Below are 52,494 nucleotides of genomic sequence, written 5' to 3'. Positions count from 1 at the left end.
GGCAAGTCCTCCGGAGGACCCCCCGGATCCGTCACCATCAGCCGCGGGCTCGAACGACTGGCACCCGCAGCAGAGATGCTACGGGTGCTCAGGGAGAATGGGCTCGCGAGATGAGACCAATGCTCAGCCCCTGGTCGGGTCCGGGGTGAAACCCCGGCGCGGCGCGGCGATTCAGGACAGCCCGCGCAGCATCAGATTCCAGTACATCCAGGGCAGCCCGTACCGCTTGAGCAGGTACATGTCGTGCCGCTCCTTCATCGTGTCGATGATCGGGATCGACGGCGTGGGTTTGCCGCTGTAATCGAATTCGGCGAGGAGCATCGTATCGTACGAGGTCACGAGCGGGCATGAGGCGTAACCGTCGTATTTTGCCACGGGCTCCTTGCCATTCATCACGGCGATCAGGTTTTCCACGAGGACTGGCGCCTCCTTGCGGATGGCTGCGCCTGTGCGCGAGGTCGGCAGCTCTGATGCGTCGCCGAGTGCGAACACGTTCGGGTAATCGGGGTTCTGCATCGTGTGCTTGTCGGCCTTGGCCCAGCCCTTGTTCGGGCCCTCTTTGTGCGCGATTGGGCTCCGCTTGATGAAATCGGGCGCGCTCTGCGGCGGCACCACGTGCATCATGTCGTAACGAATCGTCTCCCGCGTGCCCGCCGGATCCCCCATGACGGCGAAGATTGCCTCCTTCCGGTCCGGATGCACCTCCACCAGGTTGCGCTCGAATTTGGTCTGGATGCCGTAGCGCTCGACGACCTTCTCGAGCAGCGCGCGGTATTCCGCGACCCCGAAGATCGCCTTCTGCCCCGAGCCGAGGATCACGCTCGACCGATCGAGCACGCCCGTCTTGCGCCAGTGATCACAGGCGAGATACGTGATCTTCTGCGGCGCGCCTGCGCATTTGATCGGCCCTGCGGGGTGCGTGAACAGCGCCGTACCGCCGTGGAAGGCCTCGATGAGACGCCAGGTCTTCGGCGCGAGGCGGAAATCGTAATTGCTCGATACGCTGTCGGTCTTCAGCGCTTCCCGCAGACCGGGGACGGCGTCCCAATCGAGCTGGATGCCGGGGGCGACGACCAGGAAATCGTAGCCGATTCGCCCGCCGCCGCGGACGCGTACGGTTTGTGCGACCGGATCGATCTCCTCGGCGAAGTCCTTGATCCAGCGCGCGCGCTCGGGGATGTAGGCGGCCTCGTCGCGCTCTGTTTGCTCTGCGCTCACGATGCCCGCGCCGACCAGCGTCCAGAGCGGCTGGTAGTAGTGTTTTTCGGAGGGCTCGACGATCGCGATGTCTTCCACGCCGGCGCGTGAGAGCCGTGCGGCCACGGAGATGCCGGCGGTGCCGCCGCCGATGATGACGACGCGCGCGCGCCCGAGCTCCGGGATCGCCGCGGCTTCGGATCGCGGGTGGCTTGCTTTCGGGGAGGTCGGTGCGGGCGTGGTCGTGGCCATCTCGTTTTCTCTTCCAGGGGGTTCGGTTCGTCGCGGCGCGAAGCAAGCAAGATGCCACCACGTGCTCCACGCGCCAGCGCCTTGGAACATGCGGCCCGCGCGAACACGAGGCCCGGCACGTTCCAGACCCGTTTCACGGGTGTTTCACGGTGTTTCACCGGAAGCGCCCTCAGCGGACGCGCAAAACCCGGGAGAACACGCGGAGCGCGGCGGCTTGGGGGGTTACCTTGCGGCGGGACGACCGGGCAATGCCCCGGCAAACGGGCGCGTGATCATGCCGAGGGCGAGCGCGGCCACGAGGAGCAGCAGCGGCAGCGGGAGCTGCTTGCCGAGCATGAAGAGGCCCATCGCCACGACGAGCCACGCGAACACGCGGCGCAGGACGTCCGGGGATACGCGCTTGCAAAGGAGCGCACCTGTCACGCTGCCAAAGGCGGCGAACGAGGTGACGGTCGCGACGAGGACCGGATCGAGGTGGGCGTGCGCCACGTGCCCCGCGAATCCAGCGAACGACTGGAGCGTGATGACGAACAGCGAGGTCGCGACGGCCTCGCGCATGGCGAGCCCGCCGAACAGCACGAGCGCGGGCACGATGAGAAAGCCGCCGCCCGCGCCGACGAGGCCCGAAAAACACCCCACGGCGCCGCCCAGCAAGAGCGCGCGCTCGACGCGGAGCTCGCGCCGCTCCGCCGAGCCTTCGCCGCGCCCGCGCAGCATGACGACGGCCGATCCCACCATCGTCGCGCCGAATGCGACGAGGAGGATCGATTCGGGGACGAAATGCGCGAGCCGCCCGCCCACGAAAGCGCCGGCCATCGCCGCGGCGCCGAACAGCGCGCCGACCCGATAACGAACGTGGCCGCGCCGCGCGTGGAAGAAGAGACTCACGAGCGCGGTCACGCCCACCACGAAGAGCGACGTGGCAATGGCGGCCCGCGGCTCGACGTGGAGCAAATACACGAGCATGGGCAGCGTGAGAATGGCGCCGCCGCCGCCGAGCATGCCGAGGACGACACCAATTACGAGCGCGAGCGCAGCGCCGAGGGCGAGCATGGCTTTTCCCTCAGCGCTGGACCGGCAGGCCCGCCTCGTTCCAGGCGATCATGCCTCCGGTCATGTTCATGATACAGCGGAAGCCCGCCGCCGAGAGGGCCGCCGCGGCCTGCGCCGAGCGGCGGCCGGATCGACATACGAGCACGAGCGGTTCGTCTTTGGAGAACGCGGCATCGTCCAATCGAGCGAGCGGGACGTTTTCGATACCGGCCACGTGACCGAGCTCGCCGCGAAGCTCGGCCGGGTCGCGGACGTCGACGAGCCGCGCGCCGGAGATCGCCGCGGCGACATCCTTCGGCGCGACGTCACGATAACCAGCAGGGTTCGGGGTGGACCTCTCGAACAGCGTGGGCATGGGCTCTCTCCTCACGCGCCGCGCTGCAAGGCGGATGCCACCCACCGTTTCAGGCGGGCACCACGCAAGAGCCTCGATTCATCAGGGAACGAGCCTGCTTCCTGAAACGTCGTGAAACACGCTGTGACGCATGTTGCAACGTCGTTCAGGTCGGTCCGGCGATGCCGAGCTCGCGCATCCTTCGCCACAAGGTCACGCGGCTCATGCCGAGAATCTGCGCGGCGCGCTGGCGATTGCCTCCGGTGCGGCCGAGCACCTCCAGGATCCTTCGCGCCTCGGGGTTCGGGTGCTCGGCGCCCGCCGCGGGCGCCTCGGACGGCGCGACCTGCTCGGCGCCGAAGATGTTCGGGTCGACAAGCTCGGGCGGCAAATCCGCGGGCACGAGCGTCGAGCCGTCGCCCATCGCATAGGCATACGCGAGCACGTTTTTCAGCTCGCGCACGTTTCCGGGCCACGCGTACCGCCGGAGAATGGTCATGGCCGCGGGGGCGACCCGATCGATCCGCCGCCGGCAGGTCTCATTGCGGAGCGCCATGAATTTCTCGACGAGGAGCGGGATGTCGTCGGGCCTCTCGCGGAGCGACGGAATGAACACCGGAATGACCCGCAACCGGTACATGAGATCGGCGCGGAAACGGCCCGCCTCGACCTCTTTGCGCAACGCGCGGTGCGTGGCCGAGACGAAGCGCACGTCGACGGGGATCGGCTCGCGCGCGCCCACGGGAATGACCGTGCGCGTCTCGACCACGCGGAGGAGCTTCGCCTGGAGCTCGAGCGGCATCTCCGCGATCTCGTCGAGGAACAACGTGCCGCCATGCGCGAGCTGCACGTGCCCGGGCGTCTCGCGGACCGCGCCGGTGAACGCGCCGCGCGCGTGCCCGAAGAGCTCGCTCTCGAGCAAATGGGAAGGCAATGCCGCGCAATTGATGGCCCGGAACGGACCCTTGCGCCGCCCCGAGAGCTGGTGAATGGCGCTCGCCACGAGCTCCTTGCCCGCGCCCGTCTCGCCGCGCACGAGCACCGTCACGTCGTCGCCCGCGACGCGCTCGATCACGCGAAACATCGCCTTCATGGCCGGATCCTGCGTCCACATGCCGTGAAACAGGACCTCGCCCTCGTCGAAGGACTCACCGGCGTCTTCGAGCAAAAGCAGCGTGCCCACCCGCGCGCGCCCCTGCGTCACGGGGAGCGAGCGCAAGCGCACGAGGCGCTTGCCTGGCCCGCGCGGCGGGAGAATGGCCTGCACGGGCCGCCCCTCCGCGAGCGCCTCGGCCACGGGGCGTTTCTCGCACTCGCCGCACAGGAGCTTGGGCGCCGAGACGAAGGGCGGGATGTCGACCCCGAGCAGCTCCGAGGCCGCGGGCGTGGCAAGGACGATCCGAAGCTCCTCGTCGAGCACGAGGGCCGCGCCCGAGGCAGCCTCGAGGGCGCGGGCGATCACGTCCTCGGTCGATGTGGCGGGAGGTTTGCGGGGCACGCCCGCAACGTAACATGTTGCAACGCGTGTTTCAGCTTGCTCGCGCGTCCCTCCGCGTGCCGTCGTCGTCCACGGGTTTGCGCAGGTTCACAGGGATGCGGAGGTACCGGACGCCGTTCTCGTGCTCGGCGGGCAGGCGCCCGGCGTCGATGTTCACCTGCACGCTCTGCCAGAGCAAACGCGGCGCCGTGAGCGTCGCGTCCCGCGCATTGCGGAGCTCCACGAAATCGTGACGCGTGGTCTCGGCGCGCAGGTGCACGTTTTCCCGCTTGGACTTCCCGATCGTGGTCTCGGCACGCATCGGGCGGCCGCCGGGCTGGTAATCGTGGCCCACGAAGACACGCGTCTCGTCGGGCAGGGCGTAGAGTTTGTCGTGAATCGACGTATACAACACGTCGGCCGATCCCTTCGGGAAATCGCAGCGTCCCGTGCCGTAATCCTCGATGAACAGAGCATCCCCGGTGAAGACCGCGTCGCCGATGCGATACGACACGCAGCCGGGCGTGTGTCCGGGCGTCGAGATCGTCTCGATGCGCAGGGTGCCGGCTTCGAGGATCTGGCCGTCTTCGAGGAGCAGGTCGAACTGGCTGCCGTCGGTGCGGAACGTCGGGGGCATGTCGAATACGGCCTTGAAGACCTTCTGCACCTCGCGAATCCCCACGCCGGTGGCGCTGCGGCCGCCGAAGCGCTTCTTGAGCCACGGCATGGCCGTCAGGTGATCGGCGTGGGCGTGCGTCTCGAGCGTCCAGTGCAGCGTCAAGCCTGCCTTTTCGAGGAACGCCGCGATCGTTTCGACCGAGGCCGTGCTCACCGTGGAGGACATGGGCTCGTAATCGAGCACCGAGTCGATGACCACCGCGTCCTTCGAGTTCGGATCGTACACCACGTAGGTCAACGTGAAGGTGGCAGGATCGAAGAAGGACTCGACGTGAAACATGACCCCACGCTGCAAAGCAAAGAGCGGGCCAACACATGCAGCGCGGGAGTCCGGCCTGGAAGCCGCGGGCCACCGGGGCATGTTTCACGCCGTGAAACACGCCCCCCACGGCTGCGCGCGCGGAGCGCAAAAATCATGTTTTCCGCGTGACTCGCAAGTATCATCCGGCGCTTCGACCGGGACACCTTGGCGCCCGGACGAGCCCCTGGAGGAATGTTTGATGGCCCCCACTCGACCCGTCCCTCTCGAAGAGGTCCCCATCACGAACGAATCCGACCTGCAAAAGCTGGCCATGGACGTGTCCATGGAGGGGCTGTCCATCCTCGCAGGCGACACCTATTGGTACATGAACCGCGCCCACGGCATGGTGCTCGGCTACGAGCCCGAGGAGCTGATCGGCAAAACATGGCGTTTGCTCTACGACGACGCCGAAAGGACACGTATCGAACGAGATCTCTTCCCCATCCTGGGAGAACACGGCAAATGGTCGGGCGAGGTCCGGGGGCGACATCGCGACGGCCATGCCGTGGACCTGGAGATCTCGCTCACGAGATTGCCTGCGAACCCGCTCATGCCGAGCGGGGGCCTGATTTGCACATGCCGTGACATCGTCGCGCGCAAGCAGGCCGAGCAGGTCCTTCGCCGCACCCTGGAAGATCAGATACGCACGAACGAGGAGCGCGAAGGCGCCATTCGAGCGCTGGAGGCCACGCAACGCGAGCTCATGGAGAAGATCGCGACCATCGAGCGGCAGCGCAGCGCCCTGCGCGAGATGAGCGTGCCCATCCTCGAGTTGTGGAACGACGTCCTCACGCTGCCCGTCGTGGGGATCATCGACAGCCAGCGGGCGGCGGACATGACGGAGCGGCTGCTCGATCGTATCGGTGAGCGCCGCACGCGCGGGGTCATCCTCGATTTGACGGGCGTCGACGTCGTCGACACGATGACCGCCGCGCACCTCGTCAAGCTCAGCCAGGCGGCCTCGCTCCTCGGCTCGTTTTGCGTGCTCACGGGCATCGGGCCCCAGGTCGCGCAGACGCTGACGCTCATGGGGGTCGATCTGGGCGGCTTGACCACCGCGCGGAGCCTGCGGGACGGCCTGCGCATCTGCCTCACGCGGCTCGGACGCGCCTGATCACGCTCCCGCCGCGACGCGACACCGATAATAAAACTGCCGCTCGACGTGGTCCCCCACCGGGAAGGTCACCACCTCCGATCCGAGGATCTCGAGCCCCGCGTCGCGGAGGACGACCTCGAGCTCCGCCTGCGGATACGCGCTCACGCGGATGGGGTGTCCGAGGAAAGGCAGCTCCAAATAATCGTAATCCCCCTCCACCATCGCGAGCGCAAGATACCCGCCCGGCCGCAGGGCATGCACGATCTTCCGGAGCGCGGCGGGGATCTCCGATTTCCGGAGCATCAGGAGCGAAAAAAAGGCCGTGGCCCCGCCGAACGAGCCGGGCTCGGGCGAGAAGCTCATCACGTCCACCTGCTCGAAGTGCGCGCCGGGGGCATTACGTTGCGCGAGCCTGAGCATCTCCGTCGAGATGTCGATGCCGTGCACCGAGAAGCCCGCCTCCGTGAGCAGCTTCGCCGTGGGGACGCCGCTGCCGCAGCCCACGTCGAGCACCCGATCGCCCGCCGTGAGGCGCTCGGCCAGCCACCGCGTCGCCTCCACCTGCGCGCGCTTGTCCGCGAAAACCTCGTCGTATTTCTCGCCGATGGCATCAAAGGCCGCGGCCTGCTCGCTCATTTCGTCGTTGCTCATGGTCTCCTCGGGAGGGTCGCTACCACGAAGGCGCGCGCGTCGGAAGCGTGATGCCCCGCCGGACGTCATGAAACACGATTTCGACGCGATCCCGCGCATCTAGCGCGTTTACGTGGGCCCTGCCGGCTGTTATGTTCGATTGTTGGCGGAGGTGGGGATCATGGCGACAGAGCAGGCGGAGCATGTCTTCGAAGCATTCTTTCGTACATACCCAGGCGCATTCGTCATCCTGAGCCCGGGAGGCCAGGTGATGGCGACGAACGCAGCCGCCCGCGCCCTCGCCGGCGCAGAGCTCGCGCCGGGGACACGCGTCGAGGAGCACGCGCACCCGGACGACGCGTTCGCCCTCACGCAGGCCCTCGGCCGTGTCACGGACGACGGCGCGCCATCACGCTTCACGTGCCGCGCGCGTCAACCGAACGGAGGCATGTTGACGCTCACGTGGCAGGCCTGGCGCGCGCCTGGGCGATCGGAGATCTTCGCCATGTTGTCGCTCGCCGAGGCCCCGCCCGCGCACACGCGCGAGCCGGAGAAGGCCACGGAAAACCCCGTCTCCGAGCTCGTGCTGCGCGCGATCCTCGACCACCTCGACATCATCGCGTGGGCCACGGACGCGCAAGGCATTTACACGTTCTACGACGGCAAGGCGCTCGCGGCGTTCGGGGCCTCGCCGGGGCAGCTCCTCGGGAAAAGCGTGTTCGACGTATTCGGCGACCACATCAGCCCGGCCATGAAGGCGGCGCTCGGCGGCACGCCGGGGCGCGAATCCATCCACATCGTCGGCTCCCACTGGGACAATGTCTACTTGCCCATCCCCGACGCCGCTCATGGACACGCGGGGGTGATCGGCATCTCGCAGAACACGAACGAGGGCCAGCGCATCCGGGAGGAACTCGAAGCGCGGCTCGCCCTCATCGAGCGGCAGCAGGCGGTGATTCGCGACCTGGAGACGCCGATCATCCAGGTCTGGGAGCACGTGCTCACGTTGCCCATGATCGGCGTCGTCGACAGCCGGCGCGCGGCGCGGGTCATGGACGACCTCCTCGGCGCGGTCACCCGCACCTCCGCCCGCTTCGCCATTCTCGATTTGACCGGCGTGGAGGTCGTGGACACGGCCACGGCGTCCCACCTCGTGCAGATGATCCGCGCCATTCGGCTGCTCGGCGCCGAGGGCATTCTGACGGGCATCCGGCCGACCGTGGCCCAGACCCTCGTCTCGCTCGGCGTCGACCTCTCCGGCATCCCCACGCACGGGACCTTGCGGCACGGCCTCGCATTCTGCATGCGGCGCCTGGAGAGGAAGACACGAAGCGCCACGATTTGAAGCTCCCCCGGCTGGCGAGATCGTGGTAGGGTCGCCGCATGGTCGTGGGGGTGCGGCGAACGAGGGCGCGGTGGCGAATCGCTGGAGCCCTCGTTTGCCTCCTCGGTTTCCCTTCCCTCGCGCGCGCCGCCGACGAGCCCCCGCCCGCGCCCACACAGGAGGCAGCCCCGCGTGGAGAACTCTTCGTCGCGGTCTCCTCGGCCCTCGGCACGACCGACTGGCGCACCGACGTCACGGGGTATGGCGGCTTCGCGGTCGGCCTGCGGCTCTTCGGCATCGTGACCCCGTTCGCCGAGGGTCGCCTCGGGTATGGCACGGTCGATCAGCGCCTGCTCACGTTTTTATCGCTGGGCGTCCGGGCGGGGTGGCAAGCGACGCCGCGCGTGTATCCGCGGGCCCACGTGGGGTTCGTCCACCAGCACGAGGAGTCGATGGCCTCGGTCGCCGAGGAGCCGTTCGGCGCGGTGCTCGGCATCGGCCCCGGCATTCGCCACCGGGCCGGCGTGCAATTCGGCCTCGGCTGTGATTTCACCTTGCTCCGCCGATCGAAATTCACGCTGGCCCTCGGCCCCGAGCTCGTGGGCGCTTATCTCGGGTATTCGAGCGGCCCGAACTTGTATGGGTTCGTCGGAGCGAACCTCGGCGCCCATTTCGCCTTGTTCTGAGGATTCGATGCGCCCCCTGCCCCGCCTCGCGCTCGCCACGGCTCCCCTCCTCGTCGCCGCGTGTGGCCTCTTCTACACGGACATGGAGGACTGGGCTTGCCCTTCCGAGGGGACACAGCTCACCTACGAGAACTTCGGCGCCGCATTCATGAATGCGCATTGCCAGAGCTGCCACGGCTCCAATGCGACGGACCGCGCGGGCGCGCCGGGGGAGTTCATCTTCGACACGAAATCGCAAGTTCAAAGGCACAGGGCGCGCATCTTCGCGCGGAGCGCCGCGGAGAACGACTCGATGCCGCCCGGCCCCGACGATCCATCACTCGACGACCGCATGAAGCTCGCCGACTGGCTCGCCTGCGGCGCGCCCTGATCCGCTTCACCGCGCCGGCTTGGCAGGCTCGCCGCTCTCGAGCTCGTGCAATCGCTCCTCGAGGGACTTCTTCAGCTCGGGCTCGGTGGCGGCCGCGATTCGCTTCTGCAATGCGCGCACCTGCGCCACCCGCAGCGCGTCTTCCGGGGGCACGGCGATATCGGGCAGAACACCGACCCCTTCCCAGTTCGTCTTCGTGATCGGATTGATGGCGCGGCCCGAGGGGACGAACGCGGCGAGGTGGTCCCCGAGGCGCAACACCTCCCCGGGGTTTGCCCCACCCCACGTCTTTTCGCCGATGATGACGGCGCGCTTCTGGGTCTGGAGGTCGTAGGCGAACTCCTCGGCGCCGGACCCGGTCCGTTTGCTCGTGAGCACGTAGACGTCCTTGCCCAGATAACGCTTGCCCGGCACGGTCGGGCTCGTCCAGAACTGCCGCGTCTCGTTTTTCGGGCGGTCGTAGATGTCGTTGAGGTGCACGGCGCCGTCGAAGAAATAGCTGCACAGTGCGGCCACGAGCTCCGGATCGCCGCCGCCGTTGCGGCGGAGGTCGATGATGAGCGCGTCCGTCTCGGCGACGAAATTCATCGCGGCCGCCGCGGCCTCGACCCCACGCCCGAGGAAGCTGAAGGAGCGCACCTCGACATAACCGATGTTCCCGGGCAAACGCTCGACCCGCTCGAATCCGCCGTTCAGCCGGTCCCCCTCCGCGACGAATCGCTCACGCTCCGCTGCCGTCGGCTCCGTTTGCAGCTCGGCCTCGGGGATCTTCTGGTCGTGGTATCGCACCCGGAAATGCGCGTCCTTCAGGACCTCGTTCACGTGCGTCGTGAGCGTGGTCGCAAGCGCGTGCCCCGTGGTCAGCTTGTCGTACTCGCCGCGCTTGCGCCGAGCCTCCACCGCGGCGCGCACCAGTTTGGCTTTCTCCGGGAACACGTACCGCGCATCCAGATTCTTGAGGAGCGCGTCGATCGCCGCGTTGCGCTCCTCCGGCGTCACCGGTCCATCTGGGCCGCGGCCGGCGTTGGGCCCCTCCTCCACGGCCATCTGCGGCGACGGGCTCGAAAGGATCGGCCCGCGGGCCGCCGGCGCGGCCGCGCCCCCGCAGGCGGCGACGAACAGAAGTGGAAAGATCCCGAGCCCCGTCATCCTTCGCATGCGCCAAACTCCTTCGTTGTTCGCTTCTACGATCGTCCGCCGTTCGGGTGACGCCGCCACGAGCGCTCCGTGACGAAGTAGCAGGATTTCGACGCCCTCGAGGTCCGGCGGCGGGGGTCCGCGGCCCCGGCCCGCGTCCGCGCGGCGCCAGGAAAACGCGGCATTTCCGGGTTTCTCCGTTTTCCTTCTGCCCTCACACGACCGCTCTCCGCCTGCACAGTCCACCCGCCGACGCGAGCCTAAACGGTACGCTCTCAGCCGAGCACGCTGGCCCGGGCTCTGCAGTGGTGTTCGGACGGCCGCCGCTATCGACAGGACCATGAAAACCATGAACAAATCCCGAACCGTCATTCTGGCTGCGTCCGTACTCGCGCTCCTCGGCGCGCAACGCGTGACTTCGGCGCAAGAGCCGCGGCTCCGGCCGGATTTTACGTCGAATGGGTTTTACCGAACCCACGAAATCCTGATCCCCCGGGCGCCCGGACGGGAGCCCATGAACGACACGAACCGGCCGGCGCGTCTGCACCCGGAGCTCCGCGGCGCGCTCCTGCGCCTGCAATCCGGCCCGGATGCCGGCGAGAGCTCGCGGGCCATCTTCCCGTCGAGCTGGTGGCCGATGAGCGACAACGGGATCGCCGACCGCTGGAATACGGCAAACAAGGACTACAGCGATTTCCGCTCCGATCCCGACAACCTCTCGCCCGTCGAAAAGTACGATCTGCTCATGAATCCGGGCGAGGCGCAGCGCCTCCCGCAGGTCCGCGCGTTCACGAACGAAGAGATGCGCCGGCCGGAGCGCGAGCGCGGCGCGGGCAGGGTCCGCCCCTCGATCGTCGTCGCGGGCCCCGCCACCGCGTGGGAGCTCTTGAATCACGGCACCTACCAGTCCACGGTCCCCGAGGACTGGTGGGGGCATTGCAATGGCTGGTCGTCCTACGCCACGGCCGAGCGTGACGGCGCGCCCATGCGCGACGTGCGCGTCCGGCGCGAGAATGGCCGCATCGTGGCATGCAACGGCGAGCGCGACCGAGGCTGCGTGCTCTTCCGCATGGCCGACATCGAGGCGCTCTTCTCCGAGGTCTATTTCCACGACTCCTCGACGATGGCCGGCAACCGCTGCAACGTGCCCGAGGACGACATCACGACGGACAACGCCGGGCGGCCGACGAACCCCGCGTGCCGCGACCTGAACCCCGGCACGCTGCACATCGCCTTGACGGGCCTCATGGGCCGCGGCGCGCCCGCGCTCGCGAACCTCGGCGGCCCGCGCGAAAAACTCCCGTTCGTCATGGATTACGCGTACGGCGACGAGGTCTGGACGTTCCCGATCGTGCGCTATCGCGTCCAGGAGAACGAGGAGATCGACGAGCGCCGCGCCTCGCAGCTCGTCTGCAACGGCAACGGGCCTGCGGGCAACTGCCGCACGTACCGGTGGAACGAGAACGCCGTCCGGTTCGCGCGGATCCGCACGAGCGCCTACCTCGTCAATTACGCGGCGAGCATCGAGCAGCTCCTCGTGCCGCCGCTCCAGCGTCGTCGTCCCCTGGCCGAGGTCACGTTCCATTACGTGCTCGAGCTCGACGGACGCGGCACGATCCTCGGCGGCGAGTGGATCGACTCGCCGACGGGCGTCGGTCCGAACAGCAAGGAGCTGCACCCCGACTTCATTTACATGTCCGCGTTCCCGGACGCGAGCGACGAGGCGGGGGACGACACCGGCGGGCGCGGCGACAATCCCCACATCTCGTACGTGGCGATCCAGCAGATCCTGCGCATCTCGCGCAATGGCCGGTAGGACATACGCGGACGTGAATAGAACGCACGTGATCGCCCTCGGGGCGCTCGCCACGGGTCTCGCGGCGTGCGCCCCCGAGGGCCCTTCGGCGGGCGCCATGGAGGCGGCGCCGGCGGTCGAGCAGAGCAGCGCGGAGCTCCGTCGGGGGCCGCCCTCGCTCTGGACCGCGGAATGGACGTGGCTCGTGTTCGCGGCGAACGACGACCACGACCAGAACCTCGTCGCCGCGTTCGATCAGGACGCGCTCGAATGGCAACACGGCCTCGGCGGCAGCGCCCTCTTCCGCATCCTGGTGCAGCGCGACTATGCGCCATTCCAGGTGGGTGAGGACGGCAAACCCCGCCCCTCCGAGCGGTATTCGATTTACCGCGAGGAAATCAGGCCTCCGGGCCGGGAGAACGAAACGCCGGGCGTCATGGTCCTCGGCGAGACCGACACGAGCGACATGGCGACCTTGCGTGATTTCCTGGTGGAGGGCGTGCGGATGTACCCGGCGCGCCATTACTGGGTCACGTTCACGGGCCACGGCGACGGGTTCACGGGCATCGCCGACGACGCGACGTCGGGCAAACGTTTGTCCCTGGAGGGACTCTCGGCCGCGCTCGGTGAGGCGTCGAAGGTGATCGAAACGGAGATTCGCACGAAACCCGGCCTCGGCGGGCTCGGCACCTCGAACCGCATCGACGTCGTCGCATTCGACACGTGCCGCATGGGCGCCGTCGAGGTGGCCTCGTCGCTCTCGGGAACGGCCGATTACCTGATCGCCTCGCGTGAGACGGTTCCGGACGCCGGTCACCCGTACAGCGCGCTCCGCTACATTGCGCAGGATCGCCCCGCGGCGAGCCCGCGTGTGCTCGTGGAGGCGGTCGTCACCGATTACGTGCGCGCCTACATCGAGGGCGTCTCGACCGCGGGGCGCGCGTACGTCGGCACTTCGGTCACGAGCGTCGGGCTCGATTTGCGGCGTATCGGCAAGCTCGAAGAAGCGCTCGCCGAGCTCGTCACGGCCGTGCGTCGCGAGCGACCTCGCGGGTTTACCTGCGCGGACGTCACGTCGATCTTCGCCGAGGCCTGCGGCGGGGCGGGCATCGTCGCCTCGGCGGCGTCGGCGTCGCACGGGGGACGGTCGCGGCGGGCGACGCGGTCACGCACGACGGCGTCGGATGCGTCGGTCGACCTCGTGGCCTTGCTCGAACGGCTCGCGGATCCCGCGTTTTGTGGCCCCGGCGGCTCGGGCTCGGTGGTCGTCGGCCCGGACGTGGCGGCGGCGGCGCGCGACGTGCTTTCGGTCATCGGCCGGCCGCACCTCTGGACGCGAGAAAACCCCTGGGGCGAGCAATTGCAATACGGCGGCCAGTACCGGCGCCTCTCGGGCTTCCACGCGTTGAGCCCGTTCGTGGTCGAGGCCCAGCGCGTCGAGCCGAGCACGGGCACGCGGCTCGGTGGGCTCAGCGTGCTCTGGGGCAATCCATTCGAGCTTTTGCTCCGGGAGAACGGGCGCTCGCTGATGGATACGTACCGCGCGACGGCATTCGAACAACGCACGGGCTGGACGAAGATCCTGCAAGCGTGCATCGATCAGGCCGAGGCGTGCCGGACGGGCGTGCCGGATCCGCATGCGCCGGCGGGAGAGGATCCTTGCGAGGGGCTTTGATCCCCCCGCCCCGCCTACCTCTTGATCCTGTCCGGATCCCCGAGAAACTCGAAATGCATCGTATCCTCGAGCGCGTCGTGCCCGAGCCAGTCGAATCCGAACCGTTCGAATGCCTTGATCCAGCATTTCGGCATCGCCGCGCGATCGTACGGTGAGCGCGACTTCTGCTTGCATTTCGGATGGCTCGGCCAGGGGTCGACGCAGCCGCAGCAAGGGTTTCGGTCGGGGTCGATGTCGAGCGCGATGCCGAAGAGGTGGTTCGAGATCTCGATGCCGCGGTAGGTATTCGCCCCGCGGAACCCGCCGAGGGCGCGCGGGGTGTACTTGGAAGCGCCGGTGCAGGACTTCTTGATCTTCTTCTCGACGCAGGCGAGCGCGGGCGCGACCTTCGTGTGCACCGAGACGGGAAGGCCCATGAACTGCACGGTCACGGCCTGGGCGAGCGCGCCTTTTGGGTTCAGCTTGCGCGTGAGGTCGTCGCCGACGTTGCCGTAATGGGTGGCGAGGTACTGCACCGCCTTCGTGTGTTTCCCCCCGTCGAGCACGCCCTTCGAGACGAACGTGCGGCGTTCGAGGAATTTTTGCGGGCTCTGCACGCGGCATCCGTGCTCGAACACACCCTTGCCGGCGGGGGCCTTCTTCTCGGCCTTGGGCTTGGCCTTACCCTTCGCCTCCTTGGCCTCCGCGACGGGGAGCTCGCCCGTGACGAAGGGCGCGGCGCAGACGAGGCCGAGGGCGGCCACGAAGAGCAGGCGCGCGGCGCGCTGGAGCCTTCGGTCGTCGGGGCGCGGAGAGCGGGCGGACACGCGGGAGTTCTACACGCAGATCGGGCCGGAGGGAAGGGACGGCGGTTTCAAGGGTCGTACGAGAGCGTCAGCACGGACTGCTTCGACGAGCCGTAGCGGATGTTGATCTGCTCCACGCCCAGCGTCGCCGGCTGATAGAGCGGGTCGACGGTGTCGAGCACGAGCGCCAGGCGGTGCCCAGCCGGCACGTCGTAGCCCGCCGTGACGAACTCGATGGACAGCTTCACGTCCTGCCCGGGCTTCGCGTTGTGCAGCGTCCTCACGCCGTGCGAGATCAGCTTCCCGTTGCCCAGGGCATCTTCGTCGTAGAGGTAAGCGACGAGCTGGGTCTTCGAATGCGAGGGAGACACCCAGACGTCGAGGGTCGAGACGCCGCGGAGCTTGATCGGGGAGCTCAGGGACGAGGTCTCATAGACGATCGAGTTGACGTCGGAGGCCGCGGGCAGCCAGGCCGAAACCTCGAGATCAATGTGCGCGTCGAGCGCGGCCGAGAGGATGGGGATGCCCGTCGTGGCGATCGAGTCGGCGCCCGACCAGATCGAATTCGTGTACGTCGACGTGTTGGGAGAGTTCCGCAAGGCGCCGTCCCCGATCAAGCCGCGGGGGCCCAGGTAGAGGGTCTTCGTGCTGACGCTGGCGCTCGGCCAGTCTTCGAATTCGACGCGCTGGTTCGAGGACTGGAGCTCCATCGCGACCGGCGGCTTCTCGGTGATGCCGTTGTCGACGCCCTTGAGCCAGAAATCGAACCAGTCGTGGACGTTGTTCCACACGTAGTTCGGCAGCCCGAGCAAGCCCGTGGCCTCGGCGCTGGCGTGGATGCCCTGGTTGATGTCGATCCGCTTGGGGCCGGTGAGGAGCGAATAGAACTTCAGCGAGGAGTTCGGCTTGAACAGCTCGTCGCCGAAGTTGTTGCTGATGTAGACGGGGGCATTGCGGGCGTTGATCTTGTCCACGTGCGTGAGGGGGGAGCGCTCGTTGGCCCAGGCGATCGCCTCGGAGACGTCGGAACCCGCGATCAGATCGGCGAAGTAGGCTGGGATGTCGCTCGAGATCTCTCCGAGCAGGTAGCCCGAGCCGATGAGGATCGTGCCCCACGCGAGGCTCGTCGTATCTGCGCCGTAAAGGGCGTCCGACAGACTGCCCCAGCCGCTCAGCGCGGCCGCGGTCTTGATGCGCGGCTCGTTCGCGATCCCGAGCAGCGACAGGCCCGCGCCATACGAGATCCCGGAAAGGCCGATGTTCGAGATGTCGGCCTGCGTGTTCACGTCGAGCCAGTCGATGATCGCCGACAGGTCCTCGATGTCCTCGGGCCCGCCTACGGTCGCGAACGCGGTCGACTGCCCCCAGCCGCGCGCGCTGTAGCTCAGGACGATGTAGCCGTCCTGCGCGAACTTGAAGGCCTGGGCGAGGTACTCGTGCTCCTCGAGCGCCCAGCTATTGATGAAGATGATCACCGGAAGCGACGCATTCGAGCTCGTCGCGGCAGGGGTGAAGAGATTGGCGGCGATTTCGGTTCCGTCCGCCGACGTGATGACGATCTGGTCGTCGAATGTGACGCTCTCGGCGGCCAGCGCGCTTTGCGAACAAACGAGCCCAGAGATGGCGCCGAGCGCCAACGCAGTGAACTTTTTCATGTCCGGCTCCCCTCGCACGGGCCCGTGAAACGGCAGAAAAATCCGCCTTGCGCGAAAACCACGCGCGTCGCCCGGCATCTCGAAATACCTTACGCGAAGCGGCATCGAAATAGCCAGCGAATTCTTACGCACGCGAAGGACTTTGTAGGACGTACCAGGTCCGTGACCCGCCGCCGAATGCTGCCATTCAAAATTTGCGATATCGTTATCCGCGTGGCACCTCGTCGGTCGATTCGAACGGCAGCGGCAGGGGCTGCCGCTGCCTCACCCGCGCGGGAAGGACATCACGCGCGCCGCACGCGCCTCCGCCATGCGAGAAGGAGCCCGAGCGCCAGCGTGGGAAGCACAGGCGAGCTCCCCGCCTGCGACGCCGTCCGGCACCCGCAGCCGCTGTCGTCGGCGGGCGCTTCGCCGCCCGCGCCGCCCGCGCCGCCTGCGCCGCCCGCGCCACCTGCGCCGCCTGCGCCGCCTGCGCCGCCTGCGCCGTCGATGCAAGCGCCGCCTTCGCAGACGCCCGCCGAGCAGGGTGTTCCATCGGCTGCCAATCCATCCGCAGGGCAATCCAGGGTTTGCCCGTCGCAAGTCTCGGCCACGTCGCACGCGCCTGCCGAGGCGCGGCACGTCGTGCCGGCGGAGATCGGCGCGCACGTGCCGTCCACCAGCGCGCCCGCCGCCACGCTGCACGCCTGGCAGTCTCCCGTGGTGCCTCCGCCGCAAGCCGTATCGCAGCAGACGCCGTCCACGCAGAACCCGCTCGCGCATTCTGCGTCGGCCATGCAGGAATTCCCCTGGCTTGCCGAAAGGACGAAGACGTAGGCCGCGCCGGCGTACGAGGCCTTCTCGCCGTTCAGATCCGCCCCCACGAGCGCCGTGTCCCCGGAGAGCGCGACCGAAACGCCAAACTCGTCGTCCGCCGCCCCGTCGTTTGCCAGGAGCTTCGCCTGCTGGGCCCAGACGCCATTGCTCCGCACGAAGACGTAGGCCGAGCCGGCGTTACTGCCCTTGTCGTCGTCCCTGTACGCCCCCACGAGCGCCGTGTCCCCGGAGAGCGCGACCGAAACGCCGAGGAGGTCTCCCACCTGCCCGTCGTTCGCAACGAGCTTCGCCTGCTGGGTCCAGGCTCCGCCGCTCCGCACGAAGACGTAGGCCGAGCCGGATTCCGTGCCCTTGTCGTCGTCCCGAAACGCACCCACGAGCGCCGTGTCCCCCGAGAGCGCGACCGACCCGCCGAAATAGTCGTCTCCCGCTGCGTCGTTCGCGAACAGCTTGGCCTCTTGGTTCCAGGCTCCGCCGCTCCGCACGAAGACGTAGGCCGAGCCGGATTGCAAGCCCTTATCGTCGTCCCAGTACGCCCCTACGAGCGCCGTGTCGCCCGAAAGCGCGACCGAATCGCCGAAAGCGTCGTTCGCCGCCCCGTCATCTGCCAGGAGCTTGGCCTGCTGGGTCCAGGCGCCATTGCTCCGCACGAAGACGTAGGCCGAGCCCTTGCCGTCGTCCCCGTAAGCCCCCACGAGCGCCATTTCCTCCGAAAGCGCGACCGACCAGGCGAAATTGTCGCCCACCGCCCCGTCGTTTGCGACGAGCTTCGCCTGCTGGGTCCAGACGCCATTGCTCCGCACGAAGACGTAGGCTGAGCCGGAGATCATGCCGTTGTCGTCGTCGTCAGGCGCCCCCACGAGCGCCGTGTCTCCCGAGAGCGCGGCCGAATAGCCCAAATAGTCGCTCGCCGCCCCATCGTTTGCGAGCAGCTTCGCCTGCTGCACCGCAAGGAGCGGATCGATCTCCACCGGATAGGCCGCCCCCGCGTCGTCCACGTGGATCACGACCCGCCCCGGCGCGAGCGACAGCCACGCCGGCAGCTCTTTGCCCGCCGCGTCCTTCACATACAGGTCGGTATACTCGAGCGCCGCGCGGCCCTCCCCGTCCCGAAGCGAAAGCGCCTCCCCGCGCCCGTCTCCGTCCTCGTCCACGAGCTCCGCCCGCAGATCCCCGCCAAGCTCGATGGCCATGACCTTCGTCCCGGCGCACGACGGAGCCGCCGCGAGGACGAACCCCTGTTCGAGCCCGAGCGGGCCGTTCACGTACCATTCTTCCAGGGCCTCGCGCCCATAACGAATTCGGTTGCCCTCGGCCACGGGCTCCGCCGCGCCGAGTTCCGTCACCTGGCCCTCGCAGCCAAGCCCGGCTGCGCGCATGCCGAACGTCCACGCGCCGTCCGCTGGCGAAAGCGAAACGCCCGCGCCATCGAGCGTCGCCGCGAACCGCTGTGCGTGGTTCTCTGCGCGTAAAAGCCCCGGCGAGAGCGCCACGGCGGCATATCGCTCCGAGGCTTGCTGCTGCACGGACGCGATGTAGGCCGCGCGCAAGTCTTTCGGCATCGACGCCGAACCTCCCCGCACCGCCTGCGCAGGGGCGCTCGCGGGAGCAGACACGCCCTCGCCGGGGGTGGTGTCGGCGCTGCAAGCTGCAAGCATTGCGATCATGACCGGACCGAGCATACGTCCCTGCCTCGGCCGGAAGCTCTGTCGTTCAACGTTCATTGTCGTAGCCCTTTCTCAAGTGCTTTGGGCCGCACACGGCGAGCAGCAGCAACTGCTCGCCGTGTGCGGGAAGGACATCACACGCGCCGCACGCGCCGCCGCCATGCGAGAAGGAGCCCGAGCACCAGCGTCGGAAGCACAGGCGAGCTCCCCGTCTGCGACGCCGTCCGGCACCCGCAACCGCTGTCATCGGCAGGTTCTCCGCCGCCCGCTCCGGCCATGCCACCTGCGCCGCCCGCTCCGGCCATGCCACCTGCGCCACCGGCGCCTCCCATGCCCCCTGCGCCGCCTGCGCCCCCTGCGCCGCCTGCGCCCCCTGCGCCGCCTGTGCCGTCGATGCAAGCGCCGCCTTCGCAGACCCCCGCCGCGCAGGGTGTTCCATCCGCTGCGAATCCATCCGCAGGGCAATCCAAGGTTTGCCCGTCGCAGGTCTCGGCCACGTCGCACACGCCTGCCGAAGCACGGCAAGCCGTGCCCGCCGAGAGCGGCGCGCACGTCCCGTCCACCGCCGCGCCCGCCGCCGCGCTGCACGCCTGGCAGTCTCCCATGGCGCCGCCGCCGCATGCCGTGTCGCAGCAGACCCCGTCCACGCAGAACCCGCTCGCGCACTCTGCGCCAGTCAAGCAGGCACTCCCCAGGCTCGCGACCGGGACGAAGACGTAGGCCGCCCCATTGTTGTTGTTGCTGTACGGCGCACCCACGAGCGCCGTGTCCCCCGAAAGCGCGACCGAATGGCCGAACCAGTGGCCCGCCGCTCCGTCGTTCGCCACGAGCTTCGCCTGCTCGGTCCAGACTCCTCCGCTCTGCACGAACACGTAGGCCGAGCCGAGGCCCGAGAAAGTGGCGGCGCTCGCCCCCAGGAGCGCCGTGTCCCCCGAGAGCGCGACAGAGGTGCCGAATAGGTCAAACGGCTTTCCGTCACTCGCCTGGAGCTTGGCCTGCTCGGTCCAGACGCCAGCGCTCCGCCCGAACACATAGGCCGTGCCAGATTTGCCGTTGTGGTAAGGCGCCCCCACGAGCGCCGTGTCCCCCGAGAGCGACACCGAATAACCGAACTGATCCCCCGCCGCCCCGTCGTTCGCCAAGAGCTTCGCCTGCTCGGTCCAAGCTCCAGAGCTCCGCACGAAGACATAGGCCGAGCCGGCATACATGCCATTGTCGTCGTCCACCATCGCCCCCACGAGCGCCATGTCCCCCGAGAGCGCAACCGCCCAGCCGAACCCGGTCTCCACCGCGCCGTCATTCGCCGAGAGCTTCGCCTGCTGCGTCCACGTCGCGCCGCTCCGTACGAAGACGTAGGCCGAGCTGTCGCCGGGCGTCCCCACGAGCGCCGTGTCCCCCGACAGCGACACCGAGCTGCCGAACCCATCGCTCATCGTGCCGTCGTTCGCTGAAAGCTTCGCCTGCTGGGTCCACGTCGCGCCGCTCCGCACGAAGACGTAGACCGAGCCGGAGTTGAAGCCGTTGTCGTCGTCGAGGTGCGCCCCAACGAGCGCCGTGTCCCCCGAGACCGCGACCGAATAGCTGAAAAAATCATACGCCACCCCGTCGGCTGCCACGAGCTTCGCCTGCTGCACCGCGATCAGCGGATCGATCTCCACCGGATACGCCGCCCCCGCGTCATCCACGTGAATCACGACCTGCCCCCGATCGAGCGATAACCAAGCAGGCAGCACTTTGCCCGTCGCGTCCTTCACATACAGATCGGTATACCCGAGCGCCGCGCGCCCCTCCGCATCCCGGAGCGAAAGCGCCTCTCCGCGACCGTCTCCATCCTCGTCCACGAGCTCCGCCTGCAAATCCCCACCGAGCTCGATAGCCACGACCTTCGTCCCGGTGCACGCGGGAGCCGCCCGAAGCACGAACCCCTGCTCGAGCCCGAGCGGTCCGTTCACGTACCATTCTTCCAGGCCGTCGCGCTCATAACGAACCCGATTGCCCTCCGCCGTGGGCTCCACCGCGCCAAGCTCCGTCACCTGGCTCTCGCACCCGAGCCCCGACGCACGCATTCCGAGCGTCCACGCCCCGTCATCCGGTGAAAGCGAAATGCCCGCGCCGTCGAGCGTCGCCGCGAACCTCTGTGCGTGGTTCTCTGCGCGTAAAAGCCCTGGCGAGAGCGCCACCGCGGCCTACCGCTCCGAGGCTTCCTGCTGCACGGACGCGATGTAGGCCGCGCGCAGGTCTTTGGGCATCGACGCCGAATTTCCCCGCGCCGCCTGCGCAGGGACGCTCGCAGGCGTGGACACGCCCTCGCTAGGCGTCGTGTCGGCGCTGCAAGCGGCAAGCATTGCGATCATGACCGGACCGAGAATGCGTCCGTGCATCGGCCAGAAGCGCTGTCGTTCATCGTTCATTGTCATAAACCTTTCTTGAGTGCTTTGGGCCGCACGGGTGAGGCAGCAGCAGCGGTAACGGCCTCACCCGTGCCGGAAGGACATCAGGCGCGCCGCACGCGCCGCCGCCATGCGAGAAGGAACCCGAGCGCCAGCGTGGGAAGCACTGGCGAGCTCCCCGTCTGCGACGCCGTCCGGCACCCGCAGCCGCTGTCGTCGGCGGGCTCTCCGCCGCCCGCGCCGCCCGCGCCGGCCATACCACCACCTGCGCCGCCTGCGCCGCCCGCGCCTGCCATACCGCCTGCGCCGCCCGCGCCGGCCATGCCGCCCGCGCCACCTGCGCCACCGGCGCCGCCTACGCCGCCTGCGCCACCCGCGCCGGCCATGCACACGCCGCCTTCGCAGACGCCCGCCGCGCAGGGTGTTCCATCCGCTGCGAATCCATCCGCAGGGCAATCCAGGGTTTGCCCGTCGCAGCTCTCCGCCACGTCGCACACACCCGCCGAGGCGCGGCATTCGGTGCCCGCTGCGGCCTTCGCGTCCGCCGGGCATTCGTTCCCGGCACCGTCGCAGCTCTCGGCGACATCACACGCGCCCGCCGAGGCGCGGCAAGCCGTGCCTGCCGAGAGGACCGCGCACGTCCCGTCTACCGCCGCGCCTGCCGCCACGCTGCACGCCTGGCAATCTCCCATCGCGCCGCCGCCGCAGGCCGTGTCGCAGCAGACCCCGTCCACGCAGAAGCCGCTCGCGCATTCTGCTCCGGTCGCGCAGGCACTCCCCAGGCTCGCCACCGGGACGAAGATGTAGGCCGATCCCTTGTTGTCGTCACTCGACGCCCCCACGAGCGCCGTGTCCCCCGAGAGCGACACCGACGCGCCGAAATGGTCGTTCGCCGCCCCATCGTTCGCGAGCAGCTTGGCCTGCTGATTCCAGACGCCACCGCTCTGCACGAACACGTAGACCGAGCCGGAATCCGTGCCCTTGTCGTCGTCCCAGACCGCCCCGACGAGCGCCGTGTCCCCCGCGAGCGCCACCGAAACGCCGAAATTGTCGTCCTTCGCCCCGTCGTTCGCGAGCAGCTTGGCCTGCTGGGTCCAGGCGCCAGCGCTCCGCGCGAACACGTAGGCCGCGCCGGAATCCGTGCCGTTGTCGTTGTTCCAGACCGCCCCCACGAGGGCCGTGTCCCCTGCGAGCGCCACCGACCAGCCAAAACGATTGAACGATGACCCGTCGTTCGCGATCAGCTTGGCCTGCTGGGTCCAGGCGCCGCCGCTCTGCACGAACACATAGGCCGAACCCCCAGAAGCCCCCCACGCCCCCACGAGCGCTGTGTCCCCCGAGAGCGACACCGAGCAGCCGAAATTATCGAACGATGACCCGTCGTTCGCCAGGAGCTTGGCCTGCTGCGTCCAGACTCCAGCGTTCCGTACGAAGACGTAGGCTGAGCCGGATTGCGTGCCCTTGTCGCCGTCGTAATCCGCCCCCACGAGCGCCGTGTCCCCCGAGAGCGACACCGAATGCCCGAAAAGGTCACCCGCTGCCCCATCCATCGCGAGCAGCTTGGCCTGCTGGGTCCAAACCCCAGAGCTGCGCACGAACACGTAGGCCGAGCCGGAATTTTCGCCCTTGTCGTCGTCGCTATCCGCCCCCACGAGGGCCGTGTCCCCCGAGAGCGACACCGAATGGCCGAAATAGTCGCCCGCCGCCCCGTCGCTCGGGACGAGCTTTGCCTGCTGGGTCCAAACCCCCGAGCTCCGTACGAACACGTACGCCGCGCCGGAATTCATGCCCTTGTCGTCGTCGGAAAACGCCCCCACGAGCGCCGTATCCCCCGAGAGCGACACCGAATAGCCAAATGAATCGCCCGTCGCCCCGTCGTTTGCGAGCAGCTTCGCCTGCTGCACCGCGATGAGCGGATCGATCTCCACCGGATACACGGCCCCCGCGTCATCCACGTGGATCACGACCCGCCCCTGATCGAGCGACAACCACGCAGGTAGCGCTTTCCCTGACGCGTCCTTCACATACAGGTCGGTATACCCGAGCGCCGCGCGCCCCTCTGCATCCCGCAGCGAAAGCGCCTCCCCAAGGCCGTCGCCATCCTCGTCCACGAGCTCCGCCTGCAAATCCCCACCAAGCTCGATGGCCACGACCTTCGTTCCGGCGCACGCGGGAGCCGCCCGAAGCACGAATCCCTGCTCGAGCCCGAGCGGTCCGTTCACGTACCATTCTTCCAACCCGTCGTGCTCATAACGAACCCGATTGCCCTCCGCCGCGGGCTCCGCCGCGCCGAGCTCCGTCACCTGGCTCTCGCACCCGAGCCCTGCTGCGCGCATTCCGAATGTCCACGCGCTGTCGTCCGGCGAAAGCGAAATGCCCGCGTCGTCGAGCGTCGTCACCCATCGTTGCGCCTCGTTTTCTGCTCGCAAGAGCCCCGGTGAGAGCGCCACGGCAGCATACCTCTCCGAGGCTTCCTGCTGCACAGATGCGATGTACGCCGCGCGCAGGTCTTTCGGCATCGGCGCCGAATCTCCCCGCGCCGCCTGCGCAGGGGCGCTCGCAGGCGCGGACACGCCCTCGCTAGGCGTCGTGTCGGCGCTGCAAGCGGCAAGCATTGCGATCATGACCGGACCGAGAATGCGTCCATGCATCGGCCCAAAGCTGTGTCGTCCAACGTTCATGTTAGCAAACCTTCACTTTATTATGCGCCATCTGCCAGGCACGGCAGGCGCTGGTCCGTAGACGAAGCGCAGCGTGATTGCATCATGGCAATCCGTCCAGGCGCTTCACTTTCGTTAACTGGATTGGGGACCACGTTCGGCAAGCAGCAGCAGCGGCAAGCAGCGGAAGCACGAGCGGGAGCGGATGACGGACGCCCACGAGGCGCCGGAGCGACATGCTCGATCATGAAATCGATCAGGGCACGTAGTCGGTCCGGGAGATGCCGCAGCTCGGCGGCGCTCAGGCTTCGACGATTCAAGCCGGATTGTCTACGGACTGCACGCAATGACGCTCGTGAACAAGGCGCCGTTGCTGTCGCCGTGAGCCAGGAAAGTACCGGCCTCACCAATCGCCAGCCCGACCGCGCTGTCCGCGGTGTCCCCGATTCCTTGGGCGGAAGAGGCAACCTTGAGCTTGCGATTCACGGCGAGCGTGGGCGAAAGCTCGAAGTACTGGACGGCTCCCGCCTCGGGGTCGTCGCTCGCGAGCGCGAGCGAAAAGCCCGCCTCCGTGCCGACGAGCTCGGGACCTCGTTCGTTGTTGATATCGATGGTGAGCTTGCCCAGCTCCGCGCCGTCGTCGAGCCCCGCCACGCGCAGCTCGACGTTCGTGGTCACCGGGCTGAACGACTTGAGGTCCGTCCAGCCAAACGCCAGGTGGCCTTGAGAGACCGCGACGGTGTTGGTCAATTTCCCTTCACCGCTCTGTGCGACCACGCTCGGTCCGAGGTTCCCGGTGGAGTCGAGCTTCGACCAGGCGAGGCTCGTTCCTGCGATGGCGAGGTAGACGTCCGTGCCCACCGTGGCGAGATGAACATGGATATCCTTCGAGTCGACCGTGACCTGGGTCGGTCCAAACACCATTTGGCTGTCGTCGTAGCCGGCAATCCAGAGTGCGTCGCTCTCCGCGCCGACGGAGAAGGCGTCGATGACCCAGGCGAGATACGTGATGCCGTTGGCCACGGCGACGGCGGGACGCCTTCTATTAGAGCTATCCGGGATCGACTCGGTGCGCGTCGTCGCGCCGTTTTCGTCGATCCAGTGAAGCGTGGTGTCGCCATATATCGATGTCGTGGCGAGCACGACCCCGCCGCCCGGAGCCGCCGCGACATCCAGCTCTCGGGCGAAACCGTCGATGTGCACCGAAGCACCGGAGGGAGCCGCCTTTGGACCGAGCTTGGTCCAGTGCGTCCCGTTCTTCCCTCCTCCGCTCGAGGTGGCCACGTAAACGAGCGCGCCGGAGCCATCGGCACCAAGGACCATCTCGGGCAAACGAAGGAAGCCTGACGCGCCCGGGACCGCCGTCGTCGAGACAGAGCACGCAACGCCGCCGCTGCCTCCAGTGCCGCCGCCGCCTCCGGCGCCACCGCTGCCTCCCCCGCTTCCGCCATCCCCAGCACTCCCACCGGCGCTGATGCTGCTGCTACCGGAGCCGCCTTCGCCGCCGGAGCCTTCACTCGGGTTCGGCTGCGAGGAGCAGGCCGTCGCCAAGATAAGGAAATAGGGAATCCATGCGTAACCAACCGTTCGCATCAAGCCGCTCCATCTCTCTCTATGTGCCGAAATTCTTGGAAATGCTCCAGACGAGGGACGGCCGCCTTGCGAGGCGCGTGCCAGTACCACAGGCGGGTCGGCAATCCAGGAGCGTTCCTCATGTCGAGCCGGGACCCAAGGTGCCAGCCACTTTGGGGAGGGGTAGCGTGAACGGGAGCGGACACGGACGCGTGAACGGGAGCGGACACGGACGCGGAAGCGGGAGCGGGCTCTGCTCGTGTACCGTTGTTGAGGAGCCTTGTGGGCCTTGCCGGTGTGGCGGCTGCCAGGGATACGTGGCGGGTTATTTACCCTGAGCGCCCGCGGAAGGAGCAAACCGGCTCATTCGCTCCAGTACGTCTCCGTCAGCACGCTGAAGCCGGAAACGGTATCGACGAAGAACGCGACGTTGTTCCCGCTCCAGGGATCATTCGAGTAGCTGAAATAGCAGCCCTTGAAGGAGCGCCCTGCGATCCGCTCGTCGAGGTTCGCGAGCCCTTGCGAGACGACGCTCGCAGGGAGCTGATTCGATCGATTCGCATAATCGACAGTGCTCTCGACCTCCGCGCGCACCTCTGCAGCGTCGGCTAGGTTGGCTCGAATGCTCGCGCCATTGGGGAGGGAGTCAGGATCGATCCCGAAACACTCCAACCCATGGAGAGAATAGTAATGCGACCCCGTCGTGAGGTCGTACCTGTCGAAGTGGCGGGCCATGTTCGCGCCGAAATCAGGCTGCGGCAGCGCGTTCACCGCCGCGATCAGGTCCTCGAGGGGATCGCTCAACGTTGCGGCGTTCCGGATATTCCGCAGGCTCACCGAGCTGATCCCCGACGTGGCGGCAATGCTCTCGACCGTGGCGAAGGGTCGCTGGTTGAGAAGGTTTGTCGCGCCGTTCCACGCGTAGGGTAGGATATCGTGCAACTCCGTGGAGCTGACGGTATTCACCAGCGAAACCATCCTGGCCGCGTCGTCAGCGGAGACAGCCAGCTCGTCGATGATTCCGACGCAGCTCGAGCCGATATACCCCTCGCTCCGCGCCCCGCCTTCAATCTGCTCGAGGCGAGCCGCCCCGACGAGCGGAACGGAGGAGACGTCCGCCAGCGTCGCGAAGGGCGAAACCGCGCGATACTCCACGAGGTTCGATGCAACGTCGCTCGGCAAATAAGCGTCCAGCGTCTGGAACGATGCCGCGTTGACGAAATCAATGATCCCCTGACATTCCGGCGCCACATCGACGTCGGTCTCGGTGAGCGACGCTCGCTGGGTCCCGAGCAGCTCCGATGGCTCCTGGGAATCGGCACCGCCACAACCAACAGTGACCAAGCTCATGGCAAGAAAGGGCAGAGCTAGACAGCGCATTGGAGACACCTCGTGGTAAGCAGGTTGAGGCGCCGAAGATAGCAGCAAATACGCCGTCAGCAAATCACTATAATTTTCTTCGTATACGTTCAGGTAACAGAGCGAGCAGCGCTGCGCGCGTGTTGCGCGTGGCCACCGGACGACCGCTGGACCGCGCCGGCCCATTGCAAAGGCCTGCGGGACAGTCAGGGACGGCGAGGCCACGATGGCGCTCTACAAGCTGCGCTGACATGGTCGTCATGACGTGGTGCGGCGCGGGGGGAGTCTGCAAGTGCCTGGAGCCGTGAGGCAAGCGGGGTTCCCGCGGAGAAGAATCGTTTCGCGCCCTGCCTCGTCCAACCGGATCATGCGCCGCCCACTGCGTGCCCTGCCCTTTTTGGCTCTCTCCCTCCTCGCCCTTGCTCCCCTGGGCACCGCCGGCGCCGACCCCACGCCCGAGGCCCCCTACGCCCTCGACACCATCCCGCGCGAGGTGCCGAAAGCGGGGCCCCTCCAGTGTCCCAAGGTGGAGCTCGTCGATTACGCAGGCGACAACCTGCGCTTCTCGTCCACGACCAAAGTCTATATCGGCCTGCGCGACCGGCTGAAAGCGTTCGAGAAGATCGCCGCCGACGTGGCTACCGAGATCTACGGTCGCCCCCCGAGCCGCGTCGTGCACCTCGGCACGTACAGCTGCCGCCGCATTGCCGCGTACCCCGAGTTCCTCAGCGAGCACGCGCTGGGTAACGCCATCGACATTGCGGGCTTCGATTTCGGCCCGCTGCCGAAAGGGCAAAGCCTGCCGGAGGGCATCCCGGCCGGCTTCAAGAACGGCTTCGAGGTTCGCGTGCTCTCGCACTGGAAGGCGCAGACAGGCCACGCGGCGATCCACGCGCGGTTCCTGAAGACGCTGGCGCGGCGGCTCATCGCACGGAAAGACGTCTTCCGGGTGTTGCTCGGGCCGGGCTACGCGGGGCATGACAACCATTTCCATTTCGACATGGCGCCGTTCCGGATGGTGGAGATCTATGACGGCGGGCAGCCGCTGGTGCCGCCGCCTGCGTCGAACAGCGCCTCGACGGTGAACGAAAGCACGGAGAACCCGTGAGCGGAGCGCGCGCTTTTTCAAAGCCGCATCCGGAGCTCCTCCCCCGGCGGCGTGCGCAGCCGGGATTTCGAGGCCGAGTTCGACGCGCTGGGTGGACGGAAAAGGACGCGATCATCGAGCGAGCCTTCGGAAGGGACGTGTGAAGGCGGGCCGACAAACTCGCCGCGCTACCTTCACGGGTGTGGATGCTGTACCCTAGGGAGTACGAGCGATGAGCACCACACTTGAAATCGCTGCTGTCGACGTGGACGCCGTTCTGGCCGATCCAGGACGGGAGCCCGCGTCGGGCCCCGCGCGGATTCGGATCGAGGGCGGACGGATCGCGGCATTCGACGCGTTCGGCGGCGGGCCTTGTGGCACGATAGCGATCGCAGCGCCCTCGAACGCGCACGATCACGGCCGGGGCCTCCGGCCGTTTGCCTTCGGCGCGCTGGACGATGCGCTCGAGACGTGGCTCCCGACGCTTGGGCGCGAGCCCAGGGTCTCGGCCTATCTTCGCGCCGCCGTCGCCTTCGCCCGGATGGCCGAGGGCGGCATCGCTGCGACCAACCACACCCACAATCCGCAGGACGAGAGCGCGCTCCTCGAGGAAGCCGAAGCGGTCGCTCGAGCCGCGCACGATGTCGGCATTCACGTCGCCTTCGCCGTACCTTTCAAGGACCGGAACCCGCTCGTCTATGGCGATCAAGCCCGATTCCTGGACCTGGCCGACGCGTCCCTCCGCAGCCGGCTCGAAGCCCGTCTCCGCACCGGGCGATCGATCGGCGACTACCTGCACCTCGTCGACGAGATCGCCGCTCTGGCGCACGAGAGTTTTTCCGTCCAGTACTGCCCGGTGGGCCCGCAGTGGGTCTCGGACGCCTCACTCGCCGCCATTGCCGAGGCCTCGGCGCTCTCGGGCCGCCGCGTACACATGCATCTGCTCGAGACCCGCTTTCAGCGAGAATGGGCAGATGCCGCCTACCCGGGCGGTATCGTCCGCCGGCTGGACGAGCTCGGCCTCCTATCACCGCGGCTCTCCGTCGCGCACGGCATCTACTTGACGGAGGACGAATGCGCGCTGCTTGCCGAGCGCGGTGTCATCGTCTCCGTCAACACGTCGTCGAATCTTCGCCTGCGGTCGGGGATCGCTCCGGTCGACCGCTTCATCCGCCGGGGCCTCGCCTTTGGCATCGGCCTCGACGCGAACGCGATGGAGGACGACGACGACATCCTCCGTGAAATGCGCCTCGTGTGGCTGCATCACCGCGGCATCGGCCTTACCGACGTGCTCTCGGCCGAGCGGCTATTCCGGGCGGCTGCGGTGGATGGCCGGCGCGCGGTCCGTGGCGATGACGGTGGCGGCAAGCTGACCGTTGGCGCGCCAGCCGATCTGCTGGTGCTCGACCATGCGGCCATGTCCACGGACGTGCTCTCTGCCACGCAGGACCCGGTCGCGACGCTCCTGACCCGGGCGACCCGCAAGCACATCAAGCAGCTCATCGTCGGCGGCCGGGTGCTCGTCGAGGATGGCCGGTGCGTCACGGTCGATCGGGCGAGGCTCGAGGCCGAACTCGTCGCGGAGGCGCGGGCGTCCTGGGCCGCATCGCCACCGGACGAGCGAGCGGCGGCGCAGCTCGATCGCGCCATCCGCCACTTCTACGGCTGCGCCGGTCACACGGACGCGGTGTGAATCGCGTGCGGAGCTCGCGGAGGGGCCCCTACAGGCGCAGTGAGGCGGTGTCGAGGCGAGAGTCCACGCCAGCGAGGGCAGCCCAACGGGCTTCTTGACCTTGACCTTGGGTCAGAGTTCATGCTCATCGGATGAACACCACGAACTCGACGAACTCAGCAAACCCGCCATCGTCGATGCGGTCCGCAAGACCGCCGCCATTTACCAGCACCGGGTCGGCTAGCCGATGAGCAAAGGCGTCACGATCAGCCAGGCGGCGGCGTTCGCCGGGGTCACGGTGAAGACCGTGCGGCATTACCACAAGCACGGACTCGTCGACGAACCACGGCGTGACAGTTCCGGCTACCGACGCTACGGATCGGCCGAGCTGCTCCGGCTGGTCCAGGTCCGGACGCTGGCCGCCGCCGGCGTGCCGCTGGCCGAGATCGGGCCGATGCTGGACGCCGACGCCGAGCCGTTCGCCGCCGCCCTCGCCGACGTCCAGCGGCGCCTCACCGAACGGATCGAGGACCTGATCGCCCGACGCGACATGCTGCACCGGCTCGCCGACGGCGACGGCGTCCTGCTGCCCGACCGAGCACGTGCGTTCCTCGACCGGCTGCCCGACTTCGGGCTGAGCGCCGAGAACATTGCGGACATCCGAGACGGCCTGGTGCTGGCCAGGGCGCTGGTCCCGGAAGGCTTCGACAATTACCTCACCGAGGTCGAGCGCGCACTCGGCGACACCAAGTTCGTCGAGTTGTCCAAGCGCTCTTGGGAGGCCGCGGCCTGGGCGCCGGACGACCCGCGCATCGAGGAGCTCGCGAACGCCACAGTCGCTCACTTCCTCGAAAACCCCGGGCTGCTGGCGATCCTGACCAGCCTCCAAGGCCGCGGCGAGGACGCCGACGCCCGGTACGGGATGATCAGCCGCTACGGGAAGGACCGGGCACTGGCCTGGGCGAGGCTGACGAAGCTCGTCGAGAAGAAACTCCGCTCCGCGGGCGTGCCCATTCCGAATCAATGACGAAGCGGAAGCGGGGGAGCGGTCGCTCCGCTCCGGGCCCCGGTCAGAGCGACTTCAAGTACTCGATCAGGTCGGCCCTGTCGCCTGGCGACAGGTTCAGGTTGAAAACGGACTCGTAGTGGTCGACCACTTCGCCGAGGTTGGCGAAGCGACCGTCGTGATAGAAGCCGCCTTTTTTTCGCGTGAAGAGCCCACCGAGCGGCGTGGTCCGGTAGCGCTCGTCGGGCGACCGGTTCGACTGAAAAGCGTCGATTCCGATCTCCGCCGGCGTGTGCATGTTCCACCCGGGCTCGGTGAAGATCGGTGGCACGTGGCAGCGCGCGCAATCCCCCCTCTGCGGGTCGTTGAAGACGTCCTTGCCACGCTTGGCTGCCGCAGGCTGGAAGGTGTTGGCAGGTGGCTTCGGCGCTTCGAGCGCGAGCTGGTAGAAGTGCAAATCCGCGAGCTTCGGCGTGATGCGGTCCACGGGATCGCGGACATCGTCGAAATCATTTGCCGCGGCGATCGGGAACTTGTCCGCGTCGTCGAGACGTGGGTCGAAGAAAATGCCTTGCCCTCCCATCTCGAGATTCGCGACGAACGCGTTCCAGTGCGTGACCGAGCCCCAGCCCGTATACGTGTGGAGGTTGACGCCGGCGAGGCCGAACGCCGCGGGGATGAGCGTGGCCGCCGATCCTCCGGTCGCGTTCTCGGTCTTGCCATCCAGAATCAGCTCGGCGTCGAATTTTCCGACGCCCCAGTTCACGAGCACCGTACGCAGCTCGGCCTCGGTGAGCCCAATCAGGTCGGCGAGCGGCGCCACCGTAGGCGCCGAAGCGATGATGGCGCCCACGTTCAGATCGCGGTTTGGCCAGCCGTCCTGGCGCTTGCCGATGCCAGCAGAGAAAGAGTCGTCCACGGTCGAATGGCAGAGCGCGCATTGAATGCCCACCGAGACGAGCGTGTCCTTCCCGTCGAAGAACCCGGTCACGCCTACCACCGCGTTCAACCTGAGCAGCGCGAGCGTGGTCGCCGCAGAGTTGAGGTCGACCTGGCCTTTTTTGATCTTGAGCTGGAGCGGCTTGGGCAATGCTTCGACGTCCACCTTGAGGCCGAGGCCGAGCGCCTGGACGGGGGTCAGGTTCCTGATGGTTTCGTGCAATCGAAGCTGGCCGCCCCAGAATGCCTCGTCACCGAAGGTATCGAACCGGAAGGTTTGTCGCCCATTGTTGATGGCCACGCGCGCGTCCTCGACGACGGGGTCCTCCTTGCTGCAGACCGGCTGCTGTGCCTCGTCGACGGGCTCGGGCTCACTGCGCTCGCAGCTCGAAGCAGCGGCGAGCGTCGCCGTGAACAGCACGGCAGCAAGTGTATTCCAACGCATTGCAGTCACCTCTTTCGCCGGCCTCTTCCATGAGGACGGGATCCGACGTGCACGCCTGCGCCCGGCCGTGTGCGATGTCCACGGCGGCTCCTTGGCAGTCCCGCAACGTCGCCAGGGGTTTTGCACGCGAGGTCACATTGCTACCAGGCACCTATCCCGCAAAATGGTACGGGCAGCGCCCTATGCGCGCATGAAGGTCACGCGCTCGGCCGGCGGTTTTACCGGGCCGTTTCCGTCCAGGTGACCGGCAGTTCGTGGACGCCGTAGATCTGCATGTTGGTCTTGAGTTTCACTTCGCCGGCGGGGACGGCGAGCTCGAGGGTCGGGAAGCGACGTAGCAATGCCTCGAAACCGGCCCGCATCTCGAGGCGGGCCAGTTGGTTGCCGAGGCAGTGGTGGAAGCCGTGGCCGAAGGACAGGTGACCGCGGGCCTCGCGGTGGATGTCCAGGGTGTCGGGGTTGTCGAAGCGCTGAGGGTCGCGGTTGGCGGCCAGCAAGGAGACAACGACGGTCGATCCCTTGCGGATTGTTTCGCCGCCGAGTTCGATGTCCTCCGTGGCGTAGCGATAGAGGATATCGACAACGGACAGGTAGCGCATGAGTTCCTCGACGGCATCGGGAAGCAGATCCGGGTTTTCGCGCAGTTCGGCGAGCTGCTCGGGGTGCTCCAGGAGCGCGAAGGTGCCCAGTGCCAGCATGTTGGCCGTGGTCTCGTGGCCCGCGAGCAGCAGCAGGAAGGCCATGCCGGTCAGCTCCTCGACAGTGAGGTCGTCATGGCGGGCCAGGTCGGACAGGATGTCTTCGCCGGGGGCGGCGCGTTTGCGCGTGACCAGTTCGGAAAGGTACGTGGTCATTGCGCCGTACGCGGCCATCTTCTCGTCGAGCGGAATGTCCTTCTCCAGGAACTTGGCGGAGTTGACCTGGAAGTTCCCCCGGTCCGCGTAGGGGACACCGAGCAGTTCGCAGATCACCAGCGAGGGCACCGGCAGCGCGAACGCCTTGACCAGGTCGACCGGCGGGGGAAGGCGCGAAAGGTCGTCCAGTTGCCGCTCGGCGATGTCGGTGATCTGCTCTTCGAGCCTTTTCATGCGTTTGACGGTGAAGGCGCCGGTGAGCCTGCTCCGCAGCCGGGTGTGGTCCGGCGGGTCCATGGCGATGAACAAGCCCGGCACCTGCGGAGGCGGTTCGGTGATGGCGGGCATGCCGGGGACCTCGTACGGCACGTGAAGAATGCCGAGGTCCTGGCGGGAGCTGAACCGGGTGTCGGCCATGACCTTTCGGACCGCGTCGTAGCCGGTGACGAGAAAGCCCTCGTGACCGTCGGGGAAGACCATGGGACTGACAGGGCGAGCCTCGCGCAGCCGGGTGATCTGGCGGGGCGGGTCGAAGGGGCCTGCATCGCGCGCCATGGGAAGGCCGTGCGGGATGGGAACCGTCAACGTGGTGTCGTTCATGAGGCGAGTGTGCACCTTGACCTTGGGTCAAGGTCAAACCGCAATTTTTCGCGCGGTTCGTGCTCTGGATCGCCCATCCGCGAAAAAGGCAGGGTGAAGTTACGGACAGAGCGTCGCTGCGTAGAGGCCGTCGGCATTGAAGCTGCCCCAGTCGAGCGGCGTGGCGCTTCCGTAGACCTTGCAAAGGACCTCGCCTGCATCGATGCTCAGGATCTCGATCGTGCCTCCCGCGAAAGGCCCGGTGTCCGTCGCATCATTGCAGCCCGGCGCCGAGCCACGCCAGTAGGACGCGGCGATGGCCGGGTCGGTGAGGTCGATGATCCCAGGCGTCTGGAGCGACGGCGGGAGGCGCAGCATCACGCGCGAGGTGTGCGTGCAATCGATGGGTGACCAAGGATCCTGGCAGCTCCCGGGCTCGGTCCCGAGGAAGAGGTAAAGCGCGTCGGGATCCGGGGATGCGCCGCCCGGCGGCGTGGCGAGGTTTTCGCCCTGGACCGCCAGCGCGGGGGAAGGCGGGCTCGGCGGGGGCGCCGTGCTGCAAAAGGTGGCGGTATAATCGCCGTCGACGTCCGGGTACGGGGGCGGCAGCGTCCCCGTGTTCAGCTTCACGGAGACGGAGGTCGCATCACTTTCGACGATCTCGAGCGTGCCCACGAATCCGTGGCCATACGACTCGGTGGCGCCGCCGCAGGAGGGCAGCGAAACGCCGAGGTAGCTGAAGATGCGACGGTCCTGGAGGTCGATGACGCCAGGACGATTGAGCTCGGGTGGGATGACGAGAAAGAGCTGCCAGAAGGGATCGATACAAGCCGGAACGGGGGTTCCGGATTCGATCACCGGCTGGCTGCACTCCTGGAGCGAATCGCTGAAGAAGAGCACGAGCGCGTCGGGATCCGGTATCTCCTGGTATTGCGGTTCGAAGACCCCATGCGGGGTATCGGGCAGGAGGGTCAATTCGGCGACGCGCATTGCGATCGCGTTGGGGTGCGGGTCCGGCGGGTTCGGGCCCACCACGGTTTCCGAGTGTCGAGCTTCCACGGGGCCGAGTACGATCGCCTCGCAGCCACTGCTCATCATGGCCAATGTCCCGAGCGCTGCCATGCAATGCTTCATTTTGATGACCTCCTTTGAAGGTTCCAGGATGAAGTCCTCCCGGGAGGCCGCCACGGCTCATCAAAACCAACCGAAATCGACGCCCACGGCGGGGAGCACGATCGGCTTGCCCCAGGTCGCGACCTCGTGTTTGGCAAGCTGAACCGAGACCCCTTGGCCGATGAAACTGGCGAGAATATCCGCGCGCACGCGGAGCATGGGCGTCGCGACCCACGAAAGGCCGACACGCACGAAAGGGGCCACCGTCACCGCGGAGGCCGACCCCGGAAGAAACCCTGCATTGGCTGTCCCGTGGCTCTCCAGCGAGACGGCCATGATCCCGAGCTCCGCCAACGGCGCCCATCGGGTCGCGCGTGGATGGAAGACAAACCGCATGCCTCCCCCGGCCAGCAGAACCGAGAGATCCGCGCTGCCCTCGGCGCCCTCGACGCGGGGCCTCGTCAGCGGAATCGCCGCAAAGCCGCTTACGCCGACGTGCGCGCTGGGCATCCAGGCGAGGCCGATACCGAGGTTTACCGCGGCGCCGAAGCCGCCGGGGCTGAGGAGCAGGCCAGGAGCGAGCGAGAGGCGCAGCGAGGGGGGCTCGCGCTTTCCGGCGAGCGCGCCTGGCGCGGGGAGGGTCATCTTCTCGCGGAGCTCGGGCGTCGCGGGGACCTCGCCGGGAGGGACCCCCGGCACGGCGACCTCGAGCAGGCTGGCGCGCAAGAGCTCGACCGTTCGTAGCGCCAGCGCAGCGTCACGGTCGAGGGATCCACCGGCGTCGGTGATCTCGCGCAGGACGGTCTTGCCCGTGACGCGATCGGCGACCCACACCTCGACGCCGCGCTCGGAAGGGACGACCCGGATGGCCGCGATGGCGTCCGCCTTGCGCGCCGTGGCCTCGAGCGAGGCGCGCGAGGCCGGCTCGACCCCGGGATCGAGGAGCGCTGTCCGAAAGCCCAGCGCTTCGAGCTCGGCCTGGACACGAAGGCCAAAACGATCGCCGGGGGCGCAGACGACGGCAATGCTGGAGACGGCATCCCCGGCGCGCGCGGCAGGCGCGAGCGCAGCCACGAGGGTGTGCACGGCGGCGGCCAGGAAACACACGAACGAGCGCCGGCGCGTCATGGCGCCGAGCTCGCTCCGCGGGCGAGCACGCCCCGCGCATACGCTGCGTGGACGCCGCTCGGATACGCGGCGAGGTATCGCTCGGCCGCGCGCCGCGCGCCGGCCAGGTCTCCCCGCTTGTCCTCCGCTTCGACGAGCCGTCCGGCCGCCTCCGCGGCAAACGCGCCGCCCGGCTGCTCTTGTAGGTAGAGCACGAACCAGCCGGCGGCCCCCGCGTGGTCCTTTCGCTGATCCTGCGCGATCCGGCCGAGAATGAACGCCGCCGCCGCTGCCTCCGGGGAGCCGGGGAAGCGACTGCGGAGCGACGTGAAGGCCTGGCTGGCGCGCGCCGCGCTGCCGCCGAGCCGGGCCGCGTCGCCGAGGGCGCGCAAATCGCTCGCGCTCGCGCCTTCGCAGATCACGTCGAACCCTTCGAGCTCGGCCGCTGCGAGGGCGTCTTTGTACTTTGCTTCGAGCGAAAGGGCGCGCCATCCGGGCCCCGCCGGCGCCACCACCGGCGGAGGAACGGACGAGCCGCTGGCATTCGCTCGAGCGTGCGGCCGAGGCGATTCGGCCACGGTGACGCGGGCGGTGGGGCTCGTCGAGGGTGCGTCCGGGATAGGCGGGACCGCGTCTTTCGGGGGCTCGGTCGGTACCACCGCGGTGGGTACGGGGGCCGCGCTTTCGTCGACGGTGCCGACCTCGAGGGTATTCTGCGCGGGCGAAATGGTGAGCCGCTCGCCGGCGCGGACAGCACGCTCGTCCCCCACGACCGGCCCGGAGATGGTGATCGCGCCCTCGCGTAGCCCGACGGAGACCTGCTCGGTCGCGGGGTCCCAGCGGATCTCGAAGCGCGTGCCGATGACGTGGACCTGGAACGGTCCGGCCCATACCGTCCAGCGGGCGCGGTCGAGGTGGACGATGGAGAGATCGAGCGTGCCCCGCTCGACCGCAATCTCGGCGCCGTGCGCGTCGATCGCGGTGACCCGGGCGCGCCCTCCCGGCGCGAGGTGGAGTTCGGAGCCATCCGAGAATCGGATCGGGAGCTCGGCGGCCTTCGGTGCGGCGATCCACGCGCCGACGGCCCCGGGTTCGGTCATGCCGACCGAAAAGCGCAGGGACGCACGGGGCCGCGTCGCGACGCTCGCCATGAGCACGATGACGAGCAGCGCCGCCGCCGGCAACAAAGCGAGGCCGACGGCGAGCGACCTCGGTCGGCGCGATGTGCGGGGGATGGTCGCCTCGAGCAGCCGCGCGCGCCCCTGCGTGCGCTCGAGCCTCGCCGCCGGATGTCGATCTTGCAGCGTGGCGACCTGTTGGCCCAGGTTCGTCAGCGATCGCTCGGATTGCCCCATCGGGTACCTCTCTCGAGCCATGGCTCGAGCACCGGATGTCTACGCGCCTCGGCCTCGAAGCGAGCCCCCGCGCGTGCGAGGCGTCGTTTGATGGTCGCGAGCGAGGTCCCGCACGCGGCGGCGACCTCGGTGAGCTCCATGCCGTCGATGAAACGAAGCGCGAAGGCGATGCGCTCTTCGGCGGGAAGGGTGTCGAGGACGGCGTAGGTGGCCCGCAGCGCATCGAGCACCTCCTCGGAGGGAGCGCTCGACGGAACCTCGGGCAGCTCGTCGCTGGGCAGGAACCAGAGCCATTTGCGGCGCCGGCGGCGTGTGATCGACGACCGGGCGACGTGGACTGTGATCATGGTGAGCCAGCCCTTGAGGGCGCTGGGATCCTCGAGCTTGGGGAGCGAGCCGAGGGCGCGGACGAAGACGTCGTGGTGGAGGTCGGCGAGCTCGTGGTCGAAGCCGAGGATGCGGTAGAGCACGCGGTGGACGTGATCGGCGTGGCGATCGTAGAGCGTGGCGAGCGCGCCGGGGTCGCCGCGGCGAAAGGCGAGGACGAGGGCGGCATCATCCCCGGCAAACGCGTCCCGGGGGACGGCGGGACGGGGGACGAGCTTGAGGAGGGCAGACACTACGCGTGGAGTCTCCGCAGGGAGAGCGCACGGCTCACGAGTCAAAAGGAACCTACGGGGAAAGCCTCCATGAGGTTCAAGAGCGAGTGGAGTTACCCACGCGGAAGCCCCCTCCAGGCCGAAAGCTCGTACTTGACCCCTTCTCGGAGACCTCCCGAAGGTCATCGGCGCGATGTCGATGCCGACACGCGGACCTTCCCGAGCCTTCCGGCTGCGGGTCGATGTCGGCTTGCCGACCTCGAAGTGGTCTCCGGCTGCGGGTCGATGTCGGCTTGCCGACCTCGAAGTGGTCTCCGGCTGCGGGTCGATGTCGGCTTGCCGACCTCGAAGTGGTCTCCGGCTGCGGGTCGATGTCAGCGTAGCCCGCGGTGCTCCGACGGATGCCTGCCGGCGATCATCGCAAGTGCTCGGCCATCGGCGCGGGTTTCGTCATGGCCGCTCGAACACGGCGACCGCGCTCGGGTACGCGACGGTCACCCGGAAGTAGCGAAGCGCTGACCCGCCCAGCGCGCCGTCCACCCGTTTATCCATCCACTGCGACATCCACTCGTGGAAATTCTCATCCTGTCGCCGCACGAACCAGACCGGCCCAACCTCGTGGCCCGCGACCATGATCCGCGGCACTTCGATCATCGGCTCCCTGCGGACGCAAAGGTCGGCGCCCTCGATCACGCGCCACTCCGGGTGATCCTGGCGCCACCGGTCGAAGGTGGACTGCACGATGAAGCTCGTGGCGCGCACCGGAGGCCCGCTGTCCGCGAGCGCCGCTGCCGCCTGATCCGTGAGATTCACGGTCGCGCCCGTGTCGAAGAGGAAATCCACGGTCTGGCCGTCGATCTGCGCCTGGATGCGCGGAAAGTTGGTCGCCCGCGTGCCAGCTTGGTTCATGGGAAAACCAAGCGAGACCCGGTGAGACGCGTCGTGCGCCGGCAGATCGCCCGCGGCGCGGAGGAGGAGCCGGCGGCCCGGGTAATCGAAGGTCCACGTGCGGCCCTGGAACCAGGCCTGGCCAAGCATGCCGTCGCTGCTCTCACGTTCACAAGCATTCTTGGCCTTCGAGGCCACGCCGAGGTGCCCCCCAAGCACAGTCACCGGGGGAATCGAAGCCTCAGGCTTGAAGGGCGGGAGCAGTACGCCCTCGGCCAGCCCCTCGTCGCCCGCGATCTGCTCTGTCGGGAGCCCAAGCCGCTCGACAGCGCTGCGGGTGAGGAAGAGTCCGCCGCCCGTATCGGTGTAGAGGAGCAGCCGGGCGCCGCTGGTGGTGATGGGCTCCACGAAGAACCGGTCAGCCACGAAGCGCGTGGGAAGCGGTAACGGTCTGCCAGGCAAGGGGAGCGCAGCTGGAGAAGGGGGGGCGCTAGGCGGGGGAGGCGCGGGGGCAGCCGGGGCGCAGGCAGTCGCGCAGGAGAGGAGCAGCACCAAAGCAAGGCGAAGATGCACACGAGAGCTCATAGCATTCTTCGGCCGCGGGCGATGGAGGCGGGAGCGGGAGCGGTCATCGCAAGGCGTCGCGCCGGGGCGCTGCCCCGGGCCCCGCGGGGGCTGTTCGCCCCTCGACCCGAACCAGGGCAAGCCCTGGACCGTTCGTGGAAGAACTGCGCGTTGCGCAGTTCTTCCAACAGGCCGGTGGCAAGACCAGGAAGGTGCGTTGCACGCTGGCGACAGGCACGTTGCCCGTTGAACGGTCTTGGTGGGCGGGGGCGCTCGCCGGTCTTGCCTCGGCCTGTTCGATGAACTGCGCATCGCGCAGTTCATCGACCCCGGGTCCAGCGCTTGAGCTGGTCCGGGTCCAGGGGCGGATAGCCCCTGGTGGGGCCTGGGGCAAAGCCCCAGCTCCGCGCCTTGACGCTCACTCGGTAGGTTGAATGGACGGCGCAGGCTCCGGGCGGCGGCCAGCGGCTTCGGGCGAGAGCCGCTTCACCACGCTTCTCACGACGACGTAGAACGCGGGGACGAGCAGAAGTGCAAGCACCGTCGCGCTGATCATCCCGCCGAGGACACCGGTACCGAGTGCGCGCTGCGTTTCCGCGCTGGCGCCACTTGCGATCGCGAGAGGGACGACGCCGAGTGTGAATGCAAGGGACGTCATCAGGATGGGACGCAAGCGCAATCGTGCTGCCTCGATGGCCGCACTCGCCGTCCCGCGCCCTTCCTCTTCGAGCTGCTTGGCGAACTCCACGATGAGGATGGCGTTCTTCGCGGAAAGCCCGATCAGCGTGATCAGGCCGACCTTGAAGAACACATCGTTCGGCATGCCGCGCAGCTTCACCGCCAAGAGCGCGCCCAGCAAACCGAGGGGAACCACGAGCAGGACGGACACGGGGATCGACCAGCTCTCGTAGAGCGCGGCGAGCACGAGGAACACCACGAGCAGGGAGAGCGCGAGGAGCGCGGGCGCTTCATTGCCCGAGAGACGCTCCTGATACGAGAGCCCCGTCCATTCGACGCCGTAGCCCGGGGGAAGCTGCGAAACGAGACGCTCCATCTCGGCCATCGCTTCTCCGCTGCTGAAGCCGCTCGCTGCGGTGCCGGAGAGACGCACGGCGGGATACCCATTGTAGCGAACGAGCTGGAGCGGGCTCCGCTCCCATCGAGGTGTGGCCACGGCGGAGAGCGGCACCATGCGACCTTCTTGGTTGCGCACCGGCAACGCGAACACGTCGTCGAGCTGCATGCGCACCTCGGGCTCCGCTTGCAGGATCACCTGCTGCAAACGCCCCGCGTTTGGAAAGTCATTGACGTACATCGAGCCGAGCGCCGCCGAGAGCGTCGCGTTGATCGACGCGAACGACACACCGAAGGCCTCTGCACTCTGACGATCGATCTCCACGCGCACCGACGCGCCGTCGGGCAACCCCTCTGGATACACCCCCGCCACCACGCGGCTGTTTGCGGCAGCGGCGAGGAGCTGGTTCTGTGCGGCGAGCAGGCGCGTTTGCCCCTGGTTGCGCCGATCGACGAGACGCATGGCGAACCCGGAGCTCGTGCCAAGGGAATCGATCGAAGGGGGCAGGACGTGGAACATGCTTCCGTCGCGGAGGCCCGCGAAACGCTCGTTCGCGGCTTGCACCTCTCCCTGGGCCGTTGCGCCTTGGCGCGCGTCCCAGTCTTTGAGGATCGTGAACATGAGCGCCGCGTTCGGGCCCGAGCCGGAGAAGCCGAAGCCCTGAATGGCCACCACCGCACGCACGCCCGGTCGCTCGCGAACATAGGCTTCGTACGAGCGGATCACCTGATCGGTACGCTCGGCGGTCGCATCCGAAGGTAGCGCGACGCTCGAGATCCAGTAGCCCTGATCCTCTTGGGGCAGGAACGAGCCCGGCAACGCGCGGAAGAGCCATGCCGCCCCGACGCCGATGGCGACGAGCGAGACGAGCGCGGTCCAGCTCCGCTTCACCACGCGACCGACGCCCTGGCCGTACCGCTCGGTGAGCCACGCGAAGCCACGATTGAAAGGCCCGAACACACCGCGGTTTGCATCGTGGTGCGCGGACACCGGCTTCAAGAGGGTCGCGCAGAGGGCGGGCGTCAGCGAGAGCGCGAGGAACGCCGAGAGCAGGATCGACACCGCCATCGAGAGGCTGAACTGTCGGTAGATCGTCCCGACCGAGCCCGACGCGAACGCCATCGGAATGAACACGGCCGACAGCACCAGCGTGATTCCGATGACCGCGCCGGTGATCTCCTTCATCGCCTTCTTCGTCGCCTCCTTTGGCGAGAGGCGCTCGGTCGCCATGATGCGCTCGACGTTCTCGACCACGACGATCGCATCGTCGACGATGATGCCGATCGCGAGCACCATCCCGAACATCGTCAGGACGTTGATCGAATACCCCGTCGCATACATGACGGCGAACGTGCCGAGCAGAGCGATCGGCGCGACGATGGCGGGCACCAGCGTGTAGCGGAGGTTCTGAAGAAAGACGAACATCACCACGAACACGAGCGCCATCGCCTCGAAGAAGGTCTTGAAGACCTTCTCGATCGAAATGCGAACGAAAGGCGCCGTGTCGTACGGAATGCCGACCTCGATCCCGTCCGGAAAACCCTCGGCGAGCTCCGCGACGCGCGCGCGAAGGAGCGCGGCTGTCTCCACCGCGTTCGCCCCCGGCGAGAGCATCACGCCCGCGCCGGCCGAGGGCGAGCCGTCCGTTCGCGTCGAGGTGCGGTAGCTCTGCGCGCCGAGCTCGATGCGGGCCACGTCCGACAAAAGGACACGCGAACCGTCCGCTCGTGCGCGCAGCACGATGGCGCCGAACTCCTCGGGCGTCTCGAGCTCGCCCCGCACGACGAGGGGAATCGTCACGCGTTGTCCCGGAACCGTCGGCGCGTCGCCCACCCGGCCCGGCGAAACCTGCGCGTTTTGCGCGCGGATGGCGTTCGCCACGTCCTCGATCGACACCTCGAGCGCCGTGAGCTGCGCGGGGTCGAGCCACACGCGCAAGGCGCGCGGGGCGGCGAAGACCTGCACGCTGCCCACGCCGCGGACGCGCTTCAGCTCTTCGACGATACCCCGCGAGAGGAAGTCGCCGAGCGTCTGTTCGTCGTACCGGCCATCGGGCGAGCGCAGATCGACGATGCAGAGAAAGTTCGAGGTCGACGCCTCGACGGCGAGGCCGATCTGCCGGACCGTCTGCGGCAGTCGAGGCTCCACGGTGCGCAGACGATTCTGGACCGCGACCTGGGCCAGCTCGGGATCGGTCCCCGGCTCGAACGTGACCGTGATCTGCGCGACGCCCGACGTGTCCGACGAGGACTCGAAGTAGAGCAGATGCGGCACGCCTGAAATCTCGCGCTCGATGGGCGCGAGGACGCTCTCGCTCATCGTGGAGGGCGTCGCGCCGGGGTACACGGCCGTCACGTTCACGCTCGGTGGCGCGACGGTCGGGTAGCGCTCGACCGGCAGGCGCTGGAGCGCGAGCACGCCGAGCAAGACGATGAAGAGAGAGACGACCCACGCGAAGACCGGGCGCTCGATGAAGAAACGCGGCATGATCTCGTTATTCGCTTGCGGGCATGCGCGCCGCGTCAGGGGTTAGGGGGGCGATGCGCTCGGCGCGGCCGTCGCCGCAGGAGCTTCGGAGGGCGCGCTCGGCCGGTTCGGCGGCGGCTTCCAGGTCGAGGGACGTACCGACATGCCGGGCTTGAGCTGATCCTGTCCTTCGACGACGACGCGGTCGCCCGACGTGAGCCCGTCGCGAACGATCTGCTGCCCCTCGACGATGCGCCCCGTCGTGACGGAACGCACCACGACGTGGTCGCTGGGGTCGACCACGAGCACGCTCTCGCCGAGCGCGGGATCGTGGAGCACGGCCTGCTGCGGCACCGTGATCGCCTGGGGCTCTCGGCCGACGGGGATACGCGCGCGGACGAACATCCCCGGCAGAAGGTGGAGATCTTTGTTCTCGACGAGCACGCGCAACGTCAGCTCGCTCGTCGACGGGTCGACGTTCACGTCGGTCGAGAGCAGTCGTCCTTGCTCTGCGTAGGGCTCGCCGCGCATCGAGAGCAACGTGACCGGGAGGCCCTGGCTCGTTTCGAGCTCGCCCCGCGCGAGGCGCTTGCGCAGCTCCTCGTAGCGCATCACCGGCTGGCGGATGTCCACGTACACGTGGTCGAGCTGCTGGATCGTGACCATCGGGATCGGATCGGTGGTCCCCACGAGCGCCCCCTCGGTGACGCGGGAGAGACCGATTCGTCCGCTGATGGGGGCCGTGACGGTGGCGTAACGCAGGCTGACCCTGCTCCGCGCGAGCGAGGCCTCGGCGATGGCGAGGTCGGCCCGCGCGATGTCGACCGTGCTGCGCGCGTTATCGGCCGCCTGGCCCGCGATGGCGCCGCTCGTTTCGAGGCGCTGCGCGCGCTCGGCCTCCCGTGTCGCGATCGCGAGGGCAGCGCGTTGCCGCTCGGTCGTCGCGGCGGCGCTCGCGACCTCGGCCCGGAAGACCGTGGGGTCGATGCGATAGAGAGCCTGCCCCGCCTTGACGGTGTCGCCCTCGTTGAAGAGCCGCTCGCGCACGATGCCGGACACGAGTGGCCGGACGTCCGCGACCCGCACCGGCACGACGCGGCCTGGAAGCACGTCCTCGAGCACCACGGCGTGCGGCGCCACGGACACGACCGAGACTTCGGGGGGCGGCGGCGGAGGCGGCGGCGTGCTCGTCTCGGCGGACGCGCAGGCCGTGAGGAGCGTCGCGCAAACGAAGAGGAGACGAAGGTGTTGCATGTCGTTGTTCTATCGGTCTCTCGCGGAGTTTGTCCGAAATGGCCGCCGATGGATGCCCCGGAACGAACGCAGCGGGCTCCTGCCTGGTCCGATCGCGGAACATCTCCGTGGGGTTCGCGCGCGGAGGAGGTAATGGCGAGGCGTATGGTGGTCACGTCAGGACGGGAATTCGCCCTTCTTCACGCCCAAGCACAACGGGGGCGCAGCGATACCGTTCCTGTCATGCCGCCGTGGTGAAAGGGAGGGGAACCTCGGAGCCAGAACGAGAGACATGCACGGCTCCTGGGTCGTGGCGCCCCACACGGCCTTCCTTGGTTTACGGATCCATCTCGTTCAAAACGGACCAGGTTTACCACGAACAATATGAGGTGCAAGGGTTCAGGGCGAAGAGCAAGCTATGGAGTCGATCTTCGCAAGCTCGGATTCGAACCCAAAGAGCTGTTTGGACATCTCACCTTGACATACCACCTGGCACGTGGGCCGCGCCGGTCAGGGCGAAAGAGGTTCGCCTGCCGGCCATGTTGTACACTCGCCCAAGCCGAGAGGAGGCTCCCGTTGGAGTGAACCCGACGATGAAGCACGATTCCCACGGCAACGGCCCCGCGCAGCGAGGAGGAGTCCATAGGTAAGGAGCGAGAGAGAGAAGCCGAAATGCTTCGAGGTTTGTCGAGGAGCTGCACGATGCGCAGTTCCTCGAACAGGCCGAGTCAAGACCAGGAGCGACCCTGCCCACCAGGGCAGCGACGCTGACCTTTCCCCTGGCAACGTTGTCCCTGGTCTTGCCACCGGCCCGTGGAAGAACTGCGCATTGCGCAGTTCTACCATCCCGCAGGCTTCGAAGCGTCGGTCCTCGACTGGGCGCGGCTCGATCTCGCCGCTGCGGTGGAATCGATGCCTGACGCCCGCGCTCTCGCAGAACCCTTCGGGTGCTCGCGACAGGGCACCGGGCAAGGGGGTTCGCCGTGGCGCGCCGAGCGACGGACAACACACAGCCTATCTGGCAGGTGGAGGAGAGCGCGGATGCAGAAGGACGAGATGGCGAAAGCCGGCGTCATCGCCGGTGCGGGCCTGGCAACCGCAACGATCGCGGGCGCGGCAGCCACGCGGCGTGGCTTCAATCTGCGCGGCTGGGCACTCTACACGCTCACCAAGCTGCTCGCGCCGAACCTCTCCGATCCGGAGGTGCTGCGCAAGACGATCGAGAAGGACCGAGCGGAGGGACCGAAGCGCCCGCCCAAACGCCTGTTGACCAAGATCGACTTCCGCGAGGAGGTGCGGGACGGGATGCTCGTGTTCCACGCGTCCCGGAAGGGTGCGCCATCAACGCCGCTGCGCCTTATGTACCTTCACGGCGGCGCCTTTGTCCTAGATTTGCAGGAAATCCAGTGGAACCTGGTTATTGGCCTGCTCGATCGCGTCGATGCGGAGGTCGTGGCGCCGATCTACCCGCTTGGCCCCGAGGCAAGCTGGAGGGAGACCACGGCGGCCGTCAAGAAGCACGATCTGGACATGGTCGCCGAACATGGCGCGGGCAACATCGTCGTCTTCGGCGATTCCGCAGGGGGCGGGCTTGCGCTGCTGCTTGCGCAGGCCCTGCGCGACGAGGGACTTCCGCAGCCTGAAGCGCTTGTCCTCTTTTCGCCTTGTCTCGACATCAGCGGCAGCGGCGAGGATCAGCCCGCTCTCGAACGCCGCGATCCGGCCTTGTCTCTCAAGTTGATTCACCAGATCGCGCCGATGTGGGCGAAGGACGTCCCCGTAGCCGGCCAGGCTCTGGACGAGGCAGCGGATTTCATTCTTCGGCGGACATCACGCATACCGCGTCAGGCGCTGAGCATTGGTCTCATCGCGAGGGGTCGCGCCGGGGCGCTGCCCCGGGCCCCGCGGGGGCTGTTCGCCCCTCGACCCGAACCAGGGCAAGCCCTGGACCGTTCGTGGAAGAACTGCGCATCGCGCAGTTCTTCCAACAGGCCGTTGGCAAGACCAGGAAGGTGCGTTGCCCGCTGGCGACGGGCACGTTGCCTGTTGAATCGTCGGCGCCGCGGTTTTGATAGGCAGGGTCGTCGTTGGTCTTGACCTGGCCTGTTCGATGAACTGCGCGGAGCGCAGTTCATCGACCCCGGGTCCAGCGCTTGCGCTGGCCCCGGGTCCAGGGGCGGATAGCCCCGGTGGGGCCTGGGGCAAAGCCCCAGCGCAGCGCCTCCCAAGATGAGACCAATGCTCAGCGTCAGGCGGGCGCGGGGGCCGTGGCCGCCTCGGGCGCCGTCGAGCGCTTGTAACGGCGGATCGCCGATTCCCCGATCGCTCGGGTGGCGGCCGTTGCGGCGAGCGCTCCCGCAGGCACGGCGAAGGCCGGGTTCAACGTCATCGCGATAGCCACCGGCGCGGCGGCGCTGGCGGCGCAAGCCGCCACCACGGCCACGAGCTCCGTCACACGCTCGGATTGGTCGATGTCCTTCCCGAAAAGCAGCGCTATCTCGAGGATGAGGTAAAGGTGCATCCTGGTGAGGATGGATGCGCCTGCGACGAACCCCAGGCCTTCGTACACGATGCCGAACCCAGGGACGGCGGCGGGCGCATGAACGAGGCCGCCCGCGGCGAAGGAAATCGCCGAGGTCGATGCAATGAGACGACGCGCCTGCTGCTCTGGCGACTCGTCCGGATACATGCGCCGCACGCGCTCCGCAACCGACCGGATACGGGACTTTCGGAGTCTCAGGACGAAGTAGAGCAGATCATCGGTGAACAGGCTTTGCTGATCGGCTACCTGCTGCGCGATTGCCATGGTTTGCCCCCTCTGCCGGAACGCCGCGAACGGATTGTGTCCTGACCAGGAGATCGTCGGCGGAACGCCACTTCCACACGCGGCGAGGTTGCCCCTCTCCTCGAGCGTGATGGACAGCCGAGCTCCTCCTGGTTGCTTCTGTCCCACGCTCGGCCGCCTTGCGAGAGCCGTACCGGTTCTGATCCGCCGCTCTCTCCTCTTCTCCTTGGCAAACGCGAGATCCTGGAGGCCCAACCGCTGGAGGCGACTTCACGACGCCCGTCTTCGCCATCCCGTCGCCCTCCTGAGCGAATCCCGTCACGGTCTCCTCGCCAGCGTTTTACCCGGGATTCGCAGGTTCGTCGCCGAACGCGTGCATCATGCCCGGGCATGACGTCACGTAGGTTGGCTCATCTCTCCGATTTGCACCTGGGTTCGTCGACGGCCGGCGCCGTGCGCGCCGCGGCGCTCGTTCGCCGCATCGAGTCCGACGGCATCGATCACGTCGTCGTCACGGGGGATCTCACGCACCAGGGGGAGCACGCCGAGGCGCGCCGCTTCCAGGAGGTTTTCGCGCCGCTCCTCCGAAAGGGCCGCGTCACGTTCATTCCGGGCAACCATGATCGCACGGGGCAGGATGCAGGCGGTGAATGGATGCAAGGCCAGCGCGTTCGCGTCGAGGATCGGCCCGGTCTCTATCTCGTATGTGTGGATTCGACCGCTCCCCACAACCGCTCGTACTTTCAAACGCATGGCGAGCTGTCACGAGGCGTCCTCATGGAAGTGGACGCGGCGCTCGACGAGGCCCCCTCGGGCTGTCTGGTCGCGGTGCTGCTCCACCACCACGTCCTGCCGCTGCCCGAGGATAGCCCCATCGAATGGCTCATCGCTCGCCTCGGATCTCCCGTCATGGCGGAGCTCTCGCTCGGCGCCGAGCTCATCGAGCGCGTCCGCGGCCGCTCGGACCTCGTGCTCCACGGCCATAGGCACACGCCTCGCGCCTTCGACCTGAGCCGCGCGGGCGAGCGCGGGCTCTCCGTCTTCAATGCGGGCAGTTCCACGGAGCTCGGAGGCTACCGCGTCTTCGAGCACGAAAACGGGCGGCTCTCTGGACGACCGTCCTTTTGCAGGGTCATCCCCCGGGCCGGGACGCGCTTCGTGGCGGACAACATGCTTCCCGCACTCCAGCACGTCGCGCGTAACCTCTACACGAGCGATGACCGCGGCAAGGTCGCCCGCGTAGGTATTTGACATCAAAAGGCGTCCACCTCGAGCGGGATGGACGGCGCGCTCGACCTCGACGCGCTCCAGGCCTACTTCGCAGCCCATTCCCCCGTGAGCCCACCCGCGCTCGATCGAATCACTGCATTGCCATAATCTTCCAGTCCGCAAGCGGTAGCCGCCCGCCGGCAGCGAGGTCTCAGGGCACATAACCGGCGTACGACAAGCCGAGCCCAAGGAGGAGAAGGACAATCCCCGCTCCCGTCAGGAGCCCAGGCCTCTTGTCGAGCATCGCCGTCCCGACCTGCACGAGGCGCTCCGGGAAAAGCATGCGGAGCGCCCCGCCGATCACGAAAAGCCACCCGATGATGGTCAGCCCGATCGGCCAACCCGATCTCCAGGCGTTGACGATGCCGAGCCCGATGAGCAGCGTCATGAATCCCGACAGGTAAATGAGTGCACGGCTGCCCAGAAATTCCTTGACCATGGCGCGATAGCTCTTGCCACCGAACAACGCACTGGCACCGCTCATCAGGAGCAGCGGCCCGATCAGCCTGGCAATATAAATCGACGAATCCATGCGGCTTCCCCCTCCTCGCGTCTCACCCCGTCCACACGAATCGTGTGCCCCGAACGGTCAAGTGCAAGGGCCCCAAATCACGCCCGCGCATTCACCTTCTACTTCCATCTCTGCGCGTTTGCGCGTCCTTCCGTGATGGCCCTCGACGGGACGCGGCTCGGTCGAGCCCAGTGTACGCCCTCGGTGGCCTCCAGGGCCTCGAGCATGCGCGTGCGCTCGATCTCTCAGTTCGGGCAGGTCCCACTGCCAAGTCCTACGTCTACGTCGGGCGTTCGCGCGTCGTGCGCGCTTCGAGTCCTTTCTGGAGCTTTCGGCATTCGCCCTTCGGCAGCTTGCGAGCGAGCTCCGCAAGATGATTCAGCTCGTCGTCTGCCGGAAAGGTGATGATGCACAACGAAGGCACACCGAGCGCGCGTGCAATGCGTTCGATGGTCTCGATGGTGATCGCACCGAGACCTTGCTCGATGCTCGACAAGTGTTCTTTCGACATCGCGCCGGCGAAGGCGAGATCCTGCAAGGACATGCCGCGCTCTTGGCGCAGCTCGCAGACACGAGCGCCAACTTTCAGGCAGAGTGGATTGACTTCGGTTCGTCGGGGCACGGTTCCTCCCTACTCGGGCATGAGGTGGCCCGAGGTCCCTACCACAGACTCCACGCCGAGACAAACCCCGCGGACAAACATTCGTACGACCCCCCTCGGAGAGACGAGGGGCCCGCGTTGGGTCACCGCTGTTTCATGGTCCGGAGAAGCGAAACACGCCTTCAGTTGGGTGGGATGTGCCAGAACTTCTCGAGTCGGCACGAAAGGTCGGCGGTGAAGGTCCCCGTGGCGTCGTTGGACGGGTTACCGAGCTCCGCGGGGCGTGGCGCCATGGATGCGCCATGGACTTTGATGTGGATGGGTTGCTGCTCCACGCTCACGCCAGGCTCGTACGCGACCACGTCGAGCGTGCCCGAAGCGCTGGTCCAATCGGCAGTCGACGTCGCCCACCTCAGCAGGACGTGGTTTTGCCCCGCCTCGTTCATGGTGGGAACGAGGGGCAACGGCTTCCCACAGGCCAGGGCATCGAGGTCGTGACTCCAGAGCTGAAACCAGCGGCCATCGCCGGCCTTGCCGACGATGGCGAGGGCCCAGCCCACCGTCCAGTATCCCTCGATTGGGCTGGTTCCTGGGAGTGACTCCGGGATGGTCAGGGTCGTGGGGCCGAGGTCCGCACCGCTGACGTTGGAGGCATGGAGAACGCAGCCCGGAACCTCGGGAACCTCGGCCTCTCCTCCTGCGCCGCCGTCGTCATGGCAGCTCGAGGTCGTGCCGGCAGGAACCGGACCCGTCGTCTCGAACTCCGACCGCGCGCCGCACGCGCACACGAACGCGATCGATGCCGCGATGACCACCCGACCCTCGCCCCGTTTCTTGGTGCCCATGCTCATTCGCCTGAGTGAGACGGAACACGCTACCACGGAGCTGAGGCAACTCGATACTTTCTCATGGCGCCAAGCGGAGGCGGCGGCGGCAAGCGGGATCTGTTTGAGATGATCGATGAGAAGCTCGGCAATCGGCGCACCTTCGTAGCGATTGGGAGTTTGCCGCGATTCGTCGTGCGCGAGGTCGAGGAGTATCTGCGCTGCGGGATCCTCGGCGAGGGCCATGAGTTCCCACGGGCTCGGGTCCGACATGGCACGGCTCCTGCAAGTTCACGCCCTTGCCGACCCTGCCCTTCTCCTCGGGCGTGGGCCGACCCGAAGGACGCCTCGTGGTGCCTACACCCAATCACAACGTAAGTTCACCCGGATCCCCTCGTCGACGAGACCCCGGAGGAGGTCGGACCTCGTCGGGTGCCTGGCCGACGAGGCCCCGGCGAAGTCCGATCAGGGCGGGGGCTCGCCGACGAGGCAACCGACGGAGTCCGATCAGGGCGAGGGTCTCGCGGACGAGGCAACCGACGGAGTCCGATCACGGCGGGGGGCTCGCCGACGAGGCAGGCGGCGGAGTCCGATCACGGCGGGGGGCTCGCCGACGAGGCAGGCGGCGGAGTCCGGAGCGGAAGCGGCAGCGGGTTCGTTGATCGCCTGGCAGATGTAGGTGGTGCCCGCCGAGTTCGGCGCGCAATACAGCCCCGGGCAGCAGGCGCCGGACGAGCAATCCTCGCTGAGGTTCTTGCAGGCGACGTCCTCGCCGCCCCCCCGCAATGAGCAATGGCGAACGAGGGGGGCCAACTGCCCCCTGCCCTTTGACCGGGCTCGGCGTTTGCCCCGGAACGGGGTGGCCTGTTCAGTAAACCTTCGGCATGGCGCGGAGCAGCTTGCCGACGGCATGGTGCGCGGCCACCTGCTCGATCGGTCCCGTTGACAACCACCGAGGAGCTTCTGTAGCCTCACCACGCTTCGATACCTGAAAAGGAGCGCCGATGATGGCACGCGGGAAGATCATGCCGCTCGACGAGGCGATGGCGCGCGTCGTGAATGGCACCCGCCTGATGATGGGGGAGTTCGTCGGTGTCGCAGAACCTGCGAAATGCATCGAGTGGATGCTGGAGAAGCGCGTCCGTGACCTGACGCTCATCACGGTCACGCCGGGCCTCAAGGGCGGGTTTCTCATGGGCCGCCTGTTCGAGCAAGGCCAGATCAGCGAGCTCATCTCGACCCACGTCGCCACGTCCGACGAATCCTCGGAAGCCTACCTTCAGGGCAACCTCAAGGTCCGCCAGTTCTTCCCCATGGGGACGTGGGCGGAGAAGGTGCGCGCCGGGGCGGTGGGGCTGGGTGGGATCCTGGTGCCGGTGGGGATCAGCATCCTCGATCAGCCCGGCATCTTCCCCGATCTCGAGGAGCCCAAGCAGAAGCTCACGCTGAACGGACGCGAATACTTCGTGGAGGAGGCGCTGCGCGCCCAGGTGTCGATCATCAAGGGCTGGCGAGCCGATCCGCTCGGCAATGTGGAGTTCCGCCACACCAGCCTCCAGAACCAGCGGGACATCGCCATGGCCGGTGATTTCACCATCGCCGAGGTCAACGAGATCGTACCCGTCGGTACCATCCCGCCCGACCGTGTGGGCTGCCCCGGGCCGTTCGTGCAGGCCGTGGTCCAGGGCCATAGCCTGGAGGAGCAGCACGAGCTCTATCGCAACCACTGGATCAAGATCGGCCGGCTTGCCCCGGTCGCTCGATGAGGGTCCCTGATGACCAGCCGTGAAAAGGCCGCCCTCGACCCCCGCGTGATCATCGCCCGCCGCTGCGCCCTGGAGCTGCGAGACGGCGACGTCGTCAACCTCGGCCTCGGCATCCCGACGCTGACGGCCAATTACCTGCCGCCCGGGGTCGACGTCATTTTTCACACCGAAAATGGCTGTTTCGGTTTCGGCCCAAAGCCGCAAACGCTAGACGCCGACAGCGACGTGACCAATGCTGGCGGCGAGCCCATCACCCTGCTCCCCGGCGCCTCGATCATGGACCTGACCACGTCCTTGGGCGCCATGCGCAACGGGTATATCGGCACGAGCATCCTGGGCGCGCTCGAGGTCGACCAGGAGGGCAACCTGGCCAATTGGGCAACGGAGCGGAAGGGGCGCTGGTGGCCCGGCATCGGCGGCGCCATGGACCTGTGCTACGGCGTTCCGCGGATCATCGCCGCACTGCAGCACGTCGACAAGTACGGCGGGAGCAAGGTTCGCCGCCGGACGACCCTGCCTCTGACCGGAAAGCGCTGCACCAAGGTGATCGTCACCGAGAAGGCGGTGTTCGACGTCGTTCCCGGCGGGCTCGTGCTACGAGAAGCCTTTCCCGGGCTCTCCGTCGACGATATCCGCGCCATCACCGAGGCCGAATTCGAGGTATCACCCGCGTTCCGCCCCATGCAGCTCGAGTCGACCGCCACGCAAGGAGGGTAGCGGAACGGCTGGGAGGCGCTTCGCCGGGGCGCTGCCCCGGACCCCGCGGGGGCTGTTCGCCCCTCGACCCGAACCAGGGCAAGCCCTGGACTCGGGGTGGAAGAACTGCGCGATGCGCAGTTCTTCCAAC

At 67.6% G+C, this 52,494-nt stretch carries 41 protein-coding genes; 13 read left to right on the top strand and 28 right to left on the bottom strand.

The window, feature by feature from the left end; translation table 11 throughout:
- Positions 1–171: 171 nt before the first annotated feature.
- From KEG57_RS47825 to KEG57_RS47805, 5 genes are all read right to left on the bottom strand, one after another.
- Positions 172–1,449, bottom strand: coding sequence for an NAD(P)/FAD-dependent oxidoreductase (locus tag KEG57_RS47825; protein ID WP_272427779.1), 1,278 nt, complete (start codon positions 1,447–1,449; stop codon positions 172–174).
- A 222-nt stretch (positions 1,450–1,671) separates the two neighbouring features.
- Positions 1,672–2,502 (bottom strand): sulfite exporter TauE/SafE family protein, encoded by an 831-nt coding sequence (locus KEG57_RS47820; RefSeq protein WP_272459766.1) that lies wholly within the window; start codon positions 2,500–2,502, stop codon positions 1,672–1,674.
- Between the two features lie 10 nt (positions 2,503–2,512).
- A complete protein-coding gene (locus KEG57_RS47815; RefSeq protein ID WP_272427777.1) occupies positions 2,513–2,857 on the bottom strand; it encodes a rhodanese-like domain-containing protein in 345 nt (114 codons plus the stop codon).
- A gap of 145 nt (positions 2,858–3,002) precedes the next feature.
- Positions 3,003–4,334, bottom strand: coding sequence for a sigma-54 interaction domain-containing protein (locus KEG57_RS47810; protein ID WP_272427776.1), 1,332 nt, complete (start codon positions 4,332–4,334; stop codon positions 3,003–3,005).
- 31 nt (positions 4,335–4,365) lie between these two features.
- Positions 4,366–5,271, bottom strand: a complete 906-nt coding sequence (locus KEG57_RS47805; protein ID WP_272459765.1) for an MBL fold metallo-hydrolase — start codon at positions 5,269–5,271, stop codon at positions 4,366–4,368.
- A gap of 220 nt (positions 5,272–5,491) precedes the next feature.
- On the opposite strand from KEG57_RS47805, the gene KEG57_RS47800 reads away from it, so the two are divergent.
- A complete protein-coding gene (locus KEG57_RS47800; protein WP_272427774.1) occupies positions 5,492–6,406 on the top strand; it encodes an STAS domain-containing protein in 915 nt (304 codons plus the stop codon).
- Here the strand turns inward: KEG57_RS47800 and KEG57_RS47795 are convergent, their stop codons facing one another.
- On the bottom strand, positions 6,407–7,039 hold the full coding sequence (locus KEG57_RS47795) for a class I SAM-dependent methyltransferase (RefSeq protein ID WP_272427773.1): 633 nt from the start codon (positions 7,037–7,039) through the stop codon (positions 6,407–6,409). It lies immediately after the preceding gene.
- A gap of 160 nt (positions 7,040–7,199) precedes the next feature.
- Between KEG57_RS47795 and KEG57_RS47790 the strand changes: the two genes are divergently transcribed.
- Genes KEG57_RS47790 through KEG57_RS47780 form a run of 3 tightly spaced genes read left to right on the top strand, consistent with a single transcriptional unit; the run spans position 7,200 to position 9,398 of the window.
- Entirely contained in the window at positions 7,200–8,363 is a 1,164-nt protein-coding gene (locus KEG57_RS47790; RefSeq protein WP_272427772.1) for an STAS domain-containing protein, read from the top strand.
- 38 nt (positions 8,364–8,401) lie between these two features.
- Positions 8,402–9,028 carry a hypothetical protein gene (locus tag KEG57_RS47785; RefSeq protein WP_272427771.1) on the top strand — a complete coding sequence of 209 codons (627 nt, stop codon included), beginning with the start codon at positions 8,402–8,404 and terminating at the stop codon, positions 9,026–9,028.
- 7 nt (positions 9,029–9,035) lie between these two features.
- Complete coding sequence (locus KEG57_RS47780) at positions 9,036–9,398, top strand: c-type cytochrome (RefSeq protein ID WP_272427769.1); 363 nt, start codon at positions 9,036–9,038, stop codon at positions 9,396–9,398.
- 6 nt (positions 9,399–9,404) lie between these two features.
- Here KEG57_RS47780 and KEG57_RS47775 read toward each other — a convergent pair whose 3' ends face one another.
- Positions 9,405–10,556, bottom strand: coding sequence for a S41 family peptidase (locus KEG57_RS47775; RefSeq protein ID WP_272427768.1), 1,152 nt, complete (start codon positions 10,554–10,556; stop codon positions 9,405–9,407).
- A 328-nt stretch (positions 10,557–10,884) separates the two neighbouring features.
- On the opposite strand from KEG57_RS47775, the gene KEG57_RS47770 reads away from it, so the two are divergent.
- Positions 10,885–12,351 (top strand): hypothetical protein, encoded by a 1,467-nt coding sequence (locus tag KEG57_RS47770; RefSeq protein WP_272427767.1) that lies wholly within the window; start codon positions 10,885–10,887, stop codon positions 12,349–12,351.
- Positions 12,352–12,364: 13 nt separating this feature from the next.
- Entirely contained in the window at positions 12,365–14,005 is a 1,641-nt protein-coding gene (locus KEG57_RS47765) for a clostripain-related cysteine peptidase (RefSeq protein ID WP_272427766.1), read from the top strand.
- Between the two features lie 14 nt (positions 14,006–14,019).
- Here KEG57_RS47765 and KEG57_RS47760 read toward each other — a convergent pair whose 3' ends face one another.
- The 8 genes from KEG57_RS47760 to KEG57_RS47725 form a co-directional block, all read right to left on the bottom strand.
- Positions 14,020–14,811, bottom strand: coding sequence for a M15 family metallopeptidase (locus KEG57_RS47760; protein ID WP_272427765.1), 792 nt, complete (start codon positions 14,809–14,811; stop codon positions 14,020–14,022).
- Positions 14,812–14,858: 47 nt separating this feature from the next.
- Entirely contained in the window at positions 14,859–16,445 is a 1,587-nt protein-coding gene (locus tag KEG57_RS47755; protein ID WP_272427764.1) for a CocE/NonD family hydrolase, read from the bottom strand.
- A 284-nt stretch (positions 16,446–16,729) separates the two neighbouring features.
- Complete coding sequence (locus KEG57_RS47750) at positions 16,730–18,823, bottom strand: MYXO-CTERM sorting domain-containing protein (protein WP_272427763.1); 2,094 nt, start codon at positions 18,821–18,823, stop codon at positions 16,730–16,732.
- 239 nt (positions 18,824–19,062) lie between these two features.
- On the bottom strand, positions 19,063–21,108 hold the full coding sequence (locus KEG57_RS47745) for an MYXO-CTERM sorting domain-containing protein (protein ID WP_272427762.1): 2,046 nt from the start codon (positions 21,106–21,108) through the stop codon (positions 19,063–19,065).
- Between the two features lie 6 nt (positions 21,109–21,114).
- Positions 21,115–21,339 carry a hypothetical protein gene (locus tag KEG57_RS47740; protein WP_272427761.1) on the bottom strand — a complete coding sequence of 75 codons (225 nt, stop codon included), beginning with the start codon at positions 21,337–21,339 and terminating at the stop codon, positions 21,115–21,117.
- Between the two features lie 83 nt (positions 21,340–21,422).
- The gene (locus KEG57_RS47735; RefSeq protein ID WP_272459764.1) at positions 21,423–23,942 is read right to left on the bottom strand and encodes an MYXO-CTERM sorting domain-containing protein; all 2,520 of its coding nucleotides are present in this window, start codon (positions 23,940–23,942) and stop codon (positions 21,423–21,425) included.
- Positions 23,943–24,308: 366 nt separating this feature from the next.
- Complete coding sequence (locus tag KEG57_RS47730; RefSeq protein WP_272459763.1) at positions 24,309–25,310, bottom strand: hypothetical protein; 1,002 nt, start codon at positions 25,308–25,310, stop codon at positions 24,309–24,311.
- 603 nt (positions 25,311–25,913) lie between these two features.
- Positions 25,914–26,993 (bottom strand): helix-hairpin-helix domain-containing protein, encoded by a 1,080-nt coding sequence (locus KEG57_RS47725; RefSeq protein ID WP_276605284.1) that lies wholly within the window; start codon positions 26,991–26,993, stop codon positions 25,914–25,916.
- 283 nt (positions 26,994–27,276) lie between these two features.
- On the opposite strand from KEG57_RS47725, the gene KEG57_RS47720 reads away from it, so the two are divergent.
- The 3 genes from KEG57_RS47720 to KEG57_RS47710 all read left to right on the top strand — a co-directional run bounded on the left by KEG57_RS47720 (position 27,277) and on the right by KEG57_RS47710 (position 30,695).
- The gene (locus KEG57_RS47720) at positions 27,277–28,017 is read left to right on the top strand and encodes an extensin family protein (RefSeq protein WP_272459762.1); all 741 of its coding nucleotides are present in this window, start codon (positions 27,277–27,279) and stop codon (positions 28,015–28,017) included.
- A 211-nt stretch (positions 28,018–28,228) separates the two neighbouring features.
- Entirely contained in the window at positions 28,229–29,689 is a 1,461-nt protein-coding gene (locus KEG57_RS47715) for an amidohydrolase family protein (RefSeq protein WP_272427757.1), read from the top strand.
- A 226-nt stretch (positions 29,690–29,915) separates the two neighbouring features.
- The gene (locus tag KEG57_RS47710; RefSeq protein WP_272427756.1) at positions 29,916–30,695 is read left to right on the top strand and encodes a MerR family transcriptional regulator; all 780 of its coding nucleotides are present in this window, start codon (positions 29,916–29,918) and stop codon (positions 30,693–30,695) included.
- A gap of 43 nt (positions 30,696–30,738) precedes the next feature.
- On the opposite strand, the gene KEG57_RS47705 is transcribed toward KEG57_RS47710, so the two are convergent.
- The 9 genes from KEG57_RS47705 to KEG57_RS47665 all read right to left on the bottom strand — a co-directional run bounded on the left by KEG57_RS47705 (position 30,739) and on the right by KEG57_RS47665 (position 43,912).
- Positions 30,739–32,058, bottom strand: coding sequence for a hypothetical protein (locus KEG57_RS47705; RefSeq protein ID WP_272427755.1), 1,320 nt, complete (start codon positions 32,056–32,058; stop codon positions 30,739–30,741).
- A gap of 218 nt (positions 32,059–32,276) precedes the next feature.
- Complete coding sequence (locus KEG57_RS47700; RefSeq protein WP_272427754.1) at positions 32,277–33,512, bottom strand: cytochrome P450; 1,236 nt, start codon at positions 33,510–33,512, stop codon at positions 32,277–32,279.
- 99 nt (positions 33,513–33,611) lie between these two features.
- Positions 33,612–34,625 (bottom strand): hypothetical protein, encoded by a 1,014-nt coding sequence (locus tag KEG57_RS47695; protein WP_272427753.1) that lies wholly within the window; start codon positions 34,623–34,625, stop codon positions 33,612–33,614.
- 60 nt (positions 34,626–34,685) lie between these two features.
- Positions 34,686–35,732, bottom strand: a complete 1,047-nt coding sequence (locus KEG57_RS47690) for a hypothetical protein (protein WP_272427752.1) — start codon at positions 35,730–35,732, stop codon at positions 34,686–34,688.
- Positions 35,729–37,087: a FecR domain-containing protein gene (locus tag KEG57_RS47685; RefSeq protein WP_272427750.1), complete on the bottom strand. Its 1,359-nt coding sequence runs from the start codon at positions 37,085–37,087 to the stop codon at positions 35,729–35,731. The genes KEG57_RS47690 and KEG57_RS47685 overlap by 4 nt, the downstream gene beginning before the upstream one ends.
- Positions 37,042–37,686: an RNA polymerase sigma factor gene (locus tag KEG57_RS47680; RefSeq protein WP_272459761.1), complete on the bottom strand. Its 645-nt coding sequence runs from the start codon at positions 37,684–37,686 to the stop codon at positions 37,042–37,044. Before KEG57_RS47680 ends, KEG57_RS47685 begins: the two co-directional genes overlap by 46 nt.
- A 429-nt stretch (positions 37,687–38,115) precedes the next feature.
- Positions 38,116–38,979 (bottom strand): pepsin/retropepsin-like aspartic protease family protein, encoded by an 864-nt coding sequence (locus tag KEG57_RS47675; RefSeq protein WP_272427748.1) that lies wholly within the window; start codon positions 38,977–38,979, stop codon positions 38,116–38,118.
- 556 nt (positions 38,980–39,535) lie between these two features.
- Positions 39,536–42,679, bottom strand: coding sequence for a multidrug efflux RND transporter permease subunit (locus tag KEG57_RS47670; RefSeq protein WP_272427747.1), 3,144 nt, complete (start codon positions 42,677–42,679; stop codon positions 39,536–39,538).
- A 42-nt stretch (positions 42,680–42,721) separates the two neighbouring features.
- Positions 42,722–43,912: an efflux RND transporter periplasmic adaptor subunit gene (locus KEG57_RS47665; protein WP_272427746.1), complete on the bottom strand. Its 1,191-nt coding sequence runs from the start codon at positions 43,910–43,912 to the stop codon at positions 42,722–42,724.
- A gap of 1,020 nt (positions 43,913–44,932) precedes the next feature.
- Here KEG57_RS47665 and KEG57_RS47660 point away from each other — a divergent pair.
- Positions 44,933–45,988, top strand: coding sequence for an alpha/beta hydrolase fold domain-containing protein (locus KEG57_RS47660; protein WP_272427745.1), 1,056 nt, complete (start codon positions 44,933–44,935; stop codon positions 45,986–45,988).
- 151 nt (positions 45,989–46,139) lie between these two features.
- Here KEG57_RS47660 and KEG57_RS47655 read toward each other — a convergent pair whose 3' ends face one another.
- Positions 46,140–46,697, bottom strand: a complete 558-nt coding sequence (locus KEG57_RS47655) for a hypothetical protein (protein WP_272427744.1) — start codon at positions 46,695–46,697, stop codon at positions 46,140–46,142.
- A 369-nt stretch (positions 46,698–47,066) separates the two neighbouring features.
- Between KEG57_RS47655 and KEG57_RS47650 the strand changes: the two genes are divergently transcribed.
- Positions 47,067–47,927 carry a metallophosphoesterase family protein gene (locus KEG57_RS47650; protein WP_272427743.1) on the top strand — a complete coding sequence of 287 codons (861 nt, stop codon included), beginning with the start codon at positions 47,067–47,069 and terminating at the stop codon, positions 47,925–47,927.
- Positions 47,928–48,096: 169 nt separating this feature from the next.
- Here the strand turns inward: KEG57_RS47650 and KEG57_RS47645 are convergent, their stop codons facing one another.
- The 3 genes from KEG57_RS47645 to KEG57_RS47635 all read right to left on the bottom strand — a co-directional run bounded on the left by KEG57_RS47645 (position 48,097) and on the right by KEG57_RS47635 (position 50,154).
- Positions 48,097–48,477 carry a hypothetical protein gene (locus tag KEG57_RS47645; RefSeq protein ID WP_272427742.1) on the bottom strand — a complete coding sequence of 127 codons (381 nt, stop codon included), beginning with the start codon at positions 48,475–48,477 and terminating at the stop codon, positions 48,097–48,099.
- Positions 48,478–48,736: 259 nt separating this feature from the next.
- On the bottom strand, positions 48,737–49,078 hold the full coding sequence (locus tag KEG57_RS47640) for a helix-turn-helix domain-containing protein (RefSeq protein WP_272427741.1): 342 nt from the start codon (positions 49,076–49,078) through the stop codon (positions 48,737–48,739).
- A gap of 161 nt (positions 49,079–49,239) precedes the next feature.
- The gene (locus KEG57_RS47635) at positions 49,240–50,154 is read right to left on the bottom strand and encodes a hypothetical protein (protein WP_272427740.1); all 915 of its coding nucleotides are present in this window, start codon (positions 50,152–50,154) and stop codon (positions 49,240–49,242) included.
- Positions 50,155–50,885: 731 nt separating this feature from the next.
- On the opposite strand from KEG57_RS47635, the gene KEG57_RS47630 reads away from it, so the two are divergent.
- On the top strand, positions 50,886–51,647 hold the full coding sequence (locus KEG57_RS47630) for a CoA transferase subunit A (RefSeq protein ID WP_272459760.1): 762 nt from the start codon (positions 50,886–50,888) through the stop codon (positions 51,645–51,647).
- 9 nt (positions 51,648–51,656) lie between these two features.
- Positions 51,657–52,364 (top strand): 3-oxoacid CoA-transferase subunit B, encoded by a 708-nt coding sequence (locus KEG57_RS47625; protein WP_272427738.1) that lies wholly within the window; start codon positions 51,657–51,659, stop codon positions 52,362–52,364.
- The last annotated feature ends 130 nt before the right edge of the window (positions 52,365–52,494 follow it).

This window comes from Polyangium jinanense, from assembly GCF_028435365.1.
Note: the sequence above shows the minus strand (reverse complement) of the source record. Positions and strands in the feature narration are given on the sequence as shown.

Bases quoted from the DNA above. Each gene is read 5' to 3' on its own strand.
- KEG57_RS47770 (WP_272427767.1), top strand. From the start codon at position 10,885: ATGAACAAATCCCGAACCGTCATTCTGGCTGCGTCCGTACTCGCGCTC.
- KEG57_RS47690 (WP_272427752.1), bottom strand. From the start codon at position 35,732: ATGACGCGCCGGCGCTCGTTCGTGTGTTTCCTGGCCGCCGCCGTGCAC.
- KEG57_RS47805 (WP_272459765.1), bottom strand. From the start codon at position 5,271: ATGTTTCACGTCGAGTCCTTCTTCGATCCTGCCACCTTCACGTTGACC.
- KEG57_RS47800 (WP_272427774.1), top strand. From the start codon at position 5,492: ATGGCCCCCACTCGACCCGTCCCTCTCGAAGAGGTCCCCATCACGAAC.
- KEG57_RS47625 (WP_272427738.1), top strand. From the start codon at position 51,657: ATGACCAGCCGTGAAAAGGCCGCCCTCGACCCCCGCGTGATCATCGCC.
- KEG57_RS47790 (WP_272427772.1), top strand. From the start codon at position 7,200: ATGGCGACAGAGCAGGCGGAGCATGTCTTCGAAGCATTCTTTCGTACA.
- KEG57_RS47635 (WP_272427740.1), bottom strand. From the start codon at position 50,154: ATGTCGGACCCGAGCCCGTGGGAACTCATGGCCCTCGCCGAGGATCCC.
- KEG57_RS47670 (WP_272427747.1), bottom strand. From the start codon at position 42,679: ATGCCGCGTTTCTTCATCGAGCGCCCGGTCTTCGCGTGGGTCGTCTCT.
- KEG57_RS47645 (WP_272427742.1), bottom strand. From the start codon at position 48,477: ATGGATTCGTCGATTTATATTGCCAGGCTGATCGGGCCGCTGCTCCTG.
- KEG57_RS47720 (WP_272459762.1), top strand. From the start codon at position 27,277: ATGCGCCGCCCACTGCGTGCCCTGCCCTTTTTGGCTCTCTCCCTCCTC.
- KEG57_RS47825 (WP_272427779.1), bottom strand. From the start codon at position 1,449: ATGGCCACGACCACGCCCGCACCGACCTCCCCGAAAGCAAGCCACCCG.
- KEG57_RS47740 (WP_272427761.1), bottom strand. From the start codon at position 21,339: ATGAACGATGAACGACAGCGCTTCTGGCCGATGCACGGACGCATTCTC.
- KEG57_RS47630 (WP_272459760.1), top strand. From the start codon at position 50,886: ATGATGGCACGCGGGAAGATCATGCCGCTCGACGAGGCGATGGCGCGC.
- KEG57_RS47700 (WP_272427754.1), bottom strand. From the start codon at position 33,512: ATGAACGACACCACGTTGACGGTTCCCATCCCGCACGGCCTTCCCATG.
- KEG57_RS47750 (WP_272427763.1), bottom strand. From the start codon at position 18,823: ATGCCGAAAGACTTGCGCGCGGCCTACATCGCGTCCGTGCAGCAGCAA.
- KEG57_RS47685 (WP_272427750.1), bottom strand. From the start codon at position 37,087: ATGGCTCGAGAGAGGTACCCGATGGGGCAATCCGAGCGATCGCTGACG.
- KEG57_RS47795 (WP_272427773.1), bottom strand. From the start codon at position 7,039: ATGAGCAACGACGAAATGAGCGAGCAGGCCGCGGCCTTTGATGCCATC.
- KEG57_RS47785 (WP_272427771.1), top strand. From the start codon at position 8,402: ATGGTCGTGGGGGTGCGGCGAACGAGGGCGCGGTGGCGAATCGCTGGA.
- KEG57_RS47660 (WP_272427745.1), top strand. From the start codon at position 44,933: ATGCAGAAGGACGAGATGGCGAAAGCCGGCGTCATCGCCGGTGCGGGC.
- KEG57_RS47705 (WP_272427755.1), bottom strand. From the start codon at position 32,058: ATGCGTTGGAATACACTTGCTGCCGTGCTGTTCACGGCGACGCTCGCC.
- KEG57_RS47775 (WP_272427768.1), bottom strand. From the start codon at position 10,556: ATGCGAAGGATGACGGGGCTCGGGATCTTTCCACTTCTGTTCGTCGCC.
- KEG57_RS47665 (WP_272427746.1), bottom strand. From the start codon at position 43,912: ATGCAACACCTTCGTCTCCTCTTCGTTTGCGCGACGCTCCTCACGGCC.
- KEG57_RS47650 (WP_272427743.1), top strand. From the start codon at position 47,067: ATGACGTCACGTAGGTTGGCTCATCTCTCCGATTTGCACCTGGGTTCG.
- KEG57_RS47780 (WP_272427769.1), top strand. From the start codon at position 9,036: ATGCGCCCCCTGCCCCGCCTCGCGCTCGCCACGGCTCCCCTCCTCGTC.
- KEG57_RS47715 (WP_272427757.1), top strand. From the start codon at position 28,229: ATGAGCACCACACTTGAAATCGCTGCTGTCGACGTGGACGCCGTTCTG.
- KEG57_RS47695 (WP_272427753.1), bottom strand. From the start codon at position 34,625: ATGAAGCATTGCATGGCAGCGCTCGGGACATTGGCCATGATGAGCAGT.
- KEG57_RS47755 (WP_272427764.1), bottom strand. From the start codon at position 16,445: ATGAAAAAGTTCACTGCGTTGGCGCTCGGCGCCATCTCTGGGCTCGTT.
- KEG57_RS47655 (WP_272427744.1), bottom strand. From the start codon at position 46,697: ATGGCAATCGCGCAGCAGGTAGCCGATCAGCAAAGCCTGTTCACCGAT.
- KEG57_RS47820 (WP_272459766.1), bottom strand. From the start codon at position 2,502: ATGCTCGCCCTCGGCGCTGCGCTCGCGCTCGTAATTGGTGTCGTCCTC.
- KEG57_RS47710 (WP_272427756.1), top strand. From the start codon at position 29,916: ATGAGCAAAGGCGTCACGATCAGCCAGGCGGCGGCGTTCGCCGGGGTC.
- KEG57_RS47815 (WP_272427777.1), bottom strand. From the start codon at position 2,857: ATGCCCACGCTGTTCGAGAGGTCCACCCCGAACCCTGCTGGTTATCGT.
- KEG57_RS47735 (WP_272459764.1), bottom strand. From the start codon at position 23,942: ATGATCGCAATGCTTGCCGCTTGCAGCGCCGACACGACGCCTAGCGAG.